At 62.9% G+C, this 57,671-nt stretch carries 43 protein-coding genes and 2 pseudogenes (2 of these 45 cut by a window edge); 37 read left to right on the top strand and 8 right to left on the bottom strand.

Annotated features, from left to right (window positions below; translation table 11 throughout):
• The 4 genes from GNK13_RS03510 to GNK13_RS03495 form a co-directional block, all read left to right on the top strand.
• A protein-coding gene (locus GNK13_RS03510) for a DUF1501 domain-containing protein (RefSeq protein ID WP_164101052.1) crosses the window boundary here: on the top strand, positions 1 to 1,308 show its 3' portion. The gene continues 72 nt to the left of window position 1, outside the view; only the last 1,308 of its 1,380 coding nucleotides appear in the window; its start codon lies off the left edge, out of view; it ends in the stop codon at positions 1,306 to 1,308.
• Between the two features lie 77 nt (positions 1,309 to 1,385).
• Positions 1,386 to 2,564 carry an enolase C-terminal domain-like protein gene (locus GNK13_RS03505; RefSeq protein ID WP_164101051.1) on the top strand — a complete coding sequence of 393 codons (1,179 nt, stop codon included), beginning with the start codon at positions 1,386 to 1,388 and terminating at the stop codon, positions 2,562 to 2,564.
• A 3-nt stretch (positions 2,565 to 2,567) separates the two neighbouring features.
• Positions 2,568 to 3,962 (top strand): alkaline ceramidase, encoded by a 1,395-nt coding sequence (locus GNK13_RS03500; protein WP_164101050.1) that lies wholly within the window; start codon positions 2,568 to 2,570, stop codon positions 3,960 to 3,962.
• A 22-nt stretch (positions 3,963 to 3,984) separates the two neighbouring features.
• Positions 3,985 to 5,274, top strand: a complete 1,290-nt coding sequence (locus GNK13_RS03495) for an MFS transporter (RefSeq protein WP_164101049.1) — start codon at positions 3,985 to 3,987, stop codon at positions 5,272 to 5,274.
• Positions 5,275 to 5,294: 20 nt separating this feature from the next.
• On the opposite strand, the gene GNK13_RS03490 is transcribed toward GNK13_RS03495, so the two are convergent.
• On the bottom strand, positions 5,295 to 6,131 hold the full coding sequence (locus GNK13_RS03490; RefSeq protein WP_164101048.1) for an endonuclease/exonuclease/phosphatase family protein: 837 nt from the start codon (positions 6,129 to 6,131) through the stop codon (positions 5,295 to 5,297).
• A gap of 139 nt (positions 6,132 to 6,270) precedes the next feature.
• On the opposite strand from GNK13_RS03490, the gene GNK13_RS03485 reads away from it, so the two are divergent.
• Both GNK13_RS03485 and GNK13_RS03480 read left to right on the top strand, forming a co-directional pair.
• A complete protein-coding gene (locus tag GNK13_RS03485) occupies positions 6,271 to 7,287 on the top strand; it encodes a YihY/virulence factor BrkB family protein (protein ID WP_164101047.1) in 1,017 nt (338 codons plus the stop codon).
• Between the two features lie 119 nt (positions 7,288 to 7,406).
• Entirely contained in the window at positions 7,407 to 8,732 is a 1,326-nt protein-coding gene (locus GNK13_RS03480) for a sulfatase family protein (protein ID WP_203328903.1), read from the top strand.
• Between the two features lie 21 nt (positions 8,733 to 8,753).
• On the opposite strand, the gene GNK13_RS03475 is transcribed toward GNK13_RS03480, so the two are convergent.
• The 4 genes from GNK13_RS03475 to uvsE all read right to left on the bottom strand — a co-directional run bounded on the left by GNK13_RS03475 (position 8,754) and on the right by uvsE (position 14,063).
• Positions 8,754 to 9,311, bottom strand: coding sequence for a methyltransferase domain-containing protein (locus tag GNK13_RS03475; RefSeq protein WP_164101045.1), 558 nt, complete (start codon positions 9,309 to 9,311; stop codon positions 8,754 to 8,756).
• Positions 9,298 to 10,554, bottom strand: coding sequence for a glycosyltransferase family 4 protein (locus GNK13_RS03470; protein ID WP_164101044.1), 1,257 nt, complete (start codon positions 10,552 to 10,554; stop codon positions 9,298 to 9,300). The genes GNK13_RS03475 and GNK13_RS03470 overlap by 14 nt, the downstream gene beginning before the upstream one ends.
• A 204-nt stretch (positions 10,555 to 10,758) precedes the next feature.
• Positions 10,759 to 13,002: a serine/threonine-protein kinase gene (locus GNK13_RS03465; protein ID WP_164101043.1), complete on the bottom strand. Its 2,244-nt coding sequence runs from the start codon at positions 13,000 to 13,002 to the stop codon at positions 10,759 to 10,761.
• A 119-nt stretch (positions 13,003 to 13,121) separates the two neighbouring features.
• Positions 13,122 to 14,063 (bottom strand): UV DNA damage repair endonuclease UvsE, encoded by a 942-nt coding sequence (uvsE, locus tag GNK13_RS03460; RefSeq protein WP_164101042.1) that lies wholly within the window; start codon positions 14,061 to 14,063, stop codon positions 13,122 to 13,124.
• A 188-nt stretch (positions 14,064 to 14,251) separates the two neighbouring features.
• Here uvsE and GNK13_RS03455 point away from each other — a divergent pair, with 188 nt between their 5' ends.
• From GNK13_RS03455 to GNK13_RS03445, 3 genes are all read left to right on the top strand, one after another.
• Positions 14,252 to 15,256: an L-threonylcarbamoyladenylate synthase gene (locus GNK13_RS03455; RefSeq protein ID WP_164101041.1), complete on the top strand. Its 1,005-nt coding sequence runs from the start codon at positions 14,252 to 14,254 to the stop codon at positions 15,254 to 15,256.
• A gap of 133 nt (positions 15,257 to 15,389) precedes the next feature.
• Positions 15,390 to 16,679, top strand: coding sequence for an outer membrane protein assembly factor BamB family protein (locus GNK13_RS03450; RefSeq protein WP_164101040.1), 1,290 nt, complete (start codon positions 15,390 to 15,392; stop codon positions 16,677 to 16,679).
• A gap of 10 nt (positions 16,680 to 16,689) precedes the next feature.
• Positions 16,690 to 17,298, top strand: coding sequence for a hypothetical protein (locus GNK13_RS03445; RefSeq protein ID WP_164101039.1), 609 nt, complete (start codon positions 16,690 to 16,692; stop codon positions 17,296 to 17,298).
• Positions 17,299 to 17,376: 78 nt separating this feature from the next.
• Here the strand turns inward: GNK13_RS03445 and GNK13_RS03440 are convergent, their stop codons facing one another.
• A complete protein-coding gene (locus tag GNK13_RS03440; RefSeq protein WP_235934745.1) occupies positions 17,377 to 19,557 on the bottom strand; it encodes a serine/threonine protein kinase in 2,181 nt (726 codons plus the stop codon).
• Between the two features lie 437 nt (positions 19,558 to 19,994).
• Between GNK13_RS03440 and GNK13_RS21405 the strand changes: the two genes are divergently transcribed.
• The 5 genes and pseudogenes from GNK13_RS21405 to GNK13_RS22040 form a co-directional block, all read left to right on the top strand.
• Positions 19,995 to 21,206, top strand: coding sequence for a YybH family protein (locus GNK13_RS21405; RefSeq protein ID WP_203328902.1), 1,212 nt, complete (start codon positions 19,995 to 19,997; stop codon positions 21,204 to 21,206).
• 12 nt (positions 21,207 to 21,218) lie between these two features.
• Entirely contained in the window at positions 21,219 to 23,456 is a 2,238-nt protein-coding gene (locus tag GNK13_RS03430) for a tetratricopeptide repeat protein (protein WP_164100972.1), read from the top strand.
• A 161-nt stretch (positions 23,457 to 23,617) separates the two neighbouring features.
• Positions 23,618 to 26,035 (top strand): phosphoketolase family protein, encoded by a 2,418-nt coding sequence (locus GNK13_RS03425; protein ID WP_203328904.1) that lies wholly within the window; start codon positions 23,618 to 23,620, stop codon positions 26,033 to 26,035.
• A 10-nt stretch (positions 26,036 to 26,045) separates the two neighbouring features.
• A pseudogene (locus tag GNK13_RS22045) lies at positions 26,046 to 26,186 on the top strand (phosphoglycerate mutase family protein); the annotation flags it as partial.
• Between the two features lie 20 nt (positions 26,187 to 26,206).
• Positions 26,207 to 26,344 (top strand): annotated as a pseudogene (locus GNK13_RS22040) (hypothetical protein); the annotation flags it as partial.
• Between the two features lie 176 nt (positions 26,345 to 26,520).
• Here GNK13_RS22040 and GNK13_RS03415 read toward each other — a convergent pair.
• Complete coding sequence (locus GNK13_RS03415) at positions 26,521 to 26,670, bottom strand: hypothetical protein (protein WP_164101036.1); 150 nt, start codon at positions 26,668 to 26,670, stop codon at positions 26,521 to 26,523.
• Between the two features lie 47 nt (positions 26,671 to 26,717).
• Between GNK13_RS03415 and GNK13_RS21885 the strand changes: the two genes are divergently transcribed.
• The 21 genes from GNK13_RS21885 to GNK13_RS03310 all read left to right on the top strand — a co-directional run bounded on the left by GNK13_RS21885 (position 26,718) and on the right by GNK13_RS03310 (position 50,792).
• A complete protein-coding gene (locus tag GNK13_RS21885; protein ID WP_261345387.1) occupies positions 26,718 to 26,843 on the top strand; it encodes a hypothetical protein in 126 nt (41 codons plus the stop codon).
• Between the two features lie 21 nt (positions 26,844 to 26,864).
• Complete coding sequence (locus GNK13_RS03405) at positions 26,865 to 27,617, top strand: LOG family protein (RefSeq protein WP_164101034.1); 753 nt, start codon at positions 26,865 to 26,867, stop codon at positions 27,615 to 27,617.
• A 16-nt stretch (positions 27,618 to 27,633) separates the two neighbouring features.
• Positions 27,634 to 30,114 carry a glycogen/starch/alpha-glucan phosphorylase gene (locus tag GNK13_RS03400; RefSeq protein WP_164101033.1) on the top strand — a complete coding sequence of 827 codons (2,481 nt, stop codon included), beginning with the start codon at positions 27,634 to 27,636 and terminating at the stop codon, positions 30,112 to 30,114.
• 6 nt (positions 30,115 to 30,120) lie between these two features.
• Positions 30,121 to 30,753, top strand: a complete 633-nt coding sequence (locus tag GNK13_RS03395) for a bile acid:sodium symporter family protein (RefSeq protein WP_164101032.1) — start codon at positions 30,121 to 30,123, stop codon at positions 30,751 to 30,753.
• Positions 30,754 to 30,982: 229 nt separating this feature from the next.
• Positions 30,983 to 32,260: an efflux RND transporter periplasmic adaptor subunit gene (locus GNK13_RS03390; RefSeq protein WP_164101031.1), complete on the top strand. Its 1,278-nt coding sequence runs from the start codon at positions 30,983 to 30,985 to the stop codon at positions 32,258 to 32,260.
• On the top strand, positions 32,257 to 35,361 hold the full coding sequence (locus GNK13_RS03385; protein ID WP_164101030.1) for an efflux RND transporter permease subunit: 3,105 nt from the start codon (positions 32,257 to 32,259) through the stop codon (positions 35,359 to 35,361). Before GNK13_RS03390 ends, GNK13_RS03385 begins: the two co-directional genes overlap by 4 nt.
• A 4-nt stretch (positions 35,362 to 35,365) precedes the next feature.
• Complete coding sequence (locus tag GNK13_RS03380; protein ID WP_164101029.1) at positions 35,366 to 36,742, top strand: V-type ATP synthase subunit B; 1,377 nt, start codon at positions 35,366 to 35,368, stop codon at positions 36,740 to 36,742.
• Positions 36,742 to 37,335 (top strand): V-type ATP synthase subunit D, encoded by a 594-nt coding sequence (locus GNK13_RS03375; RefSeq protein ID WP_203328901.1) that lies wholly within the window; start codon positions 36,742 to 36,744, stop codon positions 37,333 to 37,335. Before GNK13_RS03380 ends, GNK13_RS03375 begins: the two co-directional genes overlap by 1 nt.
• 21 nt (positions 37,336 to 37,356) lie before the next feature.
• Positions 37,357 to 39,156: a V-type ATP synthase subunit I gene (locus GNK13_RS03370; protein WP_164101028.1), complete on the top strand. Its 1,800-nt coding sequence runs from the start codon at positions 37,357 to 37,359 to the stop codon at positions 39,154 to 39,156.
• Positions 39,156 to 39,605, top strand: coding sequence for an ATP synthase subunit C (locus GNK13_RS03365; RefSeq protein ID WP_164101027.1), 450 nt, complete (start codon positions 39,156 to 39,158; stop codon positions 39,603 to 39,605). Before GNK13_RS03370 ends, GNK13_RS03365 begins: the two co-directional genes overlap by 1 nt.
• A gap of 18 nt (positions 39,606 to 39,623) precedes the next feature.
• Positions 39,624 to 40,316, top strand: a complete 693-nt coding sequence (locus tag GNK13_RS03360) for a hypothetical protein (protein WP_164101026.1) — start codon at positions 39,624 to 39,626, stop codon at positions 40,314 to 40,316.
• A gap of 10 nt (positions 40,317 to 40,326) precedes the next feature.
• On the top strand, positions 40,327 to 40,995 hold the full coding sequence (locus GNK13_RS03355) for a DUF2764 family protein (protein ID WP_164101025.1): 669 nt from the start codon (positions 40,327 to 40,329) through the stop codon (positions 40,993 to 40,995).
• Positions 40,976 to 42,790, top strand: coding sequence for a V-type ATP synthase subunit A (locus tag GNK13_RS03350; protein WP_164101024.1), 1,815 nt, complete (start codon positions 40,976 to 40,978; stop codon positions 42,788 to 42,790). The genes GNK13_RS03355 and GNK13_RS03350 overlap by 20 nt, the downstream gene beginning before the upstream one ends.
• Positions 42,791 to 42,843: 53 nt before the next feature.
• On the top strand, positions 42,844 to 44,022 hold the full coding sequence (locus GNK13_RS03345; protein WP_164101023.1) for a hypothetical protein: 1,179 nt from the start codon (positions 42,844 to 42,846) through the stop codon (positions 44,020 to 44,022).
• 147 nt (positions 44,023 to 44,169) lie between these two features.
• The gene (locus GNK13_RS03340; RefSeq protein ID WP_164101022.1) at positions 44,170 to 44,493 is read left to right on the top strand and encodes an ArsR/SmtB family transcription factor; all 324 of its coding nucleotides are present in this window, start codon (positions 44,170 to 44,172) and stop codon (positions 44,491 to 44,493) included.
• Between the two features lie 42 nt (positions 44,494 to 44,535).
• Positions 44,536 to 45,405, top strand: coding sequence for a phosphate ABC transporter substrate-binding protein (locus GNK13_RS03335; RefSeq protein ID WP_164101021.1), 870 nt, complete (start codon positions 44,536 to 44,538; stop codon positions 45,403 to 45,405).
• Positions 45,368 to 46,243, top strand: a complete 876-nt coding sequence (gene pstC / locus GNK13_RS03330) for a phosphate ABC transporter permease subunit PstC (RefSeq protein WP_203545334.1) — start codon at positions 45,368 to 45,370, stop codon at positions 46,241 to 46,243. Before GNK13_RS03335 ends, pstC begins: the two co-directional genes overlap by 38 nt.
• A complete protein-coding gene (gene pstA, locus GNK13_RS03325) occupies positions 46,230 to 47,126 on the top strand; it encodes a phosphate ABC transporter permease PstA (protein ID WP_164101019.1) in 897 nt (298 codons plus the stop codon). Before pstC ends, pstA begins: the two co-directional genes overlap by 14 nt.
• Complete coding sequence (locus tag GNK13_RS03320; RefSeq protein WP_164101018.1) at positions 47,123 to 47,881, top strand: phosphate ABC transporter ATP-binding protein; 759 nt, start codon at positions 47,123 to 47,125, stop codon at positions 47,879 to 47,881. Before pstA ends, GNK13_RS03320 begins: the two co-directional genes overlap by 4 nt.
• A 1,063-nt stretch (positions 47,882 to 48,944) precedes the next feature.
• Positions 48,945 to 49,730, top strand: coding sequence for a DUF4198 domain-containing protein (locus GNK13_RS03315; protein ID WP_164101017.1), 786 nt, complete (start codon positions 48,945 to 48,947; stop codon positions 49,728 to 49,730).
• A 51-nt stretch (positions 49,731 to 49,781) separates the two neighbouring features.
• Complete coding sequence (locus GNK13_RS03310) at positions 49,782 to 50,792, top strand: DUF1559 family PulG-like putative transporter (protein WP_164101016.1); 1,011 nt, start codon at positions 49,782 to 49,784, stop codon at positions 50,790 to 50,792.
• 121 nt (positions 50,793 to 50,913) lie between these two features.
• Here GNK13_RS03310 and GNK13_RS03305 read toward each other — a convergent pair whose 3' ends face one another.
• Entirely contained in the window at positions 50,914 to 54,642 is a 3,729-nt protein-coding gene (locus GNK13_RS03305; protein ID WP_164101015.1) for a PAS domain S-box protein, read from the bottom strand.
• Positions 54,643 to 55,248: 606 nt separating this feature from the next.
• Between GNK13_RS03305 and GNK13_RS03300 the strand changes: the two genes are divergently transcribed.
• On the top strand, positions 55,249 to 56,214 hold the full coding sequence (locus tag GNK13_RS03300) for a DUF808 domain-containing protein (protein ID WP_164101014.1): 966 nt from the start codon (positions 55,249 to 55,251) through the stop codon (positions 56,212 to 56,214).
• 209 nt (positions 56,215 to 56,423) lie between these two features.
• On the top strand, positions 56,424 to 57,671 hold the 5' portion of the coding sequence (locus tag GNK13_RS03295; protein ID WP_164101013.1) for an aminotransferase class I/II-fold pyridoxal phosphate-dependent enzyme. It continues 48 nt past the right edge of the window; only the first 1,248 of its 1,296 coding nucleotides appear in the window; the start codon lies at positions 56,424 to 56,426; the stop codon falls past the right edge of the window.

Here is a 57,671-nt window from a genome sequence, read left to right as displayed (position 1 = left end):
GGGGTCGCCGGAATGGCCTCGGTGGGTCTGGCCGACGTGCTGCGCGCCAAGGAGGAATCTCAGGCACTGGGAGCCGGCCGCAAAGACACTTCGGTGATTCTCATCTGGCTCGACGGCGGCCCCGGACACATGGATATGTATGACATGAAGCCCGAGGCGCCGGTGGAATACCGCGGCATCTGGCGTCCCATCCGTACCAATGTGCCAGGGATTGAGATCAGCGAGTTGTTTCCCCGGCAGGCGAAGGTGGCGGACAAATTTTCGATCGTTCGGTCTCTGCACCATGGCGCTGGAGACCACTTCACCGCGGGCCACTTCATGTTGACCGGACGCGGCGGCCCGAGCGGAGCGGCAACCGATGGCCAGCACCCGTCGGTGGGATCGATCGCTACGAAGCTGTGCGGCCCGCGGTCCGCCAGCATGCCCGCCTATGTCGCAGTTCCTTATGCCGCCAGCATCGGCCTCCGACCCGGCTACTTCGGTGCAAACTACCTCGGTCTCGAACACAATCCGTTTGAGCCCGATGGCGATCCGAATAGCCCGGACTTCAAAGTAAACAATCTCGATCCAGTGGCCGGGTTGACGGTGGATCGGCTCGAGGATCGTCGCGGTCTGAACCATCGTCTCGATACCGCGCGACGGATGCATGACGAGTCGAACGAGATTCAATCGATCGACCGGTTTCAGCAAAAAGCGTTCGAACTGGTGGTTGGAGAAAGCGGGCGCAAGGCCTTTGATATCAGTCAGGAGGCACCGCAACTCCGCGATCGTTACGGGCGCAACACTTGGGGGCAAAGCACACTCCTCGCACGGCGTCTCGTGGAAGCCGGTTCCACTTTTGTGACGGTGCATTTCGGAGGCTGGGACCATCACTGGGATCTTCAAAAGGGGATGGAGGATTACCTTCCAAGAGTCGACAGCGCCGTGGCGACACTCTTCGAGGACCTCAGCGATCGCGGCCTGCTGGATAAGGTTCTCGTCGTCTTGTGCGGCGAGTTCAGTCGAACCCCGCGGATGAATGACGGAGGCAATGGCGGAGCTCCGCTGAGCATGGGCACCCCGGGACGCGACCATTGGGGCAACGCCATGTTCTGCCTCCTCGGGGGTGGAGGCGTTAAAGGAGGCCAGATCGTCGGCTCGACCACCGCGAATGGGGAAGCACCCAAAGATCGCGCGCTGACGCCGAGCGATATCCACGCCACGATCTACCATGTCCTGGGCGTCGATCCCACCCTCAGCTTCCTCGACCGCAGCGGCCGCCCCATTCCGGCGCTCGATCACGGCGAACCGATCCGCGAATTGCTGTAACGCGTCAGCAGTCTTGTCGCGGACCATCGATGGCTCTACGTTGACGCCCGAAGAACTCTAACGGGGTCAGCACCGCGATGAAAATTACCGCCGTCGAGACTTTGGTCTGCCACGCCCGAATGCGGAACTGGATCTTTGTCAAAGTCGTGACCGACCAACCCGGCTTATGGGGTTGGGGTGAAGCGACGCTCGAATGGCACACGCGAGGGGTCGTCGGTGCGATCGAAGACCTCTCACAGCTGATCATCGGCGAGGACCCGAGGCGGGTCGAGCATCTCTGGCAGATGATGTGGCGGCAGCATTTTTGGCACGGAAGCGGCGTGACCCGCTCGACGGCGATCGCCGGCATCGACCTGGCGCTGTGGGACATTCTCGGCAAAGTCCATAACGTTCCCTGTCACCAACTGTGGGGCGGCCCGGTCCGCGACTCCATCCGCCTCTACTGCCACCTGGGCGGCGGCAACCTGGAGAGCTTTTATGAGACTCCAGTCGACAACGCTCATCAGTTCGCCGATCTCGCGAGTCAGGCAGTCGCCGAGGGATTTACAGCATTCAAATCGATGGCCGTCCCTCCGACGATGCCGATCGAGGGACTGCGCCCCATCAAAGCCGCGGAAGCCTGTGTGGCGGCGATGCGTGAGGCGGTCGGAGATGAGATCGACATCATGGTCGACTGCCACGCCCGCCCCGCCCCCGCCATGGGCTTGCGGTTTGCCCATGCGCTCGATCCCTACGGGTTGTATTTTCTGGAAGAACCTTGCTGGCCTGAGAATTTTGAGCAGCTTGCCGCCATCAATACCGCGGTCGCAACCCCGATCGCGACCGGCGAGCGGCTCACGCACTTGGCGGCGTTCCGCGACTTGTTCGCCGTTCGCGGATGTGAAATTTGCCAACTCGACCTCACCCACTGCGGCGGATTTACCGAAGCTCGCCGGATCGCCGCACTTGCCGATGCACATCGCATCGCACTGGCTCCGCACAATCCGCAGGGTCCAGTGAGCACCGCGGCCTCTTTGGAGTTCGGGTTCTCCCAACCCAGTTACATTATTTGTGAATCGGTACACAGCGACGTGCCGTGGCGAAACGACATTGTGGAAGAAGGGTTTGCGATTGACCCCGCGACGCGAACCGTGACTCCCAACACCCGTCCCGGACTGGGAGTCACGATCGATGAGGCCGAGGTCCGCAAGTATCCGTTCCAGCAAGAGATTGCCCAGCGCGTCTTTTATCGCGACGGCGCGGTGGGGGATTGGTAAGAAATGGAAAACAAACACCCTCTCCACTTTTCTCATGCTTCCTTTCGCGGGCGGGTCGGAATCGCACGCGTCGACATCACGCCGCCGGTTGGGATCTATGCGCGAAACTGGGGAGCTGCCAAACATGACGTCGCGGAATCGGTCCACCGCCCGCTGACACTCACCGCACTTAGCCTCACTTCGCCATCCCACCCCCAACCGCTGGTCTTTCTCGACGCCGATCTCGGCTGGTGGAAGACTCCGCATACGTTCCGCCAGTTCATGGACCGTTTGCAGGAGAGCGTGGAACTCGCTCCCCCTCGCCTACTTTTCGGTCTGAGCCATACCCACGCTGGTCCACCCTTGATGCAGGCCGAAGAGGCGTTGCCTGGCAGCGAGCTGCTTCGCGACTGGATGGAAGACCTCCTGGCAAAGGCCGTGCAGGTGGTGGACGGAGCCATCGGAACGGCTTTCGATGCGACGCTCGACTGGCACCGCGGGAGCTGCGACTTAGCGGCTCACCGGGATCTGCCCGATCCGGAGAATCCACAAGGCCGCATGGTCTGTGGCTTCAATCCAGCGGGTGCTCCCGACGATGCTCTGTGGGTGGGGCGGGTGGTCGATTCCAGCGGCCGCATTCGCGGAACGCTCACCAACTACGCCTGCCATCCCACCACGCTGGCTTGGGACAACACGGCCATCTCGCCCGATTATGTCGGGGCAATGCGGGAGACGATCGAGAAATCGACCGAGGCACCCGCGTTGTTCCTGCTCGGAGCCTGTGGCGATTTGGCGCCGCGATACCAGTATGTCGGCGACCCGGCCGTCGCGGATCGCCACGGACGCCAACTCGGCTACGCCACGCTGGCGACGCTCGAAGCGATGGAGCCCGCAGGAACGCAGCTCGTCTTTTCGGAAACCGTGGAATCGGGAGCCCCGCTGGCGGTCTGGAAGCACCAGAGCTATCCGTTGCCGCAGGACCTGCGATCCCTCCGCACGACCGTCGAACTCCCGCTCAAGGATTGGCCCACCGCCGAGGAACTCGAGTGCGAGCGTCTTCGCTGTTCCGATCGAGCACTCGAGGAGCGGCTCCGTCGCAAGCGAGACATCCGCCGGGGAATCGGTGATGGAGCGACTTATTCGCTGCCGCTATTCGCCTGGCGAATGGGATCCGCCGTGCTGATCGGTTGTTGCTGTGAGCCGTATTCGATTCTCCAGCAGACGCTCCGGACACGATTTCCGCAGAACCCGATTCTATGTCTGAATTTGATCAATGGATCGATCGGGTATCTGCCACCGGCGGATCTTTATGAGACCGATGTGTATCCGGTATGGCAAACCCCCTTCGACCGCGGCAGTCTCGAGCTGACCATCGATGCGATGACCGAAGCCGTCCAGGCTCTCCTCAACCAACCCTAGCCGCGGACCGGTGGACTTCGGAGTGACAGAGCGCCCCACCCACGTTCGCTATCACGCCCTGACGTGGCTGACGCTAGCGGCTGCGATCTCCTATCTCTGCCGCAACGCGGTGGGGGTGGCGGAGAGCACGATTCGAGAGGATTTAGATTTAACGTTGCAACAGTCCGGATGGTTCATGGGAGCCTTTTTCTGGACGTACGCGTTATTCCAAGTTCCTAGTGGTTGGTTTGCCGAACGAGCGGGAACGCGGGTCGCCCTCAGCGGATTTGCCCTTGGCTGGTCCCTCGCTTCGTTCGGCATTGGGATCGCTCCTGGGTTCTGGCTATTGATCTTCGCCCAACTGATCATGGGGGTCGCGCAAGCCGGCATCTTTCCCGCATCCTGCAATTCGATCGGCCACTGGATGCCTCTTGCCCGCCGCTCCTTGGCTTGCGGAATTCTGGCTGCGGGAATGCAAGTCGGCGCGATCGTCGCCAGTGGGCTGACGGGGATGTTGCTGATGGCGATGGAGTGGCGGTGGGTGTTTGTCGCCTTTGCGCTCCCCGGTGTCGCGTGGGCCGTGGGGTTCTTTGCTCGCTTTCGCGATGACCCGTCTGCAACCCCAACGGTCAACGCGAGTGAACTGGCGCTGATCCGCGCCGATCAACCGCAGAGCGCCGACGCACCGGGGCAACTCCCGACCGGCTCCCACGAGTCAGAGAGCCTGTGGTCGGTCGCCACCCGAGCGTCGATGTGGTTTTTGTGCGGACAACAGATTTGCCGGGCTGCCGGGTATATGTTTTTCGCCAGTTGGTTTCCGACTTTTCTCCAGCAAACCCGCGGCGTCTCGATTGCCGACTCCGGATATCAGCAAGGACTCGTCCTCGCTGGAACTCTGGGTGGGAGCATTCTCGGAGGGATGTTAGTCGACCGAATCTGGAAGACGACCGGAAGCCTTCGGCTGAGCCGTAGCGGCGTCGGCGCTCTGGCCTTGGGAACGTGTGGGCTGCTGATTCTGGCGGCCTGGTTCGTGCAGAGTGTTCCCTTGGCCGTGGGTCTCTTGGCACTCGGAGCGATGTTCGCCGCCCTGGCCGGTCCCTGTGCATTCGCGGCGACGATCGATATTGGCGGAACGAAAGTTCCGCAAGTATTTGGGCTGATGAACATGTGCGGCAATTTTGCCGCGGCAGCGTGTCCGGTTCTGGTCGGGTTTCTCTTTCAGTGGACGGCGAACTGGAATCTCGTCCTGCTGCTGTTTGCCGGGGTCTATATCGCTGGAGCCGTTTGCTGGCTGCTGGTCAATCCCACCCGCCGCGGCACACGCGTCGGTTAGCGGAGGAGAACAGACCAGATTCATTGCGGAGCCTCCGGCAGGAGTTCCAAGACGGCCAGGATCGGGCGGTGGTCCGAGGCCACGGCCTCGTCGAGAACCTGCACTTCGATCACCTTCCACCGCTGGGGTGGGCGGCAGAGCACAAAGTCGATCTGCCGCGTTGGCGTCGCGACGGGAATCGTCGGCAGTGGCTCGCGTGTCGTGTGCAGCCACTGCTTTGCCAGTTCCTCGAGCGTGGGGCTGCCGTGGACATCGTTCAAATCACCCACCAGCAATGCCGGCTGCTGAGCCTGTTCCGCGACTCGCTGATTCACCGCCTTTGCCGAAGCGAGGCGTTCGCGGTCGTCGCGGCGGTGATCGAAATGCGTCGCCAGCAGCAGTAAGCGGTCTTCCAAACCGGGGACATCGATCTCCGCCATCAACAGGCCCCGCTGTTCGCCATCGGCAAAATTGGGCAAGCGATGGTTCTCATGGGCCTGGATCGGGAACCGGGAAAGCACCGCATTTCCGTAGCGACCTCCCTGCAGATCGATGTTGCCCCCGAACGCGACGTGCATCTCAGTCAGCCGCGCCAGCTCAGCCGGCTGGTCCACCGAGCCGCTGCGGCGGACTTGAGAATCGACCTCCTGCAGAGCCACGACGTCCGGTGCGGCGCGCGAGATGATGCCGGCGATCCGCTCGAGATCGAGCGTTCCATCGATGCCTTCCGCATGGTGGATGTTGTAGCTGAGCACCCGCAAGCGAACCGGCTCCCCCGCTAGCCCCCGATTCGCTAGCCCCGGATCCGCTAGCCCCAGCTCCGCCGGCCACAGAAACCCCAACATCCACACCCAGAACACGATCGCGCGATAGTGCATGCTCTCCTCCAACCCTTGAGTGATGCTCTCGCCTCTCGCTGGCCCAGTTGTTGCACGGCGGGTGCGTCATCGAAGCGAGCCGAGCGGCACAGCAGAGGCGCAAGCAGCGCATTGTAGACCAACGTTGAGGAGCATCGAGATGGGGAAGTGGTTTGGGTGGCTGAAGCAGGCCGCAATCGAATTTTCGGACGATGAATGCCTCAGTAGCGGCGCGGCATTGGCCTACTACACGATCTTCTCCTTGCCGCCCCTGCTAGCGATGATCTTTTTTATTGCCGGGCTGTTCGGCGCTTCCCAGGACCAAATCCAGCAGGTCGTGAGCAGTCAGCTGGGCGTGCCGATTGCCGAACAGCAAGCAGGAGGAGCGGAAGGTGACTCTGCCTCATCCTCCGGAGGGGATACGGGCGAGGCGGCGAGCGACAGCGAAGGCCTGACGACAGGTCCCGGGTCACTCGGCGAGCTGGCGGGACGGGAAGGAGCTCAAAGCGACTTTGCTGCCGGACTCGGTCCGCTCTCGAAAGTCATCGGCATCGCGATCTTGATCTTCTCCGCGACTGGAGTCTTTTCGCAGCTGCAGTTTGCCTTGAACCGCGCCTGGGAAGTCGAGCCGGATCCGGAGCAAGGGGGGATTCGCAACTTCATCGGCAAACGGCTCCTCTCGCTGGGCATGATCCTGGTGATCGCCTTCCTGCTGCTCGTCTCCCTGGTTCTGACCACCATGCTCGAACAGCTCACGCAGATGGTGCTCGGCGAGCCGGACCAAGCAGGAAAAATCATCGGCTTCCTCGTCAATAATCTCGTAGCTCTGGTGGTCGCGATCCTCTTATTCGCCGCGATGTTTCGCTGGTTGCCGGACGCGAAAATGCGGTGGCGCGATATGTGGGTGGGAGCCACGGTGACAGCCGTGCTGTTCATTATCGGAAAGCTGCTGATTGGCTTTTATCTGCAGAACTCAAAGATTGGTGCGAGCTGGGGGACCGCCGCCGCATCTCTAATCGCGATGCTCGTCTGGGTCTACTATTCGTCGCTGATCGTGCTGTTCGGTGCCGAGCTGACCCAGATCTGGGCGCGGCGTTTCGGCAGTGGAATTGAGCCCACCGAGGGAGCAGTCCGGATCAAGGAAGAGAAACGCCACGTTCGAGGGGCCGACTCGTAACGGTCGGTGGGAATTGCACCGGTGGCGAGCGAAGTGGCTGGCGCCGCTTTACAATAGGGGCCCTCTCTCCTCGCCGTGCACACCCCACGACTATCTCCCCGACCATGACCCCGCAATCGATGACCAAATACATTCTCCTTTGCTTTTCCCTTCTGGCACTTCTGACCTTGGGTGCGGACGCACTCCGCGGCGCCGAACGGCCGAACGTCGTGATCCTGTTCGCCGACGACATGGGCTACGGCGACCTTGGCTGTTATGGGCATCCGCAACTCAAGACGCCGAACATCGACCGCCTGGCGGCCGAGGGCATGCGGCTGACCTCCTTCGTCACCGGGTCGTGGTGCGTCCCTTCGCGGGCCCAACTGATCACGGGCCGCTACATGCCGCGGATCCAGTTCAAAGGGGGCACCGGCGCTGGCGGCCGTGGAGGACTCCCCGCTTCGGAATGGACGCTCGCCGAGGCGCTGCGGGACGCGGGCTACCGAACGCACATGCTCGGCAAGTGGCACCTCGGCTACAAAGACAAACAATTCCTGCCAGTCCACCAGGGTTTCGAGACCTGGTTCGGCCTCCCCTACTCGAACGACTACATCAAGCCCTGGGTGCAGACGGATGAACCGCTGGGTCTCTACCGGGGCGACGAGATGGTGGAGCACCCGTTCGACCAGGATCCGCTGACCCAGCGCTACACGGCCGAAGCGGTGAAGCTGATCGAACAGCATTCGGGTGAACAGCCGATGCTGCTCTACATGGCCTACGCAATGCCTCATTTGCCACTCCACGCCTCGGACGACTTCCGCGGCAGCTCGCAATTTGGTCTCTACGGCGATGTGATCGAAGAGCTCGACTGGAGCGTCGGAGAAATCCTCGCGGCGCTTGCGCGGCAAGGGATGGCTGAAAACACGCTGGTCTTCTTCGCGTCGGACAATGGGCCCTGGGTCGAGATGCCGCCGCGGATGCTGCAAGCTGGAAACGAGCGGTGGCACGCCGGTTCAGCCGGGCCGCTTCGAGGTTCCAAAGGCATGACCTACGAAGGCGGCCCGCGGGTACCGGCGATCCTCCGCTGGCCGACAACCATCGAGCCGGGACAGGTAACGCCGGAACTGGTCGGGATGCCCGACATCTACCGCACGCTGCTGGCGGTCGCCGAGGCGAAGCTCCCCGAGCACGAACTGGACGGACACGACCTGACAGCATTTTTAAGTGGCGCGGAGAAGCGTTCTCCCCGCGACGACTATTTCTACTTCCGCGGCCAGTTGGAAGCCGTCCGCGTCGGCGACTGGAAGCTGCGAACGGCCAGCGGCGAGCCGGAGCTGTTCCACATGGCCAGCGACCCATTTGAGCGAATCAACCGAGCCGAGAGCGAACCGGACAAGGTGGCGGAGTTGACCGCGAGGATGCAAGCCATGGCCGACGAAGTTGGCACCCAGGTGAGAGGCTTGTAACCATCCGCGTGACTGGCTCCGCTAGCGACGGCACGACCGGCGGGCGACGACCGTTGGGACGGCTGGCGGCAACTGGGGTTGGAATTCATCGAGCAGAACTTCATAGCCGTGCTGCCGCAGCCTCTCCGCGGTCCACACCGATCGATGCGTCTCATAAGGATTGCCGTGAGCTGGACCTTGCACCATCTCCCTCGCGGGCGTGATCACGAGTGAGCAGCCCCCGGGAGCGAGCCGGCGTTCGATACTGGCGAGTACGTCGCTCGCATCCTGCTGCTCAAAATGCTCGATCACGTCACCGAGCAGCACCATCTCGTAGAGCCGCGAATCGCTCCGCAGGTGCTCGCGAATATCGCGGAGATAAATCAGATCGTAGAGCTCCCAAACCGGGTTGCGATACTCCGACCAAACTTCCACCCCGGTGAGAAACGTTCTCCACGGTTTGGTTCCGAGATCGACCCACTGGCGGACTGCCGCGCCGAGCATCCCGAATCCCATCCCGAGATCCAAAATCGTCGCCGGTTGGCGATCAATCAGCTCTCTTGCGATGGTCGGAATCGCCATGTAGCTACCGATTGGCACCAGCCCTCCCCTGGCTCTGAAGCCACAGAGCGGCAAGCAATTGCTCGTACTGCCGCGCCATTTGGCTGGCGTATCCATATCGGTTGGCTAACCGCCGGCCTCCCGTTGCGATCGCCCGCCGGAGGTGCGGATGCTCGCCGAGCTTCCGAATCGCAGTGGCGATCTCCGTGGCATCCGGCGCAACCACTAGCCCGTCCGCATGGTCGGTTACTAGGTCGGCGATCAACCCGCAAGCGGTGCCGATCACCGGCACCCCGCACATCATCGCTTCCATCGATACAAGCCCATAGCCTTCCTGACGCGAAGGCAACACGAAAGCATCCATCGACGCGTACAGATCGCCGAGGTCTCCGTCGCCTTCGGTCAACACGAACCGGCCCGGCAACCGCGCCATGCACAGCCGAAGGAGATCCTCCCGCATTCCTCCGTGCCCGACGAGCAACAGTTTGTAATGCGAGGGAAGCTGAGCCACAGCTTCCACGACCAGCTGCGGGTTCTTCTCTTCACTGAAGCGTCCCACGAATCCCACGAGAAAATCCTTCCCGCTGATCCCAATCTGCTGCCTCGAAACTTGGCGAGGCTGCGTTTTGACCAGCCGCCGCGGGTCGACGCCGTTGAGGATGATGCTGACGGGCCGGCCAGCACAGGTTGCCCGCTGCACATGCCGCGAAACGGCGATGATATGATCGATCGCCGGTTCGATTCCCAGCATTCGGTCGCGTGTGTACTCCCCGTCCCCATGCGCGACGAACACGGTCACCGGAGGTTTCGCCTCCAAAATCCATTCACTCACTTGCGCAGCATGCATCCCCGGGTCGGAGACCATCAGCACGTCGCAGTGCGAGGCCGCATGGATCACACTCTCCCGCCCTCCCACTTCCACCGGCATTCCCATCCGGGCCACCTGACGGCGATCCACCCAATCGGTTAGCACCACCGCCCGTTGAAACCTGAGCCGCGATGGATGCGCGTAACGCCCGAGCGACGCCTGCCAGTACTCGATGCCCGCGGGAAGCAGTGCGGCGCTCACATGCGCAACTTGCAGTGGACGATCGAGCGGCCAAACTCCATCGGCACCAACCGCCCCTTGGACGCTCGGCGATGCCTGGGAAAACAGTTCCCAGTCCTGCGGTTCGCCCGACTGAACACTCATGCCCGACTGAACACTCATGCTCGACTGGGCATTCATGCTCGACTGGGCATTCATAGTCGACTGGGCGGGCACGCTGGCGTTCGCGTACATCGCGGGCTGCGTCGCACCCGCAGGCTGCGTCGCACCCGCAGGGTTTGGGTCCGCGGTCGATCTTTGCCATTCCGTGTGCCGACGAGTCGGAAGCGTCGAAGCATCGAGAGGAGCATTGGGTGATGATCCGAAGTCTTGATCGCGACCGCCGCTCGAAAACTCACTGTCAGTCATAGAGGTAGTTCGTGTCCATGGTGCAAAATTTTACTGGGTGTCAACGTGCATGCCGACGAGCTTCCCTCGCCCTTGTGCGCTGGGTTTGGAGAAAGCCGGCGAATCCGGATCGAGTGACTCCACATTCTCCGGCGAGATCATGGCAAACATCGATTCCACGATGCTGCGTTCGACCTCGGGAGTCACGATCCACTGGTTCCCTGAAAACCACGGCGAGTACTGAGCGGGATCGCCTGAATTGGCGTGCAGAGTCCGTGCTTCGGCGACAAGGTTTTCCTCGATCCGTATATCCTGGTCGATGTCCGACAAATTGCAATTGAATGCGTTCTGGAACCCGGAGAGCGTGTTATGACGAAACACGCATTTTGTCGCACTCTCCGCCGTCGGGAGCGAGATGCTCAACCCGTTGCGCCCTTGCAACAACAGATTGCGTTCGATCCGCAAGTCATGGACGCGGCCTTGGACGACGATTGGAATTCCGTAGGTTTCCGATGCGGCTTGAATGCGATTGTGATGGACATGGACATGCTCGACTGGCGCGTCGCCGGGATTGAGCGAGCCGATCACTAAGCCCACGGCACCGGCGTCGAACCAGCAGTTCGAAACCTCTATCGGATCTTCGCTGGCCCCCGTTCCACCTCCCTCGAAAAACAGCATTCCCACCTTCATCTTTTCCGGTTGCTGAGTTTCAAACCGAACGCGGCTGAAATGCAGCCCGGGGCAGTTCCCCGCGACGATGACCCCGTTTTGCGTCTCGCTCGCCTCGATGACCAAGTCGCGAAGTTCGCAATTCGGCACACCCGCGATGTGAATGACCGGAGCGTCGAGCGGGCCGGCGACTCGCACCCCGTCCTGCCCCACAATCGTTAGCCCGGCCAAACGATCCGCATCGGTGATCTCGATCGTTTCGTAGTACCGCGCCGGCAGCAGCTCGATCGTGGAGTCGGGTTGAGCCGCGGCAAGCGCTGCGGACAAGCTTCGAAACTCACCACTTTCGGGATGCACTTGGAGGACCCCGTCGGCCAACCAATCCTTTCTCTGTTCCGTTTCCACGCGAGTCGCATTGCTGGGGGGCGAGCGGAAGAAACTCCAAACGCCCCCGCTGATCAGAATCGCTAAGGCGGCTGTGACTCCGTGCCGCCGAAGCAGATGTCGCTTCGTTTTGGCTGCGGCCTTCGCTGCGCGGTCGAGGCTGTTCCCGCTGAGTCTCGCCTGGTGCGTTTGAGCGGACCACTCGAGGAGCAGCGCAGCGACTTCTTCGGCGCTCCGTGGACGTACCTTGGGGTTTTTGCTGAGCAGCCGGCTCACCAGCTGGTCGAACTCCGCTGGAATATCATCCACCAGCGAAGCGATTGGTTTGGGCTGGAAATCTCGGACTCGGGTTGCGGTGGCGAAGGAGGTCGAAGCATGAAAGGGGCTCTTGCCGGCAAACATCGCATACAGGACGCAGCCGAGGCTGAAGAGGTCACTGGCGGGAGTGAGATCTTTGCCGTCGACCTGCTCCGGCGACATATAGGCGGGTGTCCCGACCAAGTCTCCCAAACTGGTAAGATCCGAATTTTCCTGCACCAGCCGGGCGAGGCCAAAATCGGTGAGTTTGACCCTCTCGATGCGATCTTCGAGCATCACGTTGCCCGGTTTGATATCGCGATGGATGATCCCGTGTCGATGGGCCGCCGCGAGCCCCGATGCGATCTGGGCACCGATCCGCAGCACGTCCTCATACGGCAGCGGCGCGTCCTTTTGGATCCTGGCTTGCAAGGGCTGGCCGTCGACGTACTCCATGACCAAGTAGGGAGTATCGTCTTTCTCCGAGACGGCATGGATCGTGACGACATTCGGATGGTTGATGCTGGCCGCAGCCCGGGCTTCGCGCAAAAAGCGTCTCTGCGCCCGCTCGCTCGAAAGCAATTGGTGCGACATCACCTTGATCGCGACATTGCGATGCAGCTGTTCGTCAAAGGCGCGGGCGACGATTCCCATCCCGCCGCGGCCGACGACGTTCAAGATCTCATAGCAGCCCATCCGCCCCAGCGAGCCTTCTTGCCGGGGCGGATCGAGTGGCACTGGAAACGGCAGTTCCAACACCGGCTGAGCTTCATCGAAACGCCGCGTGCGTTCGCCCTCGCGGTTGGTCGTCGCCGCGCTCGGAACCGTCAGCAGGTCGTCGGTAAAACCGCTATCCGCCCGTGCAGGTTCCAACGCCTCCGGCTCGCGCGGCGAGTCATCGCCGCCTTGGACCGGCGGTTCATGCTGATCGTCCTTTCCGGCCACGAGCTAGCTCCGCTGCGATCGAGACACTTCCGCGGCAATTGCCGCAACTCCCCTCCTGGGGGGCACCAAGGCTGCTCATCGTACAGCAAAGCGAGGCGGAATGACTATCGGTCTCAGGCTCAACCGCTCCTCGGTGAGAGGGGCGTGTCGAATCGCTCCCGCAGTTCCTTCTTCAGCTGCAAGACGGCGAGCTCCTTTGCCTTGGCTTCGACTTCGACAGTCACATCGAGACCGAACCAGCACTCGGGAAAGTCTCGCACGTCGATAAAGTCATGGTGGCGCTGCGGCTTCGGTCCGCTCCACCCTTCGAGAGGGCTGGAAATGTGGAAGAGCGGCGTGCGATCCCAGGTGGTGAGAGCCCGTTGGGTCGCTTCTTCGATCGTCAGAGCGTCGCGGTGGCAGCGGTGATGGTGCACGTCGTAAACCAGCGGTAGCCCTTCGGCTTGGCACAGCGGCAGCAAGTCCGAGGGCGTGTAGAGGGTGTCATCGTTCTCGACGGTCAAGCGACTTCGGGCCCGCTCGGAGAGGCGACTGAGATTCTGAGCGAAGCGATCGAGGGCCGCTTGCTTGCCGTCGTACGCCCCGCCTCCATGGACGTTGAGGACGTCAGCCCCCACCCACTCCGCGACCTCCGCCTGATATTCCAGTTCGGCGAGCGAACGGTCCACGACGTCGAGCCGAGGCGAGTTCAACACCACGAATTGATCGGGATGGAAGCAGGTGCGGAGGCCATGCTCAGCCGCGAACGTGCCGCATTTCCGGAACCGGCGGACGATCTCCTCGCCGTCGGGCAGTTCGAGCACGTCGTAACCGCATTCGGCATGGGTCTTCAGCGGCAGGATCTGACTGTTGATGCGGAAACAACCGATGCCGTGCTCCGCACAGAACTTGAGCGCTGCCAGGAGAGCCTCGGCGTTCGTAATGCACAGCCCCGAGAGCTTCGACAAGGCTGCGCCGCGATCCATGGGAGCAGTGGCCTTGACCGTGGTGTTGCGGAACTTGATCGGCTGATCGCGAAAGATGCAGCACAACCCAAGGCGGATGGACGAGTCGTCTTTCATGCTTCCCCTGGTCCTCTTCCCTGTCGCATTGGCAGGCGTCGCGGTAAGATCCGACGACCGGACTACCTGTCCCGGACTATTTGTAAAATGGTCGGCGGTTTTCAAGCATGCAAATTGCGAAGCGGCGGACTTCCAGTCGCAAGGAATTCCAAAAGTCGCGAGACGAAAGGAACGGCAACCGAAATCCGATGAGCCCTGTGCTGAGCGGAGAATCCCCGCAGGACATCGCCCAAGCTGCGAAGATTTTGCGGGGGGGAGGGCTGGTAGCGCTACCGACCGAAACCGTCTACGGACTCGGCGCGGACGCTGCTAACGAGCACGCCGTCCGCCGCATCTTCGCGGCCAAAGGCCGACCGGCCGATCATCCCCTGATCGTCCACTTGGGTCGAACTGCGGATCTGGAGCGGTGGGCCAGGGAGATTCCTCCGCTCGCGTGGCGTCTTGCCGAGCGGTTTTGGCCAGGTCCGCTGACGCTAATCCTCAAACGCAATCCCGACGTCCCCGCCGTGGTGACCGGAGGCCAAGCAACGATCGGTCTCCGCGTGCCGGCTCATCCCGTGGCACTGGCGGTCCTGCAAGCGGCCGAGACGGGCGTGGCAGCCCCTTCGGCCAACCGTTTCGGACGAGTCAGTCCCACGACGGCGGAACACGTGGCGGCGGAACTGGGAACGGCCGTCGATGCGATCCTCGACGGTGGCCCCTGCTCGGTGGGCCTCGAATCGACGATCCTCGACCTCAGCGGAAATAGTCCGCAGATCCTTCGCCCCGGGGCGATCACCGCGGCGGCGATCGCTGAACTCATCGGCGAAACGCCAGGCTCAGGGGGTGCAAGCAGCCCTCGAGTCCCCGGGCGTCTTCCCTCCCACTACGCCCCGCAGACTCCGCTGCGATTGCTCGACCGCCAAGCACTCGCGGCGGCCGTCGAGCAACTCTCGCCATCCGATCCAGCGATTGCGGTCCTGTCGATGCAGCCGCCGCCAGCGACGGCCGGGCAGGTGCAATGGCTGGAAATGCCCGAGGACGCGGAGGCCTACGGCCGGAGGCTCTACGCCCGCCTCCGCGAAGCCGACGCGGCCGGCTGCCAGTCGATGCTCGTCGAGCGCCCTCCGGCCACGCCGCAGTGGGATGCGGTGCAGGACCGCCTGCGCCGCGCCGCGGCCACCGAGCCCCATCCCAGCCCTCCGCCTCGTTAAACTGTTCGGACAGCACCACCTTTGGATTCGTGCGCCGCGGAGGCTTCGCTTCCATCCGCCCCCGCGGGCGACCGCTTGTTAGAAAACCGATGCCCTGGGGATCGCCATGAAAAATCGAGTCGCTGTTGCTGTCATGCTGGGTTGCCTTGCGATCGCCTCGCGAGGCTACGGAAACGGCCAGGATTGGCCGCAGTGGCGAGGCCCCGAAGGCAGCGGCAAGACTTCCGCCACGGGCGCTGTGACCGAGTGGGGGCCCGAGCAAAACGTCAACTGGCGAATCGACCTGCCTGCGGCAGGCAACTCGACTCCGATCGTGTGGGACAATCGGATCTTCGTGACGTTGCCACTTGCCGAAGGGAAAGAACGGGGATTGCTCTGCGTCGACCGCCGAACCGGCGAAGAATTGTGGCGTCAAAGCGTGGTCTATGAGGAACCGGAAGCCACTCATAAAACCAACCCCTACTGTTCGGCCACGCCCGTCACCGATGGACAGCGGGTGATCGCCTGGTTTGGATCAGCGGGCCTGGTGTGCTGGGACCTCGAAGGGAAGGAGCTGTGGCGCCGCGATCTCGGCAAGCAGGAGCATATCTGGGGCTACGGCTCGTCTCCCATCTTGCATGAGGACCTCTGCATCCTGAATTTCGGTCCCGGCAGCCGAGAGTCGCTCATTGCTGTGGATAAGACCACCGGCCAAACGCGTTGGGAAGTCCAATCGTTGGACGACGAGGCGGAGCGGAAACTCAGCGGCCCCGAGAACGACGGCAACGCCAACGACTTTACCAGCGATGCACCACGCCGCGAACGACTGCGTGGGGCCTGGAACACGCCGATCATCGTGGAAGTCGATGGCCGCTCGGAGCTGGTCGCGGTACTCCCCCGGCGCGTCGTGGCGTTCGATCCAGCGACAGGCCAGCAGCTCTGGACCTGTGGAGGAGGCGCTCCCTTGGCCTATGCCTCACCGATCGAATCCAACGGGGTGATCGTCGCGCTGGGTGGTTATGGCGGTGCGTCGCTCGCCGTTCGCGCGGGCGGTCGAGGCGATGTGACCGAGACGCATCGGCTGTGGCACAAACCGCGAGACCGCGGCTGGCTCGGTACCGGCGTGGCCCACGAAGGGGCCATCTACGTCTGCGACCTCGGCGGCGTGCTAGGCTGTCTCGATGTGCGGACAGGCGAAGAGCTCTGGAAGTCCCGGACCGGCGGTGGAGGGACGTGGTCCAGCATCACGCAGACCGCCGATGGGCTGATGTACCTGCTGACCAAATCGGGGACGACCACCGTTTTCCGCCCCAGCCGCGAGGGCTTCGAGCAAGTCGCCGAGAACGAGCTCAACGAGTCCACCAACGCCTCAGTCGTCGTCGCCGGAAGTGATCTCGTCATCCGCACCGATGACGCGCTGTGGGCATTCACATCCTCTCGTTAGGAGTGGTTTCATGCGCACCTTCGTGCTATTCCTTGCTGCGGCCGCATTGACTGCTGGAGTCGCAGCCAGCCAGGATCGAGTCGTTAAAGAAGGCGCTACGGCCGAATCGACCAAGGCCGTGCGTACCTTTATGGTCCGGTTCACCGAAGTCCGTCTCGACGCCGCTCCAGATCCCAGCCTCACCGCCGACGAAGTGGTGAAACTGTTGACGGAACCTGCAGACGACAAAGCCCCTGACGACAAAGCCCCCGAAGTCGTCGAGATGGTGCGTCTATCGGTCCTGGAGCGGAACCCAACGATGGTCCAATTCGGCAGAAGCGCTGCGGTGACCACGGGTCAGAGCTTCAGCGGGAGAGACCGTCCCCCGGTGCGACAAACGCAGATGATGCAAGTCGGGACGGCGGTGCATGTCCTCGCCACCCCCCAGGACGATAAGGTGCTCTTGGAGACGACGTACGAATCTTCACGCTTCGATGGCGAGGGAACAGCCGACGGCCCACCGGAGATCGCGACCGTTCAAATTGCGGGCAGGCTCTTACTCGAACCTGGAAAGCCAACGCTCGTTGGTGGCACATCGGCGAAGAGCGGGACCTACCTACTTGTCATCATCGAGGAATAGCCGCAGTCCCCCCTGCAAATCCGGGGACGCCAGTGGAAAACCGATATTGACTGAGCCGAACTGGACAGCGCTGTCCTCCTAAAGGGCCGGATTCGGCTGCAGGGTGGTTTCCGCTAGACGCTGGGTGTCCTTGTCCACCGCAACGATCTGCGTTTCCTGGCTCAGGTGTTCGGCCCACCATCCCCTGGCTTCCTTCGGTCCCCACGCGTGTGCCGAGCGGCACTGTGAGAGCGCTTCCTCCAGCACGCTCGCGTCGGCTGGCCGCTCCCCGGGTTGCTTCGCCAGGCACCGCATTAGGATCTGCTCCAAATCCTCATCAAGGGTGGCGCCGCGTCGCTGCGACGGAGGGGTGGGCTCAGTATGGATGTGCTGGTTGCAGATCTCGACAATGCCTTGGCCCTCAAACACCGGTCGGCCGGTCAGCATGAAATAGCCGACAGCCCCGACGGCGTAGATGTCGCTACGGAGATCGACTTCGGTTTGCTGGATCGCTTCGGGCGACATATAGAGCGGCGTGCCGGTCAGCGAACCCGCAATCGTCATCTGGCGGTCGCCGTACTGAGGTTTGACAAGCCCGAAGTCGAGCAGTTTGACAAAATCATACAACCCGCCCCGCTGGGTCAGCATGATATTGGCTGGCTTGATGTCTCGATGGATCAGGGCCAGCCCATGGGCCTCGGAGAGCGAGCCGCAAAGTTGCCGCAAGATGTAGATCACCCGGCCTTCGGGCAACGGTCCAAAACGCGCAATCATGGCTTCCAGGGACACGCCGTCCAAGTACTCCATCGCGTAATAGAAAACGCCTTCCGGTGTTCGTCCATAATCGTAGATCGCAATCGTGTTCGGATGCGTCAACTGGCTAGTCAGTTGGACCTCCCGCTCGAACCGGACCAGCGCCTGCTCATCGCTCCGGTCGGTGTGCAGCAGCTTGATGGCCGTCGGCCGCTGCAGCATGTCATGGCGGGCGCGATAGACGACGCCCATGCCTCCCGAACCCAGTTTTTCCCCGAGGGCGTACTGCCCCAATCGCTTTGCTTCCAGCACCGCGTGTCGGGCGTGACGCTCCAATCGGGATGCGTGATAGGTTAGGCCGAACATCCCCACGGTGGCAGCGAGAAGCACGCCCGCGAGGATGCGGAACGCCATCCGCAGTCCGTCCAAGGGGCGGAACGCTTCGGCAGCGCTCACTTCGGTGGCCACTCCAAACCCATACTCGGGCAACCACCGCCAGGCTCCCACGACGGGTACGCCGCGGTAATCGCGATAGCCGGAAATGTCGACACCGTTCTCACCGGCAGCCACCGCGGCCGCCATTCGCGTTAGAGGTTGCTCGGAGCGACGCAACAAAGGTCGCAGGCCGGTCGTCATATCGACGCCGGGATCACGGACACGGATGTTCAGCAGCGACCGCGTATGCTCGTCGTCCTGCAGCAGCCCGATGCGTTTGAGTTCGGCGTCGAATCGGCTGTTGGTCAGCAACACGCCTTGAGCGTTCAAAGCATACGTATCACCAGTGGCTCCGGCTTGGGCGACGCGGAGGATCTGCGTGAATTCATCTTCTGGACGGATCCTCACGCAAAGCGCCGCGATGATCTGGCCATCGTCGCTGCGAACCGGGGTCGCGATGTACATCACCGGTACTCCGGCCCGCGGAACCCCGTCCACGTCGGCCAATAGCAGCATGGTTTTGAACGGCGGAAGGACCAAGGTTTCCCCATCGAAGACTCCCTCCAGTACGCTCTCAAACGTCTGCGTGAGTTGCGTGCCGCCAATCCCATAGTCGGTATCGCCGGCCAGCACCAAACCGCTGCGGCCGACGACCGCGAATCCCTGCGCGCCGTGCGTCTCGAGCCACGGCCGAAGATGCTCTCGCAGGACGCTCCGGTCGGGTGAAGTGAGCAACTCGGCGGCTACCGATTCCGGGTTCTGCTCCGCCGTGTCGGCTAGCTTCGCTACGGTCGTGCGCACGGTTTGATCGTGGCCCAGCGATTCCGCATCGGCCCGCTGGTCAGCAAGCCAAATCTCCAACGCCGCGACTTCGGTGTCGAGCAGGGCCTGGAGTTGCCCGGCCAGGTTTGCCTTCATCTCCCGCTCGACCAGCCGATGGGCCCACCAGCCGGTGACGGCGATCAGGAGCCCCGTCAGCGCCGGGCCGATCCACAGCCGCTTGCCCGATAGCGAGTCTGCAGTGACGGAGCTGACGGTCCGCCTCAGATGCGTAATCCGGGACGCGGATGTCGACGATGATTCGGCATTCACAGGTCCGGTCCCAATTCCAAGCGCTACGATCGCAGTGGACTGCGCGCGGCCATCGCCCCGCCGGTACATGCAGAAACCACCCGCTGAATGCAGGTAACGCGCCAAGCCGCGGGCTGAAGGCTCATCCGAGCAGCGTTTGCGTTTTCACCGATGCAGCCGCGGTTTCACTCCCACTCGCGCTGTCGCGCAGTGAGCGGCAGTTGTCGCACTTTGGCACGGATGGGTGGTGCCACTCAGCACGCGGGATGGCCGCGCCGAGATCGGCTTTCGCTCATCAAGCCACGGAGACCGCCGGGAATTCGGCTCTTTCGCTGCGCTGCCCCCAGGCGGGCGAGCCGGCAGCCGAACATTTGGTCTGACACGTGCGTGGACGGCAGACGCGGATCGCGATTCCTGTCGCGGGCCTCGGCACTCGCCGCCTTTTCAGGAGAAATGCCGTGTCATGCAAGCGGTTGCGAGCATGCAATTGGATCGCCGTCGCATTCGCTCTTGCGGCGGCCCCCTGGGCAGCAGCCCAACCTCCGGCCCAGCCGCCAGCCCAACCTCCGGCCCCCCAGCTTCCCGCAGCGGAACACGTGGAGAGCGGTGGGGATGCCGCCGCAGCGACGCCGAGGTCGGCGGACGAAGAAGCGATCTTGGCGAACGTCGAGGCGTTCGTGAAAGCCTACAACGCGCACGACGCGGCGGCGCTCGCGGCGCTGTTCTCCCCGGAAGCCCAAATCATCACCGAAGCGGGCGACACGGTCGAAGGTCGCGAGGCGATCGAGCAGAACTTTCGTGAAGTCTTCGCCGACGCCCCGCAGACTCAACTGGAGGTCGCCGTCGATTCGCTGCATGTGATCGGCCAGGACGTCGCGGTCGAAGTCGGAGCGGTCCGCGAACTTTCCGCACCGCAGGAAACGCCCGAATACGGACGCTACACCGTCCTGCACCTCAAACGCGATGGCCGCTGGTGGATGGCCGCGGCCCGCGACACCGCCGGTGAACCGCCCACGCACCATGAGCATCTGCTGCCGCTGGCGTGGCTGGTCGGCGAGTGGGTCGACGATGGCGGGAGCACCGTCGTGCGGACCTCCTGCCGCTGGAGTGAGAACGGCAACTACCTGCTGCAAACGATGGCCGTTCAGCTCGCCGGACAGGACGCGATGCGCGTCGAGCAGCGGATCGGCTGGGACCCGCTGACCCAGCAAATCCGCTCCTGGATCTTCGACAGCGAAGGCGGATTTGCCGAGGGACATTGGCTACGGCTGGGCGATTCGTGGCTGATCAAGTCGACCGGCGTCCGCGCCGACGGGCTGTCCGCGGCGGCCACGAGCGAGATCGTCCCCACCGGCACCGATGGCTACGTGTGGCGGGTCCACGACCGCGTCGTCGGTGGGGAGCTGCAGCCGCCGGTGGAGGTCAAAGTGGTTCGCGAACCACCGCTCCCCGCGGCCCTCGCGCAAAACCCGCCGGCCCCCGAAGCTCCCGCGGCTCCCGCGGCTCCCGAAGCTCCCGCGGCTCCCGAAGCTCCCGCGGCTCCCGCGGCTCCCGAAGCTCCCGCGGCTCCCGAAGCTCCCGCGGCTCCCGCGGCTCCCGAAGCTCCCGAAGCTCCCGCGGCTCCCGCGGCTCCCGAAGCTCCTAACGCTCCCAAGGCGGTCAACGAATAAGGGACTGAGAACATGAAGTCGCAGGTCGTCTGGGGGCTGGCGTTGCTGTGCCTGTGGGTCTGGACCGCCGAGGAGGTGCTCGGCCGCGGCGGTCGCGGCGGCGGGCGGGGAGGCGGGGGCGGAATGTCGCGCGGGGGCGGCGGGATGTCTCGCGGCGGATTTTCCGGGGGAGGCATGTCGCGCGGCGGATACTCCGGCGGAGGCATGTCCCGCGGCGGGTACTCGGGCGGCAGCATGTCCCGCGGCGGGTACTCGGGCGGCGGACACTCGGGCGGCGGGATGTCGCGCCCCTCAGCCGGTCGCACCCCGTCGTTCAGCCAACCGTCGCGTCCGGCATCGCGGCCCAGCACCGGGACTCGGCCCAGCACGGGGACGCGGCCCAGCACGGGGATGCGGCCCAGCACGGGGATGGGGGCGAGCCCGGGGGTGCGGCAACCGAGCCCGTTTCCCAGCGGCCGCCCCGGCACCAGCGGGCGACCAAGCCTCGGAGCATTGCCCAGCGGCGGGGCTAGGCCAGGAACTGGCGCTCGTCCGGAGATCGGCACGCGTCCGGGAACTGGCGCTCGTCCGGAAATCGGCACACGCCCGGGAATGGGAGATCGCCCCCCGATCGCCACGACGCTTCCGTCGACTCGGCCGGATCGCGGAGGGGCGGGAGGCGCGGGGGCGACGCGCCCCTCGACGCTCCCCGCCGGAGGGCTGGGGGCCGCCGCCGGTGCTGGCGCGATCATCGGCGCGGGAATCGGCGATCGCACCGACTTTCGACCCGCCACCCTCCCCGGACTCGGCAGGGAGCCTGGACTCGGCAGGGAACCCGGACTCGGGGGCGATCGGGGCCCACTCGGCGATCGGGGCCCCCTCGGCGATCGGCCGATCGCCGACCAACTGCCTGCCGGCGAGCGGCGCAGCCAGCTCCAGGATCGGCTCGGGGGCGATGACCGCTTCGGTGATAACCGCTTTGGCGACCGGGAGCGACCGAGCCAGCTTCCGGACCGGGATTGGGATCAGGTCCGTCAGGACTGGAACGACCACCGAGACGAAATTCGTGACGACTGGCAGGACCATCGCGACGAGGTCCGCGACGACTGGCAGGAGTGGCGCGACGATCACTATCCGTGGTACGGCGGCTGGTACTGGGGTTACGCGCCGGGCTACTGGGGCTATTGGGATTACATGTGGGATGAGCACCCGGTGGCCGCCGCGATGGGCGTGACGTGGTGGGGAGTCAATCGGCTGAGCTATGGGTTTGGCTACGGAGCGGGGTACTCGAATCCGTACTACGAGAGCGGAGCGATCAGTTACGCCGAGCCGATCCTCACCGAGCCGATCTCCCAGCCGATGATGGAGACCGTGGCCGCGGAGCCCCCAGCGGGTCCCGAACCTCAGGAACTGGAAAAGTTCGACCAGGCGCGGCTCGCCTTCTACGACGGCGACTATGCCAAGGCCTTGGCGCTGGTCGATGAAGCGGCCGTCGAATTGCCCCGCGACGCGGTGCTGCATGAGTTCCGCTCGCTGGTGCTCTTTGCGCTGCAGCGGTATGACGAATCGGCGGCAGCGATCCATGCGGTGCTGGCCGTGGGCCCGGGCTGGGACTGGAAGACGCTGGCCAGCCTCTATCCAAATGTCGACACTTACACCGCTCAGCTCAGAACGCTCGAAGCCGAAGCCAAGCAGAAACCCGATGCCGCGGCCGCCCACTTCTTGCTCGGTTACCACTACCTGACGCAAGGGTACAGCCAAGAAGCGCTTGACATGTTCCGCCACGTCCAACAGCTGCAGCCGGCCGACACCGTCTCAGCCAGCCTGGTCCGGCAGCTGAGTCCCCGCGATGCCGCGACTCCCCCGGCGGGGACGCAGCCGCCCGCGAGCACCACGCCGCCCGCGAGCACCACGCCGCCCGCCAACACCACGCCGCCCGCCAACACCACGCCGCCCGCCAGTACTGCTCCGCCGGTCCCTCCGGCGACCCTCGTCGGCGACTGGGGAGCCAGTGGCGAGGGGGCTGCGAAGTACCAGATGACGCTCACTCAAGACGGCACCTTCACCTGGAGCTTCCGGCGGGGAACCCGCGAAGAGCAAGTCCAAGGGGTGTATGCCGTGGAAGGGAACGTCTTGGCCATGGAACCGAACAGCGGAGGCGTGCTGCTGGCCGAACTGGCGCTGGCGGATCCCAACCGGCTGCACTTCCAGATGGTGGGGGGCGAGCCGAATGATCCCGGGCTCAACTTTCAACGCACGCGACAGGAGTAGGCGCTAGGTTCGATTGTTCACGTGTCCGCTGATGCACCCGCGGCTAGCGCCGTCGGCAGCACCCGCGGCTAGCGCCGTCGGCTCAGGGTTTTGCCGCTTGATAAGGAACGAATGCAATGGCGTCCGTCATCCCCGAAGCACCGTCGAGCGCCCCGAATGGCATGGTCGCCGAAGCGATTGGGCCGCTTTCGGACGACGAGTTGCGAAAGCTCGATGCCTACTGGCGGGCTTCCAACTATTTGTCGGTCGGGCAGATCTATCTGCTCGACAATCCGCTCCTCCGAGAACCGCTGCGGCGGGAACATATTAAACCGCGGTTGCTCGGGCACTGGGGCACCTCGCCTGGGCTGAACATGCTGTATGTCCACCTCAACCGGGTCATCAAGCGGGATGACCTGAACATGATTTCTATCATCGGCCCCGGCCACGGCGGGCCGTCGCTAGTGGCGCACGCGTATCTCGAGGGGACCTACAGCGAACGCTATCCGAACATTGGTCAAGACGTCCCCGGGATACAGAAGCTGTTCAAGCAGTTTAGCTTTCCCGGCGGGATCCCCAGCCACGTCGCCCCGGAAACGCCCGGCAGCATCCACGAAGGAGGCGAGCTCGGCTACGCGCTCAGCCACGCCTACGGAGCCGCGTTCGACAATCCCGATCTAATCGTCGCCTGCATCGTCGGTGACGGAGAAGCCGAGACGGGGCCGCTAGCCACCGGCTGGCATGGCAACAAGTTCCTCAACCCGGCCCGCGATGGCTGCGTGCTGCCGATCCTGCATCTCAATGGTTATAAGATCGCCAACCCCTGCTTCCTGGCTCGCATCCCGCAGGACGAGCTGCAGAAGTTTTTTGAAGGAATGGGCTACAAGCCGTACTTCGTCGAAGGGCGAGATCCAGCGGCCGTGCACCAGCGGCTGGCCGAAGTGCTCGACACGGTCGTGCCCGAGATCCAAGAGATCTGGGCCACGGCACGCAGCCAAGAGGTCGTCCGCCGCCCCGCTTGGCCGATGGTCATTTTCCGCACTCCCAAGGGCTGGACCTGCCCGGCCGAAATCGACGGCAAGAAGTGCGAGGACTATTGGCGGAGCCATCAGGTGCCCATGGGCGATATGGACAAGCCCGAGCACATCCAGATTCTCGAACAGTGGATGAAGAGCTACCGGCCGGAGGAGTTGTTCGACGAGGCGGGGCGACTCCTCCCAGAGCTGGCGGAACTGCCGCCGCAGGGTTCGCGGCGAATGAGCGACAATCCCCATGCCAACGGTGGGCTGCTGCTCCGCGACTTGAGGATGCCCGATTTCCGCGACTATGCGGTCCAGGTCGCCCAGCCGGGCGAGACGGTCGCCGAATCGGCGCGGGGCATGGGAACGTTCCTTCGCGACGTCATGAAGCTGAACCTCGAGAGCCGCAATTTTCGCCTTTTCAGCCCCGACGAAAACAACTCGAATCGCTGGCAGGACGTGCTGGAGGTGACCAAGCGGTGCTACATGGCGGAGATTTATCCCGACGACGATCGGCTCAGCCCCGATGGCCGGGTGATGGAGGTGCTCAGCGAACACCAGTGCCAAGGCTGGCTGGAAGGCTACCTGCTGACCGGCCGCCACGGGTTCTTCTCGTGCTACGAAGCCTTCATCCACATCGTCGACTCGATGTTCAACCAGCACGCCAAGTGGCTGAAGGTCTGCCATGAGATCCCTTGGCGGCGACCGATCGCCTCATTCAACTACTTTCTCAGTTCGCACGTTTGGCGGCAGGACCATAACGGGCTCAGCCATCAAGACCCGGGGTTCATCGATCACGTCGTCAACAAGAAAGCCAAGGTGATCCGCGTCTTCCTGCCCCCCGATGCCAATACGCTCCTCTCGGTCACCGATCACTGCTTGCGAAGCCGCAACTACATCAACGTCGTCGTCGCTGGCAAACAACCCGCACCGCAGTGGCTGACGATGGACGAAGCGATCAAGCACTGCACCAAGGGGATCGGCATCTGGGAATGGGCCTCGAACGACAAGGGAAGCGAACCGGACGTCGTGATGGCCTGCTGCGGCGATGTGCCGACGCTGGAAACGCTGGCCGCGGTCGAGTTGATTCGGAAGCATTTGCCGGAGCTGAAGGTTCGCGTCGTCAACGTCGTCAACCTGATGAAGCTGCAGCCGTCCGAGGAGCATCCGCACGGGCTCTCGCATGGCGACTTCGACGCGCTGTTCACCAAGGACAAGCCGGTGATCTTTGCCTTCCACGGTTATCCCTGGTTGATCCACCGGCTGACCTACCGGCGCACCAACCACAAGAACCTCCATGTGCGTGGTTATAAGGAAGAGGGGACGACGACGACGCCTTTCGACATGGTGGTCCTGAACGACCTCGACCGGTTCCACTTGGTCGAGGATGTGATCGACCGCTTGCCACAGCTCGGCGCCCGGGCGGCCTACTTCAAGCAGGCGATCCACGACAAGTTGATCGACCACAAGCAGTACATCGCCAAGACCGGCGACGATATGCCCGAGTTGAGCGGTTGGAGGTGGGGCTCGGATCAGGCGGCGGCCGCCGCCGGGACGTCCACCGAAGGGGACAACGTCTGAGAGGCCAGGCATGAGCACGCCGCATCTACCCCGCCTGTTCGTCACCCGACATGGCGATACCGCCTGGACCGAGTCGCGGCAGCACACCGGCCGGACCGACATCCCGCTGAACGCGCGGGGCGAGGAGCGAGCGTTTCAACTCGGCGAACAGCTGGCGCGGTTCCGCTCGAGGGGACCACCAACCGCACCTACCATTACTGGCACACGTTCGTTCCAGGCGCCGAGGCGGGACAGATCTATGGCTACCGCGTGACGGGGCCAGTCGATCCCGGGCGGGGATTGCGATTCGAAGAAAGCACGGTTCTGCTCGATCCGTATGGACGCGGCGTCGTGGTCTCCGAGAACGACGACCGCCAAGCGGTGCGGCGAGTTGCCGACCGCATTTTGGGAAGCCCCGAAGTCTACGGCCATGAGCAGCGGGAGGCCGAGCAGAGCGTCAACTTGATCACCTGTCACGATGGTTCTACGCTCAACGACCTCGTCTCCTACAACCACAAGCACAACGAAGCGAACGGCGAAAACAACTGCGATGGGGCCAGCGACAATCGCAGCTGGAACTGCGGCGTCGAAGGCCCCACGGACGACCCCGCGATCGAGAAGTTGCGGAACCGCCAGGTGAAAAATTTTCTAGCCACGACGCTCCTCCCGATCGGGATGCCGATGCTCCTCTGTGCACCGCTTCGTGTCGCTGCTGATCGACCGCCGGCTGCTGCGGACGACCGAGCAAACGTACCGCGTCGAATCGCGTGCGGTGGCGATGCTCTTCGTGCCCAGCGAAACCCCGGCACCGGCAGGCGGAAACTACTGACCCTTCCTCGGAGACGCTCGGATGAGTACGGAAAGCATTCCTTGGGAGAAGCCGGGAACGATCAGCTTGGCGGACGAGGAAGCCGTCAAAGAGGTCCTGGTCAGCAGCGTCCTGGGGCTGTGGGAAGTCGTCAACAACCTTACCCGGCTGCGGCCCTCGAAGCGGGAACGGTACCGGGTCACGATTTTTGGATCAGCACGCGCCCAGCCCGGAAGCTACGTCTATGGCGAAGTGAAGCGCGTCGCCGAGGCGCTCAGCGAGATGGGCTGTGACATCATCACCGGCGGCGGCCCGGGGCTCATGCAAGCTGCCAACGAGGGGGCCGCCGCGGCCGGTGCCCCGCAGCGCGACCACTCGGTGGGCATCCGCGTCCACTTGCCTTTCGAGCAGCACGTGAATCCGTTCGTGGAACAGGCCTTCGAGCACCGGACGTTCTTCACGCGGCTGCACCACTTCGTCTTGGCTTCGGACGCCTTTGTCGTCGCCCCCGGGGGAATCGGTACGGTCCTGGAACTCACGATGGTCTGGCAGCTGCTGCAGGTGCGGCACATCCACGACGCGCCGCTGATCCTGGTCGGCAAGATGTGGGACGAATTGGTCGAGTGGGCGCGAAGGAGCCTGCTCCGCGAAGACGTCCCCCTGGCGAATCCCGAAGACATCGAAATCCCCCGCTGCGTACCGACGGCCGACCAGGCGATCGCCTTGCTCCGCGAGCACCACGCGATCTGGAAAAGCGAACGCGAGCAGCAAACGGGACAAGTCGGCAGCCTTTAGACATGAGACCCGAGCCATGGCCAACGTCACGACCGCGGAAGAACCCAAGCAGTATGAATGCGGTCCGCTCGACTTGCGGTTCGAGCCGCAGCAGAGCGCGTACGAGCGGCACCTGATCTTTGACCACGCGGTCACCGCCGAGAGCGCCAGCCAACGCGAACGGTTCGAGGCCGCGGCGCGGGCTCTCCGCGATCTCCTGACCGAGCGGTGGCTGCGGACCCAGCAGACGCATGCGCGGGAGAATCCCAAGCAAGTGTATTACCTGTCGATGGAATTTCTGATCGGCAGGACGCTGGTCAACAACGTGATCAACCTCGGCGCCGAAGAAGTGACCCGCGCAACGCTCGCCGCCGATCCTCACCATCACTGGACCGAGATGGTCGAATCGGAACCCGATGCGGGACTGGGCAATGGCGGGCTGGGGCGACTGGCAGCCTGCTTCATCGATTCCCTCGCCACGCTGCAAATCCCCGCGACGGGGTACGGGCTGCGGTACGAGTACGGGATCTTTCACCAGCAGATCGAAAACGGGTTTCAGGTCGAAGCCCCCGACCACTGGCTCGCCCAAGCCGATCCCTGGGAAGTCGCCAAACCGGCGGAGACGGTCTCGGTGCTGGTCGGCTGCGCTTTCCGGCTCGACGAAGGCGTGCTGCGGGCGGTTCCGGGACACACGACGCATTTGCTGGGCGTGCCCTACGATCGGCCCGTCGTCGGTTATGAGGGAGGGACGATCAACACGCTGCGACTCTGGGGAGCATCGACCCCGGATGTCTTCGATTTTGGCGAATTCAGTTCGGGCGACTTCGTGGGAGCAATCGTCGATCGCATGATGGCCGAAACGGTGACCCGCGTGCTCTACCCGGACGATTCGACCACGGCCGGGCAAGCCCTGCGATTCATCCAGGAATATTTTTTGGTCTGCTGCTCGCTGAGCGACATTGTCGCCCGCTTCCGCCAGCGAAACAACGACTGGCACGCGCTCCCCGAGAAGGTCGCCATTCAGCTCAACGATACGCACCCAGCGATGGCGGTCGCCGAGTTGATGCGGATCCTGCTCGACCAAGCCCGCTTGGGTTGGGACGAGGCGTGGGAGCTGACGGTTCGGACGCTGGCCTATACGAATCACACGCTGCTGCCCGAGGCGCTCGAACAGTGGCCAGTGCGGTTCTTTGAGATCGTCTGCCCTCGTTCGCTGGAAATTGTGTACGAGATCAACCGCCGCTTCCTGGAGGACGTGCGGCAGCGGTTTCCGGCCGACGAGCCGCGGTGGCAGCGGATGAGTTTGATCGGCGAATTGCCGACGCGGCACGTGCGGATGGGCAACCTGGCGATCGTCGGCACCCACAGCACCAATGGCGTGGCCAAAATCCACTCGCAGCTCTTGCGGACTCGCGTCGTCGGCGACTTCGCCGAGATGTATCCCGAGCGGATGAACAACAAGACCAACGGCGTCACGCCGCGGCGGTGGCTGCTGCAGGCGAATCCCGATCTGTCGGCACTGCTCACCGAGGCGATCGGCGACCGCTGGGTGACCGACCTCGGCCAGCTGCGCGAGCTCCTCCCCCTGGCCGAAGACGCGGCTTTTCGCGAAACAATCGGGCGGACGAAGCGAGCGGCCAAGGAGCGATTCAGCAGTTGGCTCGCGGCGACCGCGGGTGTCGCTGTCGATCCGGAGACGATCTTCGACAGCCAGATCAAACGGATTCACGAGTACAAGCGGCAGTTGCTCAATGCGCTGCACATCATCGTGCTCTACAACCGGCTCCGCAACGATCCCGGTTTGGACCTCCCGCCGCGGACGTTCTTCTTTGCCGGCAAGGCCGCCCCCGCCTACCACTTGGCCAAGCTGGTCATCAAGCTGATCAACAATATCGGCCGGGTGATCGATGCCGATCCGGTCTCGCGAGGGCGGATCAAAGTCGTCTTCCTGCCGAACTACAACGTCTCGCTGGCCGAGCGGCTGATTCCCGCCAGCGACGTCTCGGAGCAGATCTCGACGGCCGGCTACGAGGCCAGCGGGACGGGCAACATGAAGTTCATGATCAACGGCGCGCTGACGATCGGCACCCGCGACGGGGCGACGATCGAAATGGCTGCCGAGGCGGGGGAGGAGAACTTCTTTCTGTTCGGCCTGACCGCCGAACAGGTGCTCTCCAGCCGGGGCTGGTACCAGCCGGCTTGGCACTACGAGCACGAACCGGAGACCCGCGCCGCGCTCGAGCTGATCTTCGGCGATCATTTCAGCCGCGACGAACCGGGCATCTTCGCACCAATTCGTCAGGTTCTGCTCGACCGCGGCGACTACTACATGCACCTGGCCGATTTGGCCTCGTACGCCGACGCCCAGCAGCGGCTCGGGGAACTCTACCAGGATCGCCAGGCCTGGGCACGCAAAGCGGTGCTCAACACCGCCTGCTCCGGAAAATTCTCCAGCGACCGGACGATCGCCGAATACGCCGCGGAGATTTGGAACGCCGTTGCGTGTCCGGTGGAGTGACCGATCGTGGCCGCCGATCGGCTGATCAACGCGCTCGTCCTCGTGACCCTCGTCGAGTTGATGATCACCACGGGCTTGGGCATCGCATGGCGAGATCTTATCGGCGTCGCCCGCGACTGGCGTTTACTGCTCCGCACGGCTGCGGCGAACTATGGGTTCGTGCCAGCGGTCACCGTGGGACTGTTGCTGATCATCGAACCGAACCCGATGGTGGCGGCCGGTTTTTTGATTTTGGCCCTCTGTCCCGGCGCGCCTTACATCCCCTTGCTGACGGGCATCGCCAAGGGAAACGTCGCTGTCGCCACCGGGCTGATGGCCCTCCTGGCCAGCTCGTCCGCAGTTGTGGCTCCGCTGGCTCTCGGCCCTCTACTAAGGCTGGTGACGGGTGCCGAAGCGTCCGGAGTCGATCCGGCCAAGATCGTCACGACCCTGCTCCTCACCCAGCTGTTGCCGCTGTGCGTTGGCATGGCGATCGGTCGGGCCAAACCGGAGTCGGCGAGACGCATCCGGCCTACGGCGGAACGGCTCAGCAAAGGGCTGACGCTGGCGACCGTCGGTGTGATTCTGATCGTCCCGTTTGAAATGGGGACAAAGGACATGGGGGCGGGCGGCGGGCCACGGTGGCACAGCCTGCGCTGAATCGCACACTGTGTGACAGTTCGAGTAGGTCAGCCGCATCGACTGCCGGGAGCGTGAACCGGGCAAAAGAGGCGAAATCATCAGCCCTCCGCATAGGGGGGGATAAATTGCGGCTGGACCGCAGCGATTCGGACTGAGAATCGCTTCGAGCGAAAAACGCGGCAATGGCACCCCTTGCCTGGGAAACGTGTCCGGCGCTGAGGCGCCCCAAGCGGACGTGGATCAACCGATGGCTGCAAAGCATGTTCGCTCCTGCCTGGGTGGCCTCGTGGCGGTTTTCGCGGCCGCGACCATCGGTTGGGGGTGTCGCGAGGAGGAATCGGTAGCCGAGGTGATCCGCCCGGTTCGCGCGATCCGCATTGGCGATACCCCCACGCTGCTCAGCCGAACGTTCACCGGAACGGCCGAAGCGATCGATGCGGTCGATCTCTCGTTCCGCGTCGGCGGACCCCTCGTCGCCTTTCCGGCGAACCAGTTGGGACAGGAGGTCCGCAAGGGAGAGCTCCTGGCACAGATCGATACGCGTGACTTCGAAGTCAAGCTGCGGGATGCGCAGGCCGCATTGCTCAAAGCGCAGGCGGAACTCGACGCGATGCGGAAGGCTCGGCCGGAGGAGATCGAGCAGCTCAAGGCAGCGGTGGAGCGTGCCGAAGCGTCCGCCGAATATGCCCGTGCTGAGAATCGCCGCTTTCAAGAGCTCGTGGAGAACAATGCCGCCTCGGCATCGGAAGCCGAACTCGCAGCGGCCCAAGCCCGGGTGGCCGATGCAGCGGTGATCGACGCCAAGGAAGCGTTGCGAATCGGCGAGCAAGGGGCGCGGCCCGAAGAGATCCGAGCCAAGCAGTCGCAGATCGTGTCGCTGCAAGCGGCGGTCGAGCGGGCCGAGGATGAACTGTCCGACACGAAACTGCTGGCGCCGTTCGACGGAGTGATCTCCGGCACGTACGTCAAAAATTTCGAGGTGGTCCAGCCCCAGCAGCGCGTCGTCCGAATGGTGAATCGAGCGGAGCTGGAGATCCGCATCGACGTGCCCGAAAACCTGATCGCCCTGGTCCCCCAGGTGACCGAGGCTTTCGTCAAGATTCAGACCTATCCCCACGATCCGATTCCAGCGCGGATCGCTGAAATCGGGACCGAAGCATCGCCGACGACCCGCACCTATCCCGTCAAGTTGCGGTTCACGCCTCCTCCGGAGTCCGGCATTCGCCCGGGGATGACGGGGACCGTCAGCGGTCGAGGGAATTCCAGTGCGAACAACGCCGCCCCGGGCTATGTCGTTCCCGCAGCAGCGGTGTTCGACCAAGGGGAAGAGCAGCAGGTGTGGATCGTGGACCCGGCCGATCGCATCGTCCAGCCGCGGGCGGTGGCCGTGCTCGAAACGACCCCCTATGGGCTGAGAATCTCCGGGGTCGAGCCGGGCGAGTGGGTGGTCACCGCAGGCGTTCATTATCTGAAAGCAGGCCAGGCGGTGCGGCTCCCTGAACTTGAGGAGCAAAGCCCAGCATGAGCATTGCAGCCGGGAGCGTCGAAAAGAGCACGATTGTCGGCTTCAGCATGCTGCTGCTGGTCCTCGGCGGGATCGGAGCCTTTTTCGCGTTGGGGCAACTCGAAGATCCCGAGTTCACGATCAAGAACGCCACCGTCTCGACCACCTATCCCGGTGCCAGTGCCGAGGAGGTCGAACTCGAGGTGACCGACCGGATCGAGATCGCAATCCAAGAAATGGCCCAGGTGGAAAAGCTCGAATCGGTTTCCCGCCCCGGCTTCTCGTCGGTGAAAGTGGAGATCTTGCCCCAGTACCCGGCCGAGCAGTTGCCGCAGATCTGGGACGAGCTGCGGCGGAAGGTTAGCGATGTGACCCCCAGCCTGCCGCCGGGCTCCGGGATCCCGGTCGTGGGAGACGACTTCGGCGACGTCTACGGTTTTCTACTCGCAGTCACCGCCGACGGTTTCTCCTACGAAGAACTGGAAAGTCGCGTCGATGACATCAAGAAAGAGCTGAGTCTGGTTCCCGGGGTCGCTCGCGTCGAACTGTGGGGAGTGCCAACCCGCTGCATCTATTTGGATGTCTCCGAAGGCCGCTTGGCACAGCTCGGCCTGACGATGGAGGAGATCCAGCGGACACTGACCGAACAAAATCTCGTGGTCAACTCGGGCGGCTTCGATCTCAACGAGGAGCGGATCCGGATCGACCAGACTGGAGACTTCACCTCCCCGGAAAACATCGCCGACTTGACGCTCCGCGGTCGGAGCTTGCCCGAGGCCGGGGCGGCCGAGGAGCTCCTGCGGCTCGGGGACGTTGCCGAAGTCCGCCGGGGATTGGTCGAGCCTCCTACGACGCGGATGCGTTTCAAGAGCCGCGCGACGGGCGACGCGAGCACGCCGACGATTGGTCTGGCGATCTCGAATCAGTCGGGCGAGAACGTCGTCACGCTGGGCAAGAGGCTCGACGCCGCGCTGGCCGATCTCCAGACGCAATTGCCGACCGGCATCGAGGTGCACAAGATCTCTTGGCAATCCGATCAGGTCGACGAGTCGATCGACGTGTTCGTGATCAGCCTGATCGAGTCGGTGGCGATCGTCGTCGCGGTGCTCTGGATCTTCATGGGGTTCTGGACCGCTTCGGTCGTCGGCTTGTCGGGACTGCTGCTGACCATCATCGGCACGTTCCTCTGCATGGCGATCTTGGGAATCGACCTGCAGCGGATGTCGCTCGGGGCGCTGGTGATCGCAATGGGCATGATGGTCGACAACGCGATCGTCGTGGCCGATGGCGTCCTGGTGCGCCTGCAGCGCGGAATGGGCCGGCGACAGGCGGCGATCGAAGCGGCGACCCAGCCCGCCTGGCCGTTGCTCGGGGCCACCTTGATCGCCGTGATCGCGTTCTATCCGATCTATGCCTCGGAGGAGGGTGCCGGAGAGTACTGCGCCTCCTTGTTTCAAGTCGTGGCGATCGCTCTGATCATCAGCTGGATTCTCTCGGTCACCGCCACACCGCTGCTGTGCATCTGGATGCTCCCGGATCCGAAAACCGCCGGCTCGGGCGAGATCTACAGCGGCAAGCTGTTCGCAGCCTTTCGCGGCCTCCTGGAGCGGGCGATCCGCTGGCGATGGGCAGTCGTGGTGGCGCTCGTCGCGGCCCTGGCAGGCGCGCTGTCGCTCTTTCCGTTCATCGACAAGACGTTCTTTCCCGATTCGGCCCGCTTGCAGTTGATGGTCGACTACTGGGCACCCGAGGGAACGAACATCGACTCGATCTCCCGCGACATGGAACGGATCGAAACCCACCTGCTAGCCGACGAGGCAGTCGAATCAGTTTCCTCCTTCATCGGCGCCGGGCCGCCGCGGTTTTATCTCCCGGTCGAACCCGAGGCGGCCAACCCGTCCTACGGCCAGTTCATCGTCAACGTCCGCTCGCTCGACGATCTGAATCGACTCGTGCCGGAGCTGAATCGATGGTTGAAGCAGAATGTGCCGCAGGCCGAACCGGTGATCCGCCGCTACGGGCTGGGTCCCAGCAATACCTGGTCGGTCGAGCTGCGGGTGGCCGGCCCGGGCACGGTCGACACCGAGACGCTGCGGAACGTCGCCAACGGTGCCGTGGAGATTATGGAAGGGAGTCCCTACGCGGAAATCGTCCGCACCAACTGGCGACAGAAAACCAAAAAGATCGTTGCCGACTATGCCCAGGAACGGGCCCGCTGGACGGGCGTGACTCGCTCGGATATCGCCGCCGCGGCGAAGCGTGCCTACGACGGCTTGTCCGTCGGCCAATACCGCGAGGGCGACAAACTCTACCCGATCCTCGCTCGGCACATCGACAGCGAGCGGCGGCAATTTCCAGGGCAAATCGATGTGTTGCAAGTGCACCCGGCCCTCTCACCGCAAACCGTGCCGCTGTCCCAAGTCATCGATACGCTCGACGTCCAATGGGAAGAAGCTCAGATCAATCGGTTCAATCGCCGCCGCACGATCACCGTCCAGGCGCGGACCCCCGATGGCGTCCCCGCCTCGCGGATGCGCGAAGACATCCTGCCCCAAATCGAGGCCTACGCCGCCCAGCTGCCGCCCGGCTTCCGCGTCGAGTGGGGAGGCGAGTATGAGGATTCGCGCGATTCACAGCAGTCCTTGATCCCTGGAATGATCCCCGCAGTGCTCCTGATGGCGCTGATTCTGGTCAGCTTGTTCAATGCCTTTCGCCCTCCTCTGATCATCGTCGCCGTGGTGCCGTTCGCCTTGATCGGGGTCACGATCGGACTGCTGGTCGTCGGCCAGCCGCTCGGATTCGTGGCCTTGCTGGGGGTGATGAGCCTCTCGGGCATGATGATCAAAAATGCGATCGTCCTGCTCGACGAAATCAACGCCCAAAAAGCGAGCGGCAAGAGTGACTACGACGCGGTCGTCCATTCGGCGCTGTCGCGGCTCCGCCCCGTGGGGCTGGCCGCCGGCACGACCGTACTCGGCGTGATCCCACTGCTGCAGGACGTGTTCTGGGTCTCGATGGCGGTGGCCATCATGTTTGGCCTCGCGCTCGGCGCCGGTCTGACCGTGCTCGGCGTCCCGGTGCTCTACGCGGCCTTTTACCGGATTCCTTCCCCCAGCAGCTGATCCCATGAACCGCCCCTCTTCCTACGCTCAATTCCTCACTCGCCACACCCACATCGTGTCGATCGTCGGCGACATTCTGACGGTGCGGGCGCGGGAGGTGGGGCTGGGCGATCTAGCGGTGGTGGAAAACTGGGATGGCGAGCAGTCGTTGGCTCAGACGGTCCAGGTTCGGCACGACCAGGCTGCCTTGCAAGTCTTTACCGGAGGCAAAGGACTCTCGACCGCCGCCCGCGTTCGTTTCCTGGGGCACCCGATGCGCGTCCCCTACTCACCCAACATCCTCGGCCGCGTCTTCAGCGGCGCTGGCGACGCAATCGACGGCGGCCCCCACTTGATCAATGATCCCCACCTGGACATCGGCGGCCCCTCGGTGAATCCGACGACGCGGACGGTGCCCAAACGAATGATTGAGACCAAGATCCCGATGATCGATGTGTTCAATTGCCTGGTCGAGAGTCAAAAGATTCCGATCTTCTCGATCGCGGGAGAACCTTATAACGCATTGCTGGCCCGAGTCGGTATTCAGGCTGACGCCGACGTGATTGTCTTCGCTGGTCTAGGAATGATCTTCGACGATCTGTACTTCTTCCGCACTCGCTTCGAAGACGAAGGCGTCTTTCCCCGCACCGTGATGTTCGTCAATCAAGCCTCGGATCCGATCGTCGAACGGATCCTCGCCCCCGACATGGCTCTCAAAGTCGCCGAGCGGTTCGCCGTCGAGCAGGGAAAACGGGTCCTAGTGCTGATGACCGACATGACGGCCTATGCCGATGCGCTCAAAGAGATCGGAATCTCGATGGAACGCGTGCCGTCCAATCGCGGTTATATGGGAGACCTCTACAGTCAGTTGGCAGTCCGCTACGAACGGGCCTGCAATTACCGCGATGCCGGGTCGGTGACGATTCTGACCGTCACCACCATGCCTGGAAACGATGTGACCCACCCCGTTCCTGACAACACGGGCTACATCACCGAGGGTCAGTTTTATCTCCACGATGGGGCGATCGATCCCTTTGGTTCCCTGTCGCGGCTGAAGCAGCAGGTGATTGGCAAGGTCACCCGCGAGGATCACGGCCAGATCATGAATACGATGGTCCGCTTCTACTCGGGGGCGCGGGAAGCGCAAAAAAAACAAGCCATGGCGTTCGACCTATCGGCCTTCGACACAAAACTCTTGCGGTTCGGCGGGCTGTTTCAGGCGCGCTTTATGGATATCGATGTTTCGCTCCCCCTCAACGATGCGCTCGACCTCTGCTGGCGGACACTGGCCGAATGTTTTGAGCCGCAGGAACTGCTGATGAAAGAATCGCTGGTCAGCAAATACTTTCCCCGCAGCGCCCCGCAGTCGGTGGCGGAACTCAAGCTTCAGGGGGCCGCCTGATGGCACTCGCGCTCAATAAAAGTTCGCTCAAACAACAGCGCGATCAGCTGGGACTGTTTCGCAAGTACCTCCCCTCGCTCGACCTCAAACGCCAGCAATTGCTCGCGGCCCTCAAGGAAGCGCGGCGGCGGCTGGAGGCGTTGAATGAGGAGATGCGGCAGGAGGAGTTGCGGGCCGCTGCGGTCTATCCGCTCCTGGGAGGCGCCACCCTCGCGACCCGAGAACTGTCGCGGTTGGTGCGAGTGAAATCGGTCCGCGTGGAACAAGAGAACCTCGCGGGTGTCACGCTCCCGGTGGCCCGGGAAGTGAATTTTGAGGTGGCTCCGTACTCGACGTTGGGGACTCCGTTTTGGGTCGACCCCTTGATCGAGGGCCTGCGGCAAATGGCCGGACTGCGAATTCGGCAAGCGGTGGAGCAACGGCGCGTGCAACTCCTGGATGCTGCCAGCCGCCGCGTGACGCAGCGCGTCAACCTGTTCGAAAAAGTGCTCATCCCTCAGGCCCAGAAAAGCATCCAACGGATTCAGATTTTCTTAGCCGATCAAGAGCGGTCGGCGGTCGTGCGGTCGAAGATCGCCAAGTCGAAGACGTAGAACATGAAGACGTAGAACATCATGTCGATCGTGGCACTTGATAAAGTAACGCTGTATGGTGCCGCCCCGCAGTGCGAAGCGGTGCTCGAGGCGTTGCAGCGTCTCGGCTGCATGCATCTGGTGAACCTGAACCCCTCGGAGGTCCATCCACCGGTCGAGGGGCTTGTCTCACCGGAAGCGCGGGAAGCGCTCAAGTTCCTGCGGGCTTGCCCGACGCAGCGGCGCGCGGCAAAGCGGACGGGCGAATTTGACGCTGCGAGGGTGATCGCCGAGACGCTCGAGAATCAGCGTCGCCAGCAAGCACTCAGCGACGAGCGCGACGCCGTGCACAAAGCGATCGCACAGCTGACGCCGTGGGGCGAGTTCCGCGTGCCGCCGGCGGAGGAACTGGGAAATGCTCGGCTTTGGTTCTATGGTGTGCCGCGGCGTGAATCCCCCAAACTCGCCGGCATCCAGGTGCCGTTGACGATCGCGGCCGAAGATCCCACTTCGCTGTACGTGGTGGCCGTCGCTCCCGAGCCGCCGGAAGGCTTTCCGGGGGAGCGAGTCGAACTCGATCGGCGACCGCTGTCGGAGCTCCTCGCCCGCCGCGATGAACTCGACGAACTGCTCGAAGAACTCCACTGGCAGCGGGTGAAATTGACGCGCTGGATCGATTTGCTGCAGCGCAATCTCGACGAAACGGACGATCGAGCCGCACAGTCGTGGGCTGAAAAGATGGCTCTTCGCGAAACCGATGTGTTCGCGATTCGGGGGTGGGCTCCCCGAGATGCCCGGTCCGAAATCGAAGCGATGGCCGAGCGGAACGGCCTGGCCGTCTGCTTCACAGCCCCCGCCGAGAGCGATCAACCACCCACGTTGCTGAAAAACCGAGACGGTGTAGCGGGTGCCGAAGGGGCGGTCACGTTCTATATCACGCCGGCGTACCGTGCGTGGGACCCGACGCCGGTTATGTTTTATTCGTTCAGCCTCTTCTTTGGCATGATCCTGGCCGATGCCGGCTATGGGCTGCTGCTGGGACTGGCGCTGCTGCTGGCGTGGCGACGGCTGGGGGCGACTCCGCGGGGAGCCCAGTTTCGCTATCTGCTGCTGGCGATCGTGACGGTGACGATCGTCTTTGGGATCCTCCTCGGCAGCTACTTTGGCCTCGCACCACGCCCCGATTCATTGCTCGGTCGCTTTCGCGTGCTCGACTTCGAGGAGCGCGGCCAGATGATGGCACTCTCGATCCTGATCGGTGTGGCCCATCTCACGCTGGCGAACCTGATTCGCGCTTGGCACGCGCGGCACCGCGCCGTTGCGCTCGGTTCGGTCGGCTGGATCGCGGTCATGTTCGGCGCCCTGCTGATCGCCACCCGTCTTCTCGAGATTCCGGCCGCCCCCCAAATCGCCGCGGTCGGGACCGGCGTGGTCGTGATCGGGCTGCTGATGGTCTTGCTGTTCAGCAGCGATCGGCCGCTCGTCTGGTCCGAGCCTCGGGCCTGGGCCGGCCGGCTGTTCGACGGTGTCACCGCGCTCACCGGCGTCACCAAGTTGTTTGGCGACGTGTTGAGCTACCTGAGGCTCTTCGCGCTGGGGCTCGCCAGTGCCCAACTCGCCGTCACGTTCAACCAGTTGGCTGCGGATGTCCGCGAGTTTCGCGGCCTCGGCGTTCTGCTCGCGGTGGTGGTCTTGATCGCCGGCCACGGCATCAATCTGGTCCTGGGGCTCGTGGGAGGCGTGGTGCACGGCCTGCGGCTGAATTGCATCGAATTTTTTAACTGGAGCCTTACCGAAGAGGGGACGCCGTTTCGCTCCTACCATAAAAAGGTCGTCACTTAATGGACAGCTACATCATCGCCTTGGGTTGGCTTGGCATCTTTGGTCCGTTGGCCTTGAGTGCGATCGGCAGCGTCATCGGATGCGCGCGTGCCGGTCAGGCCGCATGTGGAGCGATGCTGGACATCGAAGGAGGTTACGGACGGTACGTCGGACTCTCCGCGCTGCCATCGTCCCAGATCATCTATGGCATCGTCGTCATGTTTGCGCTGAACCGCGAGGTCACCGAAGCCACGGCTCCGGGCTTGTTCTCGATCGGAATGCTCACGGGACTGGCGCTGATGATTTGCGCGATCTACCAAGGCGCCTGCTGCGCTTCGGCGATCAACACGAGCAAAAGCAAACCCGAAGTCTTCGGTCTTTCGGTGGCCCCGGCAGCCATTGTCGAAGGCTTTGCCGTGTTCGCCTTCGTGTTCGCCCTGGTCGTCAGCGGCGGAATCCCTCCGGGTTAAAAGAAAGGCTTGAATACTATGGCTATCGCAGAAGCCGAGCAGCGGGACGGCAAGGAACGGACCTCCGGCGTGCAGGAACTCATCGACCGCATCCGTAGCGAGGGAGTCGCTCAGGGACGCGGCGAAGCGGAGACGCTGGTGGCCGCCGCACGGGAGGAAGCCGTCCGGATCCTCGACGAGGCCAAGCGGGAAGCCGAGCAAATTCGTTCGACGGCTCGCGTCGAAGCGGATCGGCTGCGAAGCCAGACCGAGGAGGCGTTACGGCTGGCAGCGCGCGACGCCGTGCTGGCACTCCAGGAGGCTCTGCGGGCGGATTTCGTCAGCAAGGTGCGGCGTCTCGTCTCGCACACCATGCAAGACCGCTCCTTCCTCCAGCGGTTGATCTTAGAAATTGCTCATCGCTCAGTCCCGCAGGACGAGAGTCCGATGACAGTCCTGTTGCCCGCCAATCTGATGACCTACGAAGAGCTGAAGCAGAACCCGCAAGATCTTTCCGAAAATTCCCTCAGCCGCTTCGTTCTTGAACTCGCCTCCGAAGTGCTCCGCGAAGGGCTGACCTTTATTCCCGCCGACGACCAGCAACCCGGCATCCGCGTCCAACTTCAAGGCGAGGATGTAGAAATCGATCTCACCGACGAAGCCGTCTCCAATCTGCTGATCGAATACCTGGCACCCCGCTTTCGCGCACTCATGGAACGTCCACAGGTGTGAGGTCGTCGCAATGTTGGCCCGCCCCGCCTACTACACCCTTCTCAGCAGCCTCCCGGCGCTGCCACCGCGGTTCGACGTCGAGCGGTGCCCTATCACCCGGTCTCGACTCGAACAGCGACTCCAGATGCTGAGTCCCGACGATGCAATGGTCCTCAACCGGTTACTGGACTTTCTGGCCTGGGACCGCCAACCCTTGGAGCAGTCCGACCAGGATGTGATCACCAATTACCAAGCACTGATAGACACAATCCGTCACCCGCTGCTGCGGGAATTCATCGACGACCACATGGACCGCCGTACGATCCTGAGCGCACTCCGCCGGCGGCGGCAAGGGGGCGGAGCTCCGCCCGGCGTGGGGCGACTCGCCGAACCGATCCGGCGACGCTGGAACCAGCCTCTGTTCGGCCTCGAGACACGTTTTCCGTGGATTGCCGAAGCCGATCGACTGTTGGCCGTGGGCGCGGCCCGCGAGTTGGAAAAATTGATCCTGGCGATCAGCTGGACGCGGTGGAGCCGCGAGGCGAGCCACCGTCACTTTAGCTTCGAAGCCGTGCTGCTGTACGTGGCCCGCTGGGCGATCGTCCATCGCTGGACCAGTCAAAACGCGATCGCCGGACGGGAACGATTTGAATCCCTCCTCGAAACACTGCTGGAAGATCATGTCCACTTTGACAACTGATGCGAGCGTGATCGGGGTCAGTGGAAACATTGTTTCGATCGCCGCGAACGGTGGCCCGATCGTCAAAAACGAAGTGGCCTACATCCACGTCGGCGACCGCCGCCTGAAAGCCGAAATCCTCCGGGTGTTCGGGCAGGAAGCGGACCTGCAAGTGTTCGAAGACACCGAGGGCGTGCGAGTCGGTGACGCTGTCGATTTGACCCACCAGATGTTGTCGGTTTCGCTGGGGCCAGGCCTGCTGGGAACCGTCTTCGATGGCTTGCAAAACCCGCTCTACAAGTTAGCCGAGCAGGACGGCTTTTTCCTGCAGCGCGGCCGCAGCGTTCCGGCACTCGACACCGAGCCGCGGTGGACTTTCCAGGCGGCGTGCAAAGTCGGAGACAAGCTGAATGCCGGAGACGTCCTGGGAGCGGTCCAGGAACGTCGCATCCGCCACAAAATCATGGTGCCGTTCGGACTGCCCCGCGAACTCGAAGTGACCTGGATCGAAGGCGGAGAGTTCACCGTTCGCGACACCGTCGCGGTGGCTCGCGATAGCAACGGCATCGAGCATCGCCTGACGCTCTCCCAAACCTGGCCGGTGCGACGGCCGCTTCCCGCAGCCCTCCTGCGACGCAGGCTCGCCGAGCGGCAGTTCCCCGACGAACCGCTGGTAACGACGCTGAGGCTGATCGACACCTTCTTCCCCATCGCTCGCGGAGGCACGGCATGCATCCCCGGCCCGTTCGGTGCCGGCAAAACCGTCTTGCAAGGGCTGATCGCACGCTACTCCGCGGTCGACGTGGTCATCGTCGTGGCGTGCGGCGAACGAGCGGGAGAAGTCCTCGAGACGATCACCGAGTTTTCCCACATGGACGATCCGCGGACCGGAAGCAAACTGATCGACCGCACGATCATCATCTGCAACACCTCGTCGATGCCGGTAGCCGCCCGGGAGGCGTCGATCTTCACCGGAATCACCCTCGGCGAATACTACCGGCAAATGGGGCTCGACGTCCTCCTAATCGCCGACTCGACCTCGCGGTGGGCACAGGCGATGCGCGAAACCTCCGGCCGACTCGAAGAGATTCCCGGCGAAGAGGCTTACCCGGCGTACCTCGACTCGGCCATCAAGGGAGTCTATGAACGCGCCGGGCTGATTCGCACTGGCGATGGATCGGTCGGCAGCCTGACGATGGTCGGCACCGTCTCTCCGGCCGGGGGCAACTTCGAGGAACCGGTGACGCAAGCCACACTGAGCGCGGTGAAGTGCTTTCTGGGTCTGTCTTACGACCGCGCCTACAAACGTTTTTATCCGGCCATCGACCCGCTGATCTCCTGGTCCCGCTACCTGCAGCAACTCGGACCACGCCTCGACGAGCGGCTCGATCCGCACTGGACCGAGACGGTCCACCGCATGTCGCAACTGCTCCAGTCGGGCAGCGCGATCTACCAAATGATGCAGGTCACCGGTGAAGAAGGCGTTTCCTTAGATGATTTCGTCACCTGGCAAAAGGCGACCTTCCTCGACATGGTCTATCTCCAACAGGACGCCTTTGATCCGGTCGATGTATCCGTCTCGATTGAACGCCAAAAGGAATCATTTTTGCTCCTTAGACGCTTGCTCGAGCGACCTTATCGTTTTGCAGACAAGGATGAAGCGAGAAGCTTTTTCACGACGCTGACAAGCCAGTACAAGAATCTCAACTACGCTCCCTTCGGCTCCGAGGAATATCAAAAACACCTCGAGCAAATTGAGACCCTCGAGCGAAGCGGCATCGCTGGTGAGCTTCCGCGTCGCTCGGCGAAGGGTTGATGCACGCGACCAAAGGAGCCGCCCCCTGAAGGCGGATTAACCGGGAGCTTGCCATGAACTCCTTGCTGGCTGTGCGGTCTGCGAAATCAACGCGGTCGCGGTGTTTGCTGACCTACGCTTTCGCCGCGTTGCTCTCCATGGGGCTTCCTTCGAACAGCGGTCCTTCAAACAGCGGGCCTTCGACATCCTCCTCTTTACATGTCGACGAACCTCCAACCGGGCCCGTAACGCATCCGATCAATGCCGATGCGACTGGGGAGATCGAGCCGACGGTGCCGCAGGGCGAGGCTCCGCCCGAACTCGTTCGGCCGACGATTTGGGGTGAACCGACCGAGGTACACATCGCCCTCTACGTCCTCGACATCGATGAGATCGACTCGGCGGACCAGAGCTTCGCAGCCAGCGTCTACTTCGAAGCCCGGTGGAAGAATCCGGTCCTGAGCCACCCCGGGCCGGGGCCGCTGCACCGCGGGCTAACCGAAGTCTGGAATCCACGCTTGGCGATCATCGGTCAGCAGATGGCCTGGCAGTCCTATCCGGAATCGGTCGAGATCCGGCCGGACGGAACGGTGATCTACCGCCAGAAGATTTGGGGCCGCTTCTCGCAACCACTCGATCTCCGGGACTTTCCGTTCGACCACCAGCAGCTGTCGATCCAGCTCGTCGCCGCAGGTTTGCTCGAGAAGGACGTCAAAATTCTTACTTTGGTGACCGAAGCAGGAAGAACGTCAAACATTGCCAGCCGGTTCTCGCTGCCCGATTTCACGGTCGAGTCGTGGCAGGCCGCCCCGGCACCCTATTTCCCCGCTGCGGAACCCCCCGGCGTTGCCGGCTACGAGGTAACGCTTCAGGTCCGTCGGCAACCCACCTACTATGTGCTGAAGGTCATCATCCCCCTTTGCATGATCGTGGTCATCTCCTGGCTGCCGCGACTGATCGATCCCGAAAAGGCCGATACGAACATCGGTATATCGACAACCGCGTTTCTGACCCTCGTCGCGTATCTCTTTGCAACCACCGTGCTCTTGCCGCGCGTCTCCTACATCACGCGCATGGACCGTTTCATCCTGCTCTCCACGCTGATGGTCTTTGCTGGGTTAATGCAGACCGCAGTCAATATGCTCCTGGTGCGGTATGGGAAGAAACCGCTGGCGGAGCGAATCGAACGCGGTTCACGCGTCGCCTATCCGATGCTGCTGGTTCTCATCCTCGCGCTTTCCTTCTTCGTCTAAGCCCGGGGCTCGCAGCTCGGTAGCTCCGGCGGGACCGTCTCGAGGGGAGCCCGCTAGCGGTCCCCCCCGGCCGCGCGCTTGACTTGCGGACTGGCCAATGATTGAATAACTGCTCAATTGACACCGTCTTCATGTGGGCGAGAAACGATGAGACCCTCCTTCAGCATTCTCGGCCAAGAGTCCGGCGAGGACGTTTCCTGTGCGAGCGTCCTGAAGGTGCTGGCCGACGAGACGCGGTTGGCCGTGGTCGAGCAGCTGCTCGAGGGACCAAAGACCGTCTCGGCGATCAACGAGTCGCTCGGGGTCGAATCGACGCTGCTCTCGCACCACCTCAAAGCACTCCGAGACGCCCGGCTGGTGACGCGAAAGCGTGAAGGCCGGTACGCCTCCTATGCGCTTGCTCCGGCACTTCTCGTCCGCTGCAAAGGGCGAGCGATCGACCTCGGCTGTTGCACCCTCTCCTTCTCCTGAACCCACCCGCAATGCTCTCAGGAAAGCTGCGTCGAGTTCCCAATGAAGTCGATCCACGCTTGGCTCATCGCCCCGATCCTCGCCCTTGCAGTCCCAGGCTGCGCACGAAATTCGGCCGAGCCCATCGTTGCCGCGGACGAAGAAACGCTCAGCGGCAAACTGACGCTCACCGGCTCGAGCACCGTGGCGCCGCTAGTGACGGAGATTGCGAAGCGATTCGAGCAGCGGCACCCAGGAGTCCGCATCGATGTCCAGACCGGCGGGTCCGGCAAAGGGATCGCTGATACCCGCACGGGCGTGGCTGAGATTGGGATGGCCAGCCGTTCTTTGAAACCCGATGAAGCCGACCTTACGGCTCACCCCATCGCAGCCGACGGCGTGGGCGTGATCGTCCATCAAGCCAATCCAATCAAGCAGCTCAGTGAATCGCAACTTATCACAATCTATACCGACCAGATCCGCAACTGGAGCGAACTTGGGGGCGAGGACCAGGAAATCACGGTCGTGCACAAGGCCGAAGGCCGGGCAACGTTGGAGATCTTTTTAAATCACCTGGGTATTGAGAATCCCGTGGTCAAAGCGGATGTCATCGTGGGCGACAACGAACATGGAGTGAAGACCGTCGCCGGTTCCGAGGGATCGATTGGATACGTCTCGATCGGAACGGCCGAGGCGAATATCGAAGCGGGCGTGCCCATCCGCTTGCTGCCGCTCGGTGGGGTGGAGGCAAGCACCGCCCGCGTCGCGAGTGGCGAGTTCCCGATGAGCCGACCACTGAATCTTGTGACGACAGGCTCACCACCACGGCTCGCGATCGAGTTTATCCGCTTTTGCCAGTCGCCCGACGTCGAAGATTTGGTGAAGGCGAATTATTTTGTTCCAGCGGCAAGGGGACCTGATGTCGCGGAGTGACCTGTCGCTTCGAATCATCTCTCGCACCCTGGCGATCCTCTCGGCCGCGATCGTTCTCCTCATCCTCGGATTCCTTGTACGGGAATCGGCTCCGGCCTTGCAAGAATTGGGGCTCGCTCGTTTTTTCACCGATCCCGGTTGGCACCCCCTCTCGGGACAATTCAGCCTCGTTCCGATGATTGTAGCGACGCTGGCGACGAGCCTGGGCTCCGTTGCGATCGCAGCCCCGCTTGGAATCGCCTCAGCCGTCTTCGCTCATTTCTACGCGCCCCGAACCCTCGCCATCTGGCATCGCCGACTCATCGAACTGCTAGCAGGCATCCCTTCGGTCGTGTTTGGATTATGGGGACTGGTCGTACTCGCTCCGCTGGTCGCGCGACTGGGAGGCAGCGGACAAAACTTGTTCACCGCAACGGCCGTCCTTGGGCTGATGATCCTGCCGACCGTGGCCTTGCTTTCGGACGCCGCGATCGCTTCGCTGCCGCGAGCGTGGATCCAAGGAGCTGCAGCCCTGGGAATGCAGCGGTGGTCCATCGTGGGGAAAGTGGTGATTCCTGGTGCGCGCCGTGGCATCGGGGCCGGCGTCCTGCTGGCACTCACCCGAGCTTTGGGCGAAACCATGGCGGTGCTCATGCTGGCGGGCAACGTCGTTCAAGTGCCGAACTCGTTGCTGTCACCAGGCCGAACGCTCAACGCCAACATCGCTTTGGAGCTGGGTTACGCCTCGACCTTTCATCGCTCCGTACTGTTTGTCAGCGGATTAATGTTGATGCTAGTCGTCAGCGTGATTGTAGTCGGCATCTCCTATCGGAGAGGAGCGTCGGATGAGTGGCGGTAGATTTCATGCATCCGCAACGACGCCAACCAGACGGCACCAGATTCCAGAGTTCTTTACAGCCGTCGCGGTTTGGATGGCCGCAGGGCTGGTGGTCGCGACCCTCGCCTGGATTCTTATCGACATTGCGGTGCGGGGGATATCGCAGCTCAGCCCTTCGTTCCTGATCGAGGGAGTCGAAGATGCGGGTCGTGCCGGTGGGATAGGTCCCGTCCTCTTCTCAACCATGCTGATCCTAATGGTCACCCTGGCGCTGGCCATCCCACTTTCTCTGGCCACAGCCATCGCCTTGACCGAGCGAGTGGACCAAGATTCAAGGTTCGCGAGGAACGTGCGTCGCTGCCTGGATGTCTTGGCCGGTGTTCCGTCAATCGTATTCGGACTCTTTGGCAATGCCTTCTTCGCGATCATGCTCGGCCTTGGTTACTCGATCCTAACTGGAGGACTAACGCTGGCATGTATGGTGTTGCCGATCCTCATTCGGACGAGCGAACAAGCCATTGTGGCTGTGCCCAATGAGTACCGCTACGCTGCAGCCGCACTTGGCCTGGGGCGATCCGCCACGCTGTTTCGCGTCGTTTTGCCCGCCGCGGCACCAGCTTTGATGGCGGGTGTGGTGCTCAGCATCGGGCGGGCCCTGGCAGAAACGGCTGCCCTGATTTTTACCGCCGGGTACGTCGCCCGGCGCCCCGAGTCGCTACTCGACTCCGGACGTTCCCTGAGTGTGCACATCTATGACATGGCCATGAACGTACCAGGCGGTGGATCACGGGCCTATGCAACGGCCTGCGTCCTCGTCGCACTGTTGCTCGCCATCAATGCGACGACCACGTTACTGCTGCACGCCGCTGGCTTGCAGGGACGGTCGGTGGGAGGCAAGGGATGATCTCCACGCAAAAGCTGTCAATCTCCTACCACGGCCGCACTGTGCTGCGGAATGCATCACTTGTTGCCGAGCCGGGAAAGGTGCTCGCTCTCGTCGGTCCCTCGGGTTGTGGAAAGAGCAGTTTCCTGTGCGCCCTGAACCGAATGACCGACTTGCTTCCCGGCGCACGCGTCAGCGGGCAAATCACCTTCGATGGGCAAGGAATTGAGGAAGCTTTTGCATCCCCAGTCGAACTGCGCCGCAATGTTGGAATGATCTTTCAGAAACCCAACCCGTTCGCGATGTCGATCCGCCGCAACATTGAGTTGGCGGTTCGCGAACATGGCCGGCACAGCCGCAGCGATCGACAGCGAATCATCGAGTCCGTGCTCCGTGATGTCGGTTTGTGGGACGAAGTCCATGACCGACTGGACCATTCAGCGCTCGAGCTTTCCGGCGGCCAGCAGCAACGGCTCTGCATCGCCCGCGCCCTCGCGCTCAAGCCTCAGGTGCTGCTGATGGACGAACCATGCAGCGCCCTCGATCCCATCGCCGCGGATCGCGTCGAGCAACTGATCCGTTCGATGCGAGGCCAATACACGATCATCATCGTCACGCACAACTTAGCTCAAGCCCGCCGCCTCGCCGATCACATGGCCGTCTTCTGGATCTGCGAGGGCGTCGGTGAAATCATCGAGTATGGGGAAACGGAGTCGCTTTTTCGGTCATCCGCCAACCCCCTCGTGACATCCTACCTCTCAGGCCGCAGCGGCTAGGACGTTCCAGCGGATGTGCGGTCCATCGCCGCAGATTGTTTTTACGCGTCAGAGGCATTACTATCGATCGCATCGTCTCGCGCTCCCGCCGTGTATCACCGCCGAAGAATGCTCCGCTGCAAGCAATTCCGCGCTCACTCGATTAGCCGGCGGCTCCTGGCGGCCGTCATGCTGTCGTGTTACGTGGTGGCGACATTCCATTTCCCCCTGCCGGTCAACCGCATCGTGGCCAAGGGGGAACGGTTTCCCTGCGAGGCTCATGCCTGCGGCTGTGGCTCGGCCGACCAGTGTTGGCAGTCGTGCTGCTGCTTCTCGCACGAAGAGAAGCTTGCTTGGGCTGAAGCTCAGGGAGTCACGCCACCAGCCAGCGCGCTCGCCAAGCGTGGTGCGAGCCCACCGCAATCCAGCCCACCGCAATCCAGCCCACCGCAATCCAGCCCACCGCGCAGCTGCTGCAGCCATTCCGGCGCGGACCGCACCTGCGAGGATTCTCCAGCGGAAGCCGAACCGCATTACGTTTCATTGCTTCAAGCGATGGAATGTCGTGGACTCGGCGTGAAGTGGCTCAGCATGAGCGATCCGGTGGATGTGCCTCCCCCTGCCGCTCGGCTGCTCGTCCAGCTCGAAAGCGAACCGCTGACCTGCTGTTGGCTCCCAGCTGCAACCGCTGAACGCCAACAGCCTCTTGTGCCGCCCGGTTAAACCAAAGCTCTGGCAGAAAAACCGGTGACGTCAACCTCCTGAGCCGCAGGCGCTAGCCTCGGGCCTCTCGGGCCGCAGGCGCTAGCCTCGGGCCTCTCGGGCCGCAGGCGCTAGCCTCGGGCCTCTCGGGCCGCAGGCGCTAGCCTCGGGCCTCCTGAGCCGCAGGCGCTAGCCTCGGGCCTCTCGGGCCGCAGGCGCTAGCCTCGAGCCTCGCGACTCTCGGCTGTCCACCGCAGAACCCGCGGCTAGCGCCGTCGGCTCACCCGCGGCTAGCGCCGTCGGCTCACCCGCGGCTAGCGCCGTCGGCGCAGGTCGGGGGAGTTACTACCAGAACATCATCCGCACAAGGATTTTCTCAATCATGCGACGCTTCAGCTTTCTGTTTCTTTTGCTGGTCTCGGCTTCAGTTGCCCACGCTCATGACACGTGGGTGCAAACCAATACCAATCTGACGCGAGTCGGTGACCTCGTCCACGTCGATCTGATGCTAGGCAACCACGGCAACGAACACCGTGACTTCAAGCTGGCCAGCAAGATCTCTCTTGATCCCTGCACGCTCTCGGTGCTGACTCCCTCCGGAGAGTCTTACGACTTGAAGCCCGATTTGATCGACACCGGCTACGCGCCGAAGGAAGGGTTTTGGTCCGCCCGCTTCGTGACCGGTGCTCCCGGCCTCCACTGCGTGGTCCACACCCTCGACACGCTGCACCGAACCACCCGAGCGATCAAAAGCAGCAAGACCTATTTCCTCGCGAGCGACAGCCTCGATCAAGTCAGCTCGTCGGGTGCCGATTTCGACGCGCCACTCGGCCACCCCCTGGAACTCGTCCTGCAGTCCCACCCTGTCCGAAACGTGGGCCCCGGCCAGCCGATCCGCGTTCAAGTCCTGTACGAAGGCCAACCCCTGGAAGATGCTCGAGTGAGCTTCATCCCTCGTGGCCAGGCCTTGGCCGAGGGCTTCGATAAGGAATACGAGCGGATGGCGGACGAGCAGGGCCTCGCCTCCTTCACTCCTCGCGAGGGCAATTACTACTTGGTCGTGGTGCATCACCGTGCCCATGACCAGAAAGGCGACGGGTACGACGCCACTGCCTACTCGGCAACCTTAGCGATTTTCGTTCCTCAACTCTGTTCGTGCTGCGAGTAAGCGAGCTCGATCGCATACCCGCAATCCTTACAGACATACTGAGGTGAAAATATGCGCAAACAAAAACCCAAAGCCTTCACGCTCGTCGAACTGCTGGTCGTAATCGCGATCATCGGCGTCCTCGTGGGACTGCTTCTGCCAGCGGTTCAAGCGGCTCGCGAAGCCGCCAGACGGATGGAGTGCACGAACAATCTCAAGCAGTTTGCACTGGCGCTGCACAATTACGAGAGCACCTTTCGAGTTTTCCCGGGGCTTCCCGACTCCAGCAACTATGGATTTTCGGTCCAGGCTCGACTCTTGCCGTTCATCGAGCAGAAGAACTTGCAGGACCTGATCGATTTCCAGCAACCCTTGATGCTTGGAAGCGGTGGAAGCCAAACGCTCAATCCAGTTCATGAGATGGTCGCTCAGCAAGAGCTTGCCCTGATGCTCTGTCCGAGCGATGGGTATCCGGCAACATTCACCAGCTACAATTCAGGTGTCTTTGCCGGGACCAACTATGTGATCTGCAGCGGCTCCGGTGTCGACCACAACTACGACACACGCGCCCGCACCGATGGAATGTTCTGGTGGGGGTCGGCGACTGGTTTCCGCGACATGACCGACGGATCATCGAACACGGTCGTGCTGTCGGAGACTCTAATAGGAACCGGCCAGGACAGCTCCGGCCCGACACCGGAAGTCGCCGAGCGGGTGATGGCAAAATATCCGGGAGGCGGCATGGGCCCTCCAGGCATGGGCTTCACAGGTGCGCCAGGGCAAAACCCCGATTTGGCCGTCGCGGCCATGGCAACCGGCCAGTGGCACGGCTTCCGAGGCGGAGCATGGATCTGGGGACGCGAGCACACGACGACGTTCAACACCTATGCGTCGCCGAACTTCGCGTTTCCCGATGTCATGCGGAACGGTTTCGGCTGGTTTGCTGCCCGCAGCCAGCATCCCGGCGGTGCCAACATCGCGCTCGGCGATGGCTCGGTTCGATTCGTTCCCGATAGCATCGACCTGGCCACCTGGCGTGGCCTCGGAACCCGCGCCGGCGGAGAGGTTCTGCGGGATTTCTAAGCAGCCGGTGTGAGGCGAGAGCAGGCGGTCCAGCGACAACGGATCGATTCAAGTTGCAGTGCGGCGGTCCCCCCCGCACTGCATTTTTTGTTGCAAAACAGCCTCATTCGCCCGGCCGCCGTCAGGCCGAGTTTGGGGCGATCCGGGCGAACAGCTGCTGCAGGTCCGCAGGCTCAGCGGGTTTGACCAAGTGGTGGTCGAACCCCGCCGCTTTCGTCCGCTGCCGGTCTTCCTCCTGTCCCCATCCGGTCAGCGCCACCAGCAGCATCGTGGCTCCCCAGTCCTGTTGACGGATGTGCCGCGCCGCTTCGTAGCCATTCATCTTCGGCATCCCGAGGTCCATGAGCACCACCTCCGGGAGGTATTCGGCGGCGATCGCGACCGCCTGTTGTCCGTCGCTCGCTGTGCGGACCTCGTTGCCGAGCATTTTCACCACCAGGGCCAGCATGTCGGCAGCCGCCTTGTTGTCGTCGACCACGAGCACCCGGCGTGAGACCTTCACCGCCTCAGGCTGCGGCGACTCAGGTCTCCGCTCCTCGGCCGGCGACCGCATGAGGACCGGCAGACGTACCGAGAACTCGCTCCCTTTGTCCGTCCCCTCGCTGCGAGCCTCGACCACGCCGCCGTGCATCTCCACGAGGCGTTTGACCAGCGTCAGCCCAATCCCCAGCCCCACGTAGCCCTTTTCCATGGGACGATCGATCTGGGCGAACATCTCGAAGACCCGTTGCTGCATCTCGGCGGGGATCCCAATCCCGTTGTCGCGGACGAGCACCACGACGTCGCTCCCTTGCCGCTTCACCGAGACCCCGATCTGCCCTCCTTCGGGTGTGTACTTGGCGGCATTGTTGAGCAGGTTCGAGATCACCTGCGTCAATCGGTTCGGGTCGGCTTCCAGATGGATGGGGTCGTCGGGAACTTTGACCGTCAGCTCGTGTCCCGCTCCGTCGACCTGCGGCCGCGACGCTTCAACCGCGTTTTGGACGACGTCCGCGATGCTCACCCGACACTTCCGCAGTTCGAGCTTTCCCTGCGTAATCCGAGACACGTCCAACAGGTCATCGACGAGCGTGATCAACTGCTCGGTTTGCCGCTCCATCATGCCGCGGACTTCCTCGGTCGCTCCGGCGACATCGCCACTGAGTTTCATGACCTCCAGTCCCATGCGGATCGGGGCCAACGGATTCCGCAGCTCATGGGCCAGGGTGGCGAGGAACTCGTCCTTGCGGCGGTCGGCGTGCCGCAGGCTCTCGACCAGACGCGCGTTCTCGACGGCGACCGAAGCCATCTGCGCCAGTTGCACGAGCACGGCTTCGTCGTCCTCGGTAAACTCTCCCTCCAGTTTATCGGAGACCTGCAGCAGTCCGATGTTCCGTCCGTCCCGGCCCACGAGCGGCGCGGCAAGCCACCCCCGCATCGGAGGATGATCCTCGTCCCCGCAAAAGCGTTTCCACGCCGGATGGGCCTCCAACTCCGCCTGCGTCAGTCGCATCGGTCCGTTCATGCGACAAACCAGCGAGTAGATCCCCGAACCGTCGGGCGGTTTGTCATAGTGTTTCCACCGGTCGTATTTTTCCGACATCGAAACGGCGGTGATTGCCTGGGCCCAATCCTGATCGACCGTCATGCTGGCGACCGACTGGTGGGACTCGACGATGTGCCGAATCTCCTCGGTGACAATTCCCATCACCGATGCGACGTCGTGCGCCAGTCCGATTCGCGTCGCCACATCGGCCAGCCGCCGAAGCTGTTCGGAGCGTTTCAGCGCCGCTTCGGCCGCTTTCCTCTCGGCCGTCGTCTCCCGTACCTCGATGACCGTCCCGATCGCGGTGCCTTTCTTATAAATGACACGCGCGTTGCACATCACCGGAAAGGCCTCGCCGTTCTTGCGGAAGAAGACATCCTCGTGGCTGCGGACCTCAAAATGTTCCGGCAGCGCCCGATCGATGGGGCACTCCGACATCGGGTACGGCGTCCCGTCCGGGCGATGATGGTGGATGAAGTCGTGCAGCACGCCGCCGCCGACTTCGGCGAAAGTGAAACCCGTCATCGCCTCGGCCGCCGGATTCATGAATGTGCAGCGGCTGCGGTCATCCATCATGAAGATGGCGGTCGTAGCGTTGTCGGTAATGCTCCTCGTCAGGTCGAGCTGGAACCGTAGCGACTCTTCCCCCCGCTTCCGCTCGGTCACATCGAGCACCGTCCCGATAAACCGCACCGCCCGCCGCTCCTGTCCGTCGGACTCAAAGAGCCCCTGCCCTTTGGCGACAATCCACCGCACGGTTCCGTCGGGCCAGAGGGAGCGATAGTCGAGCTCATACCGTCCGTCCCCCTCGGGAGAAAGCGCTTCCTCGACGCCTCGATGGACCCGCTCCCGGTCTTCCGGGTGCAGCCGCTCGGAGAACACTTCGTAGGTGACTTCTGCCTGGGGCGGCAACCCAAACATGGCCTTGCAGCGATCGGACCACTTGAGTGAGCCGGTCGCCGGATCGAAGTCCCAGGTCCCGATCGAGGCGGACTCGATCGCCATGCGAAGCCGCTCCTCCCGCTCCCGAAGACGCTCCTCGGCTTGCAGCCGTTCGGTCAGGTCGAGCATCGAACCGACCATGCGAATCGGCTTGCCACTCTCGTCACGCACGACCCGGCCTCGATCGAAGACCATCGCATAGCTTCCGTCAGCCCGACAAAACCGGTACTCGTCCTCCCAGAACTCACCGTCGTCAATGACGCCATGGATGCTGTGGACGACCCGCTCCCGGTCCGCCTCATGAATGTGGTCCACCCACCACGACGCGTCGCTGCCAATCTGCTCGGGGCGATACCCAAAACGGGCCTGCACCCCTTCGTTCCAAACCACGCGATTGGTCACCAAATCCCAATCCCAGATCGCGTCGTTCGCCACCTGCCCAATCAGCCGGTAGCGAAGTTCGCTCTCGCGCAGCCGCTCCTCGGCTCGCTTCCGTTCGATGTGCTGGGCGACCTGCTCGGCAAGCGGGATCAAGTCCTCGAGCAGTCGCTCGCCGAGCGGTTCGCCAGAGAAGATCGCCAGGACCCCGAAGACCCGCCCGTCCACCACGAGCGGAATTCCCGCAAAGCCGACCGCCGCGCCCCACTGGCCTAGCGACTCGCCCGACTCGCCCGACTCGCCCGACTCGTGCGATGGCTCATTGATCAGTTCCGGCTCCCCTGCGGCAGCGATCCGTCCAATCCTGCCCTCACCGAACCGGAGCGGGGCCTGGAGATCGGCAAGGTGGTCCGCCGCCCCGCCGCTCGCCCACAGTTCCAGCAGGCCTTCGGCTTCATCCCGAACCCAAATGCCAGCGACCGCCGGCTCGAGGTGCCGCCCAAACGTCTTGCAGCAGGCCTGCAGCCCCGCCTGCAAAGACCGGGGTTGAGCCAGGGCGGTGGCGAGATCGGCTCGCAAGGCCGTGATCCGGTGACGCTCGGCAGCGGCGTCCTCGGCCTGCTTCCGCTCGGTGATGTCACGAAAGACCAGGACCACCCCCCGCAGCCGCCCATCGCCGCCACGGATCGGAGCGGCGCTGTCGTCGATCGGAACCTCGGTCCCGTCCCGGGCGACCAAGATGGTATGGTTGGCGAGCCCCACCGTCCGGCCCAAGCGAAGCACCTTCTCGACCGGGTTCTCCACCGGCTCCCGAGTGTGCTCGTTGAAGATGCGGAAGACCGTATGGAGGGGACGACCTTGAGCCTCCTCAGTCGGCCAGCCCGTCAGATTTTCGGCAACGGCATTCAGGAAGGTAACGCGTCCTTCAGGATCGGTCGCGATCACCGCATCGCCAATGCTGGCAAGCGTCACTTGGAGCAGGTCGTCGGGTTCGGCTTCGTTCATCGGAACATTCTAGCGAGCCACTCCCGAACCCCAATAGCCATAATCGAGCGCAGCCCCGGTTGCGAAGCACCGCTGGACATCCGCCGATCCCGAGGAAAGGAAGCAATGATCTCGCCCGACGCCGTCCGAACTCAGGCCACGCAAGCGTTCCCCAAGGCCGTCGAGGCTTGGCTCAGGGACGAACTGGAGACGTTCTTTCCGCGCCGCAGCCATACCTACGGCCGATATCCATTTCCCCAATCGACAGCCGCACTACCTGCGACGCGTCCGCGATGGTGCCCTGCAGGCGGAGTTGGGACTGCCATTTGACGAGCTGTCCTTGCCGGCCGAGTCGCTGGCTGGACAGCGCCACGTTGAACTGGTTCCGCTTGCCGTTGAACGATGATGGAGCCAACTGCTGGGCACGGCTGTGCGTTATGGCAATTCCGCGTGTGAAAGGGGCACTGTCCAGCGAGAGGAGGGGGCGAAAAGTTTGAATTTATTTCCAGTCCAACGGCGCCGCTTTGGAATCGTTCGCGTTGGCTCGAAGCGTAGCACGCCACGAGCTTTGGCTGATACACTGCCGGCGAATGGCTTCACTCAAAGAGAATGCTGGAAAGGAAAGGCATGGCTGGCGGCTTACTGATGTTGCTCGACGACATCACCACGATCCTCGACGACATCGCGGTTCTCACCAAAGTCGCTGCCAAGAAAACGGCGGGTGTTTTGGGCGACGACCTGGCTCTGAATGCCCAGCAGGTGACCGGTGTCGACGCCAGCCGCGAGCTGCCGGTCGTGTGGGCGGTGGCCAAAGGCTCGGCAGTCAACAAGGCGATCCTGGTTCCGGTGGCACTCGCCTTGGCCGCTTTCACGCCGGGCTGGGTGATCGTCGGCCTGCTGATGATTGGCGGCCTGTATCTCTGCTACGAGGGTTGCGAGAAGCTCGCCCACAAATTCCTCCATCCGGCCGAAGCCACCGCCCATGAGGAGGAACTCCATTCGGCACTGGTGGAACCTGAAGTCGATATGGTCCAACTCGAGAAACAGAAAATCAAGGGAGCCATCCGCACCGACTTTATTCTCTCAGCCGAAATTATCGTCATCACCCTTGGGACCGTCACCGATTCGCCCTTTGTCACGCAGTTGCTGGTCCTCGTGTCGATTTCGCTCCTCATGACCATCGGCGTGTATGGTCTCGTCGCGGCCATCGTCAAACTCGACGACCTTGGTGCACGGTTAATCGGATCGGCCGCGGAGAACTCCAGCCGCACGCTCAAGCAACGCACGGGCTATGCGATCCTGGCGACTGCTCCGTACTTGATGAAGTTTCTCTCGATCGCCGGGACCGCAGCGATGTTCCTCGTCGGGGGCGGGATCCTCGTCCATGGCGCCCCACCGCTTCATCACTTGGCCGAGGAAGTCGTCCACCCGGTCGCGGAGTTCGAAACCGGCGGCGTCGTGCTTGGTAGCTTCACCGAAATGATGTTCAACGCCGTCGTTGGAATCGTTGCCGGAACGATCGTGCTGCTGCTCATCACCGGCCTCCGGCGCCTCCGTCCAACGACCGTCGACTCGGCCCCCTCCCCTCACTGAAGACGCTACACGACTCTTCGACGCGCAGCTAATCCAGCGTCTCCTCAGCTCTTCTTCCCGCCCGACCTTGCTCACACCGGTCGGTTTTGCGTCAGAACCTACTGATCAGCGGTGCGCTCAGAACAAGCTAGAGTTCGATATCGCCAGAGGCTTCGTTTCGGTGTGGAAACGGCTGGCGTCCGTGACGAACCGACTTACTGCGAATAACGATGAGCGCTTTGACAACGAGACCCTCCGACGCAGAGGGGCTGGTGGACCGACATACTCCCCTTGTCGAACTCAAGAACCGCCTCGATGCATCCGGTGCGAATCTCGCACAGCTCAGCGCCGCTCTGTACAAACAGAAAAATGCGCAAATCGCAGCCAATCTGTATACACAGGATCGATACTGCGCCACCGGTAGCGATGCGACGGCCGTGATCTGCGACCCTCATCACGATCAATCGCGTACCTGTGTGTCTTGGTGCGTCAACCACTACACGGGGCTAAATCGCCATCCCGAAGTGCTTCGGGCCGCCCAGGAGGCAACCGAGCAGTACGGCACCGGTGCGGGCACATCAGGCATGTCGGGCGGCATGTGCGATGTCCATAAACAGCTCGAATCCGAACTGGCTCGACGCGTGGCGAAACCGGCGGCCCTGCTGTTTCCTACCGGCTACACCGCAAACCTCGGCGCACTGTCGGCCCTGGCCCGGTCGGGAGATCTCATCCTCTTCGACCGGGAATCGCATGCCTCGATCATCGATGGCATCAAAATGTCCGGCGCCAAATGGCTCCCCTTCCGCCACAACGATGTGGCCGACCTGGAACGAAAATTGGCCCATCACGGCAGCCGCTACCGCGACGTGCTCGTCGTAGCCGAGTCGGCGTATTCGATGAGTGGCGATTTCGCGCCATTGGCGGACCTGGTTGCGCTAAAACGTCGCTACCAATTTCGACTCTACATCGATGAGGCCCACGCTTTCGGATTCTATGGTCAGGACGGCGGCGGTTACTGCCGTCAGCTCGGCCTTTCCGACGATGTCGACTTCGTGATGTCCACGTTAAGCAAATCCACCGGTTCGTTAGGAGGATTCATCGCCTGCGCCGAACAATACATCCCGCTGCTACAGTGGTGCGCAAATTCCTATATCTTCCAGGCATGCGTCTCGCCTGCCGATGCGGCCGCAGCTCTCGCCTCGTTGCGGCTCCTGCGTTCGCCTTCGCCAGTGGTCCAGCGACTGCACGAGAACAACCGCTACATGCGCGATGCGCTTCAAGCCGTCGGCATTGATTTAAAGAACAGCCAGAGCCCGGTCGTGCCCATCTATATCGATCAGCCGGAGCGTTTGCTGCGAGTCAATCGGCGACTGTACGAGAACGGCGTGTTCTCGGTGAGCGTCGTCTATCCAGCGGTCAAGCCGAGCGAAGGCCGGATCCGCTTGATCGTGACCGCACGCCACAGCCAGCAGAATATT

The sequence above is a fragment of the Candidatus Laterigemmans baculatus genome, from assembly GCF_010367455.1.
Classification (GTDB): domain Bacteria; phylum Planctomycetota; class Planctomycetia; order Pirellulales; family Pirellulaceae; genus Laterigemmans; species Laterigemmans baculatus.
This window is presented reverse-complemented; position numbering and strand designations above follow the sequence as displayed.

What these genes read in the sequence shown, in the direction of transcription:
- GNK13_RS03505 (WP_164101051.1), top strand. Translation starts at nt 1,386, where the DNA reads ATGAAAATTACCGCCGTCGAGACTTTGGTCTGCCACGCCCGAATGCGG.
- GNK13_RS03500 (WP_164101050.1), top strand. Translation starts at nt 2,568, where the DNA reads ATGGAAAACAAACACCCTCTCCACTTTTCTCATGCTTCCTTTCGCGGG.
- GNK13_RS03490 (WP_164101048.1), bottom strand. Translation starts at nt 6,131, where the DNA reads ATGCACTATCGCGCGATCGTGTTCTGGGTGTGGATGTTGGGGTTTCTG.
- GNK13_RS03485 (WP_164101047.1), top strand. Translation starts at nt 6,271, where the DNA reads ATGGGGAAGTGGTTTGGGTGGCTGAAGCAGGCCGCAATCGAATTTTCG.
- GNK13_RS03480 (WP_203328903.1), top strand. Translation starts at nt 7,407, where the DNA reads ATGACCAAATACATTCTCCTTTGCTTTTCCCTTCTGGCACTTCTGACC.
- GNK13_RS03470 (WP_164101044.1), bottom strand. Translation starts at nt 10,554, where the DNA reads ATGTACGCGAACGCCAGCGTGCCCGCCCAGTCGACTATGAATGCCCAG.
- uvsE (WP_164101042.1), bottom strand. Translation starts at nt 14,063, where the DNA reads ATGAAAGACGACTCGTCCATCCGCCTTGGGTTGTGCTGCATCTTTCGC.
- GNK13_RS03455 (WP_164101041.1), top strand. Translation starts at nt 14,252, where the DNA reads ATGAGCCCTGTGCTGAGCGGAGAATCCCCGCAGGACATCGCCCAAGCT.
- GNK13_RS03450 (WP_164101040.1), top strand. Translation starts at nt 15,390, where the DNA reads ATGCTGGGTTGCCTTGCGATCGCCTCGCGAGGCTACGGAAACGGCCAG.
- GNK13_RS03445 (WP_164101039.1), top strand. Translation starts at nt 16,690, where the DNA reads ATGCGCACCTTCGTGCTATTCCTTGCTGCGGCCGCATTGACTGCTGGA.
- GNK13_RS03430 (WP_164100972.1), top strand. Translation starts at nt 21,219, where the DNA reads ATGAAGTCGCAGGTCGTCTGGGGGCTGGCGTTGCTGTGCCTGTGGGTC.
- GNK13_RS03425 (WP_203328904.1), top strand. Translation starts at nt 23,618, where the DNA reads ATGGTCGCCGAAGCGATTGGGCCGCTTTCGGACGACGAGTTGCGAAAG.
- GNK13_RS03405 (WP_164101034.1), top strand. Translation starts at nt 26,865, where the DNA reads ATGAGTACGGAAAGCATTCCTTGGGAGAAGCCGGGAACGATCAGCTTG.
- GNK13_RS03400 (WP_164101033.1), top strand. Translation starts at nt 27,634, where the DNA reads ATGGCCAACGTCACGACCGCGGAAGAACCCAAGCAGTATGAATGCGGT.
- GNK13_RS03390 (WP_164101031.1), top strand. Translation starts at nt 30,983, where the DNA reads ATGGCTGCAAAGCATGTTCGCTCCTGCCTGGGTGGCCTCGTGGCGGTT.
- GNK13_RS03385 (WP_164101030.1), top strand. Translation starts at nt 32,257, where the DNA reads ATGAGCATTGCAGCCGGGAGCGTCGAAAAGAGCACGATTGTCGGCTTC.
- GNK13_RS03380 (WP_164101029.1), top strand. Translation starts at nt 35,366, where the DNA reads ATGAACCGCCCCTCTTCCTACGCTCAATTCCTCACTCGCCACACCCAC.
- GNK13_RS03375 (WP_203328901.1), top strand. Translation starts at nt 36,742, where the DNA reads ATGGCACTCGCGCTCAATAAAAGTTCGCTCAAACAACAGCGCGATCAG.
- GNK13_RS03370 (WP_164101028.1), top strand. Translation starts at nt 37,357, where the DNA reads ATGTCGATCGTGGCACTTGATAAAGTAACGCTGTATGGTGCCGCCCCG.
- GNK13_RS03365 (WP_164101027.1), top strand. Translation starts at nt 39,156, where the DNA reads ATGGACAGCTACATCATCGCCTTGGGTTGGCTTGGCATCTTTGGTCCG.
- GNK13_RS03360 (WP_164101026.1), top strand. Translation starts at nt 39,624, where the DNA reads ATGGCTATCGCAGAAGCCGAGCAGCGGGACGGCAAGGAACGGACCTCC.
- GNK13_RS03355 (WP_164101025.1), top strand. Translation starts at nt 40,327, where the DNA reads ATGTTGGCCCGCCCCGCCTACTACACCCTTCTCAGCAGCCTCCCGGCG.
- GNK13_RS03350 (WP_164101024.1), top strand. Translation starts at nt 40,976, where the DNA reads ATGTCCACTTTGACAACTGATGCGAGCGTGATCGGGGTCAGTGGAAAC.
- GNK13_RS03345 (WP_164101023.1), top strand. Translation starts at nt 42,844, where the DNA reads ATGAACTCCTTGCTGGCTGTGCGGTCTGCGAAATCAACGCGGTCGCGG.
- GNK13_RS03340 (WP_164101022.1), top strand. Translation starts at nt 44,170, where the DNA reads ATGAGACCCTCCTTCAGCATTCTCGGCCAAGAGTCCGGCGAGGACGTT.
- GNK13_RS03335 (WP_164101021.1), top strand. Translation starts at nt 44,536, where the DNA reads ATGAAGTCGATCCACGCTTGGCTCATCGCCCCGATCCTCGCCCTTGCA.
- pstA (WP_164101019.1), top strand. Translation starts at nt 46,230, where the DNA reads ATGAGTGGCGGTAGATTTCATGCATCCGCAACGACGCCAACCAGACGG.
- GNK13_RS03320 (WP_164101018.1), top strand. Translation starts at nt 47,123, where the DNA reads ATGATCTCCACGCAAAAGCTGTCAATCTCCTACCACGGCCGCACTGTG.
- GNK13_RS03315 (WP_164101017.1), top strand. Translation starts at nt 48,945, where the DNA reads ATGCGACGCTTCAGCTTTCTGTTTCTTTTGCTGGTCTCGGCTTCAGTT.
- GNK13_RS03310 (WP_164101016.1), top strand. Translation starts at nt 49,782, where the DNA reads ATGCGCAAACAAAAACCCAAAGCCTTCACGCTCGTCGAACTGCTGGTC.
- GNK13_RS03305 (WP_164101015.1), bottom strand. Translation starts at nt 54,642, where the DNA reads ATGAACGAAGCCGAACCCGACGACCTGCTCCAAGTGACGCTTGCCAGC.
- GNK13_RS03300 (WP_164101014.1), top strand. Translation starts at nt 55,249, where the DNA reads ATGGCTGGCGGCTTACTGATGTTGCTCGACGACATCACCACGATCCTC.